General features: G+C 67.5%; 49 protein-coding genes and 2 pseudogenes (2 of these 51 only partly in view). 26 read left to right on the plus strand and 25 right to left on the minus strand.

The features are described 5' to 3' along the window. The 4 genes in view from QXH22_RS17490 to QXH22_RS17505 are tightly spaced (at most 11 nt apart) and all read left to right on the plus strand, a layout consistent with a single transcriptional unit that may run on beyond the window. Positions 1-1,110, plus strand: partial view of a Rieske 2Fe-2S domain-containing protein gene (locus QXH22_RS17490; protein ID WP_306276458.1) — the 3' portion only. Its footprint begins 24 nt before the window's first position; the window shows 1,110 of its 1,134 coding nt (coding positions 25-1,134); its start codon lies beyond the left edge, outside the window; its stop codon occupies positions 1,108-1,110. Then, positions 1,107-1,379: a ferredoxin gene (locus QXH22_RS17495; RefSeq protein ID WP_306239762.1), complete on the plus strand. Its 273-nt coding sequence runs from the start codon at positions 1,107-1,109 to the stop codon at positions 1,377-1,379. Before QXH22_RS17490 ends, QXH22_RS17495 begins: the two co-directional genes overlap by 4 nt. Positions 1,380-1,390: 11 nt before the next feature. Then, positions 1,391-2,374, plus strand: coding sequence for an NAD-dependent epimerase/dehydratase family protein (locus QXH22_RS17500; RefSeq protein WP_306239763.1), 984 nt, complete (start codon positions 1,391-1,393; stop codon positions 2,372-2,374). Positions 2,375-2,378: 4 nt separating this feature from the next. After that, entirely contained in the window at positions 2,379-3,176 is a 798-nt protein-coding gene (locus QXH22_RS17505; protein ID WP_306239764.1) for an SDR family NAD(P)-dependent oxidoreductase, read from the plus strand. Here QXH22_RS17505 and QXH22_RS17510 read toward each other — a convergent pair. The 7 genes and pseudogenes from QXH22_RS17510 to QXH22_RS17540 form a co-directional block, all read right to left on the minus strand. Then, positions 3,166-4,167, minus strand: a complete 1,002-nt coding sequence (locus tag QXH22_RS17510; protein WP_306276459.1) for an acyl-CoA dehydrogenase family protein — start codon at positions 4,165-4,167, stop codon at positions 3,166-3,168. The genes QXH22_RS17505 and QXH22_RS17510 overlap by 11 nt on opposite strands. Next, entirely contained in the window at positions 4,164-5,303 is a 1,140-nt protein-coding gene (locus QXH22_RS17515; protein WP_306276460.1) for an acyl-CoA dehydrogenase family protein, read from the minus strand. The genes QXH22_RS17510 and QXH22_RS17515 overlap by 4 nt, the downstream gene beginning before the upstream one ends. After that, on the minus strand, positions 5,303-6,079 hold the full coding sequence (locus QXH22_RS17520; protein ID WP_306239767.1) for a crotonase/enoyl-CoA hydratase family protein: 777 nt from the start codon (positions 6,077-6,079) through the stop codon (positions 5,303-5,305). Before QXH22_RS17520 ends, QXH22_RS17515 begins: the two co-directional genes overlap by 1 nt. A 157-nt stretch (positions 6,080-6,236) precedes the next feature. Next, positions 6,237-7,157 carry an alpha/beta hydrolase gene (locus QXH22_RS17525; protein WP_306276461.1) on the minus strand — a complete coding sequence of 307 codons (921 nt, stop codon included), beginning with the start codon at positions 7,155-7,157 and terminating at the stop codon, positions 6,237-6,239. Further along, positions 7,154-7,954: an IclR family transcriptional regulator gene (locus tag QXH22_RS17530; RefSeq protein ID WP_306239769.1), complete on the minus strand. Its 801-nt coding sequence runs from the start codon at positions 7,952-7,954 to the stop codon at positions 7,154-7,156. Before QXH22_RS17530 ends, QXH22_RS17525 begins: the two co-directional genes overlap by 4 nt. Positions 7,955-8,121: 167 nt before the next feature. Continuing rightward, positions 8,122-8,298, minus strand: a pseudogene (locus QXH22_RS17535) (2,3-dihydroxybiphenyl 1,2-dioxygenase); the annotation flags it as partial. A 19-nt stretch (positions 8,299-8,317) separates the two neighbouring features. Further along, entirely contained in the window at positions 8,318-9,502 is a 1,185-nt protein-coding gene (locus QXH22_RS17540) for an acyl-CoA dehydrogenase family protein (RefSeq protein ID WP_306239770.1), read from the minus strand. A gap of 74 nt (positions 9,503-9,576) precedes the next feature. On the opposite strand from QXH22_RS17540, the gene QXH22_RS17545 reads away from it, so the two are divergent. From QXH22_RS17545 to QXH22_RS17555, 3 genes are read left to right on the plus strand one after another with little or no spacing between them, the layout of a single operon-like run. Beyond that, positions 9,577-11,247: a flavin-containing monooxygenase gene (locus QXH22_RS17545; RefSeq protein ID WP_371934250.1), complete on the plus strand. Its 1,671-nt coding sequence runs from the start codon at positions 9,577-9,579 to the stop codon at positions 11,245-11,247. Continuing rightward, positions 11,244-12,038: an SDR family oxidoreductase gene (locus tag QXH22_RS17550; protein WP_306276463.1), complete on the plus strand. Its 795-nt coding sequence runs from the start codon at positions 11,244-11,246 to the stop codon at positions 12,036-12,038. Before QXH22_RS17545 ends, QXH22_RS17550 begins: the two co-directional genes overlap by 4 nt. A 2-nt stretch (positions 12,039-12,040) precedes the next feature. Continuing rightward, positions 12,041-12,514, plus strand: coding sequence for a nuclear transport factor 2 family protein (locus QXH22_RS17555; protein ID WP_306276464.1), 474 nt, complete (start codon positions 12,041-12,043; stop codon positions 12,512-12,514). Here the strand turns inward: QXH22_RS17555 and QXH22_RS17560 are convergent. Next, on the minus strand, positions 12,511-13,374 hold the full coding sequence (locus QXH22_RS17560) for an alpha/beta fold hydrolase (RefSeq protein ID WP_306276465.1): 864 nt from the start codon (positions 13,372-13,374) through the stop codon (positions 12,511-12,513). The two genes, QXH22_RS17555 and QXH22_RS17560, sit on opposite strands and share 4 nt — an antisense overlap. 133 nt (positions 13,375-13,507) lie before the next feature. Between QXH22_RS17560 and QXH22_RS17565 the strand changes: the two genes are divergently transcribed. Continuing rightward, on the plus strand, positions 13,508-15,817 hold the full coding sequence (locus QXH22_RS17565; RefSeq protein ID WP_306276907.1) for a heavy metal translocating P-type ATPase: 2,310 nt from the start codon (positions 13,508-13,510) through the stop codon (positions 15,815-15,817). Positions 15,818-15,823: 6 nt separating this feature from the next. Here the strand turns inward: QXH22_RS17565 and QXH22_RS17570 are convergent, their stop codons facing one another. Next, entirely contained in the window at positions 15,824-16,288 is a 465-nt protein-coding gene (locus tag QXH22_RS17570) for a hypothetical protein (protein ID WP_306276466.1), read from the minus strand. Positions 16,289-16,476: 188 nt separating this feature from the next. Between QXH22_RS17570 and QXH22_RS17575 the strand changes: the two genes are divergently transcribed. Beyond that, positions 16,477-17,907, plus strand: a complete 1,431-nt coding sequence (locus tag QXH22_RS17575) for a bifunctional lysylphosphatidylglycerol flippase/synthetase MprF (RefSeq protein ID WP_306276467.1) — start codon at positions 16,477-16,479, stop codon at positions 17,905-17,907. Here the strand turns inward: QXH22_RS17575 and QXH22_RS17580 are convergent. The 5 genes from QXH22_RS17580 to acsA are packed head-to-tail and all read right to left on the minus strand — an operon-like array spanning position 17,883 to position 23,126. Beyond that, positions 17,883-18,143: a phosphopantetheine-binding protein gene (locus tag QXH22_RS17580; protein WP_306239779.1), complete on the minus strand. Its 261-nt coding sequence runs from the start codon at positions 18,141-18,143 to the stop codon at positions 17,883-17,885. The genes QXH22_RS17575 and QXH22_RS17580 overlap by 25 nt on opposite strands. 3 nt (positions 18,144-18,146) lie before the next feature. Further along, the gene (locus QXH22_RS17585) at positions 18,147-19,391 is read right to left on the minus strand and encodes a dihydrolipoamide acetyltransferase family protein (protein ID WP_306276468.1); all 1,245 of its coding nucleotides are present in this window, start codon (positions 19,389-19,391) and stop codon (positions 18,147-18,149) included. Then, positions 19,388-20,365: an alpha-ketoacid dehydrogenase subunit beta gene (locus QXH22_RS17590; protein WP_306276470.1), complete on the minus strand. Its 978-nt coding sequence runs from the start codon at positions 20,363-20,365 to the stop codon at positions 19,388-19,390. Before QXH22_RS17590 ends, QXH22_RS17585 begins: the two co-directional genes overlap by 4 nt. After that, positions 20,362-21,336, minus strand: a complete 975-nt coding sequence (gene pdhA / locus QXH22_RS17595; protein ID WP_371934251.1) for a pyruvate dehydrogenase (acetyl-transferring) E1 component subunit alpha — start codon at positions 21,334-21,336, stop codon at positions 20,362-20,364. The genes QXH22_RS17590 and pdhA overlap by 4 nt, the downstream gene beginning before the upstream one ends. Beyond that, positions 21,333-23,126 (minus strand): acetate--CoA ligase, encoded by a 1,794-nt coding sequence (gene acsA, locus QXH22_RS17600; RefSeq protein WP_306276471.1) that lies wholly within the window; start codon positions 23,124-23,126, stop codon positions 21,333-21,335. Before acsA ends, pdhA begins: the two co-directional genes overlap by 4 nt. A 229-nt stretch (positions 23,127-23,355) precedes the next feature. Here acsA and QXH22_RS17605 point away from each other — a divergent pair, with 229 nt between their 5' ends. From QXH22_RS17605 to QXH22_RS17620, 4 genes are all read left to right on the plus strand, one after another. Further along, on the plus strand, positions 23,356-24,333 hold the full coding sequence (locus QXH22_RS17605; RefSeq protein WP_306276472.1) for an NAD(P)H nitroreductase: 978 nt from the start codon (positions 23,356-23,358) through the stop codon (positions 24,331-24,333). A gap of 137 nt (positions 24,334-24,470) precedes the next feature. Beyond that, on the plus strand, positions 24,471-26,498 hold the full coding sequence (locus QXH22_RS17610; RefSeq protein WP_306276473.1) for an erythromycin esterase family protein: 2,028 nt from the start codon (positions 24,471-24,473) through the stop codon (positions 26,496-26,498). A 36-nt stretch (positions 26,499-26,534) separates the two neighbouring features. After that, positions 26,535-27,569, plus strand: coding sequence for a 1-phosphofructokinase family hexose kinase (locus QXH22_RS17615; protein ID WP_306276474.1), 1,035 nt, complete (start codon positions 26,535-26,537; stop codon positions 27,567-27,569). A 25-nt stretch (positions 27,570-27,594) separates the two neighbouring features. After that, positions 27,595-28,371 (plus strand): universal stress protein, encoded by a 777-nt coding sequence (locus tag QXH22_RS17620; protein WP_306276475.1) that lies wholly within the window; start codon positions 27,595-27,597, stop codon positions 28,369-28,371. 55 nt (positions 28,372-28,426) lie between these two features. On the opposite strand, the gene otsB is transcribed toward QXH22_RS17620, so the two are convergent. Further along, positions 28,427-32,113 carry a trehalose-phosphatase gene (gene otsB, locus QXH22_RS17625; protein ID WP_306276476.1) on the minus strand — a complete coding sequence of 1,229 codons (3,687 nt, stop codon included), beginning with the start codon at positions 32,111-32,113 and terminating at the stop codon, positions 28,427-28,429. 142 nt (positions 32,114-32,255) lie between these two features. Between otsB and QXH22_RS17630 the strand changes: the two genes are divergently transcribed. From QXH22_RS17630 to QXH22_RS17655, 6 genes are all read left to right on the plus strand, one after another. Then, positions 32,256-33,158, plus strand: a complete 903-nt coding sequence (locus tag QXH22_RS17630) for a universal stress protein (RefSeq protein WP_306276477.1) — start codon at positions 32,256-32,258, stop codon at positions 33,156-33,158. Positions 33,159-33,162: 4 nt separating this feature from the next. Next, the gene (locus tag QXH22_RS17635) at positions 33,163-34,692 is read left to right on the plus strand and encodes a bifunctional aminoglycoside phosphotransferase/ATP-binding protein (RefSeq protein WP_306276478.1); all 1,530 of its coding nucleotides are present in this window, start codon (positions 33,163-33,165) and stop codon (positions 34,690-34,692) included. Next, positions 34,689-36,971 carry a phosphoenolpyruvate synthase gene (gene ppsA / locus QXH22_RS17640; protein WP_306276479.1) on the plus strand — a complete coding sequence of 761 codons (2,283 nt, stop codon included), beginning with the start codon at positions 34,689-34,691 and terminating at the stop codon, positions 36,969-36,971. Before QXH22_RS17635 ends, ppsA begins: the two co-directional genes overlap by 4 nt. A 60-nt stretch (positions 36,972-37,031) precedes the next feature. After that, the gene (locus tag QXH22_RS17645; protein WP_306276480.1) at positions 37,032-38,135 is read left to right on the plus strand and encodes a 3-oxoacyl-ACP synthase III family protein; all 1,104 of its coding nucleotides are present in this window, start codon (positions 37,032-37,034) and stop codon (positions 38,133-38,135) included. Continuing rightward, positions 38,119-39,009, plus strand: coding sequence for a 3-oxoacyl-[acyl-carrier-protein] synthase III C-terminal domain-containing protein (locus tag QXH22_RS17650; RefSeq protein ID WP_306276481.1), 891 nt, complete (start codon positions 38,119-38,121; stop codon positions 39,007-39,009). The genes QXH22_RS17645 and QXH22_RS17650 overlap by 17 nt, the downstream gene beginning before the upstream one ends. Before the next feature lie 106 nt (positions 39,010-39,115). Continuing rightward, positions 39,116-39,997 (plus strand): universal stress protein, encoded by an 882-nt coding sequence (locus tag QXH22_RS17655; RefSeq protein WP_306276482.1) that lies wholly within the window; start codon positions 39,116-39,118, stop codon positions 39,995-39,997. On the opposite strand, the gene QXH22_RS17660 is transcribed toward QXH22_RS17655, so the two are convergent. From QXH22_RS17660 to QXH22_RS17670, 3 genes are all read right to left on the minus strand, one after another. Next, complete coding sequence (locus QXH22_RS17660; RefSeq protein ID WP_306239796.1) at positions 39,994-40,788, minus strand: glutamate racemase; 795 nt, start codon at positions 40,786-40,788, stop codon at positions 39,994-39,996. The genes QXH22_RS17655 and QXH22_RS17660 overlap by 4 nt on opposite strands. Then, the gene (locus QXH22_RS17665; protein WP_306276483.1) at positions 40,785-42,722 is read right to left on the minus strand and encodes a methyltransferase domain-containing protein; all 1,938 of its coding nucleotides are present in this window, start codon (positions 42,720-42,722) and stop codon (positions 40,785-40,787) included. The genes QXH22_RS17660 and QXH22_RS17665 overlap by 4 nt, the downstream gene beginning before the upstream one ends. Positions 42,723-42,839: 117 nt before the next feature. Next, positions 42,840-43,895, minus strand: coding sequence for a cupin domain-containing protein (locus tag QXH22_RS17670; protein WP_306239798.1), 1,056 nt, complete (start codon positions 43,893-43,895; stop codon positions 42,840-42,842). 139 nt (positions 43,896-44,034) lie between these two features. On the opposite strand from QXH22_RS17670, the gene QXH22_RS17675 reads away from it, so the two are divergent. Continuing rightward, positions 44,035-44,391 carry a VOC family protein gene (locus QXH22_RS17675; protein ID WP_306244071.1) on the plus strand — a complete coding sequence of 119 codons (357 nt, stop codon included), beginning with the start codon at positions 44,035-44,037 and terminating at the stop codon, positions 44,389-44,391. Here the strand turns inward: QXH22_RS17675 and QXH22_RS17680 are convergent. Then, positions 44,388-44,780, minus strand: a complete 393-nt coding sequence (locus QXH22_RS17680) for a hypothetical protein (protein WP_306239800.1) — start codon at positions 44,778-44,780, stop codon at positions 44,388-44,390. The two genes, QXH22_RS17675 and QXH22_RS17680, sit on opposite strands and share 4 nt — an antisense overlap. 124 nt (positions 44,781-44,904) lie before the next feature. Between QXH22_RS17680 and QXH22_RS17685 the strand changes: the two genes are divergently transcribed. Next, positions 44,905-45,351 (plus strand): SRPBCC family protein, encoded by a 447-nt coding sequence (locus tag QXH22_RS17685; RefSeq protein ID WP_306239801.1) that lies wholly within the window; start codon positions 44,905-44,907, stop codon positions 45,349-45,351. A gap of 127 nt (positions 45,352-45,478) precedes the next feature. Then, positions 45,479-46,265: pseudogene (locus tag QXH22_RS17690) on the plus strand (SDR family NAD(P)-dependent oxidoreductase). A 1-nt stretch (position 46,266) separates the two neighbouring features. Here the strand turns inward: QXH22_RS17690 and QXH22_RS17695 are convergent. Then, entirely contained in the window at positions 46,267-47,451 is a 1,185-nt protein-coding gene (locus QXH22_RS17695) for a serine/threonine-protein kinase (RefSeq protein ID WP_306239802.1), read from the minus strand. Positions 47,452-47,565: 114 nt separating this feature from the next. Between QXH22_RS17695 and QXH22_RS17700 the strand changes: the two genes are divergently transcribed. After that, positions 47,566-48,750: an acyl-CoA dehydrogenase family protein gene (locus QXH22_RS17700; protein ID WP_306239803.1), complete on the plus strand. Its 1,185-nt coding sequence runs from the start codon at positions 47,566-47,568 to the stop codon at positions 48,748-48,750. Between the two features lie 87 nt (positions 48,751-48,837). Here the strand turns inward: QXH22_RS17700 and QXH22_RS17705 are convergent, their stop codons facing one another. Continuing rightward, the gene (locus QXH22_RS17705; RefSeq protein WP_306276484.1) at positions 48,838-49,731 is read right to left on the minus strand and encodes a haloalkane dehalogenase; all 894 of its coding nucleotides are present in this window, start codon (positions 49,729-49,731) and stop codon (positions 48,838-48,840) included. Positions 49,732-49,853: 122 nt separating this feature from the next. Between QXH22_RS17705 and QXH22_RS17710 the strand changes: the two genes are divergently transcribed. Continuing rightward, positions 49,854-50,588: a 3'(2'),5'-bisphosphate nucleotidase CysQ gene (locus QXH22_RS17710; protein ID WP_306239805.1), complete on the plus strand. Its 735-nt coding sequence runs from the start codon at positions 49,854-49,856 to the stop codon at positions 50,586-50,588. 34 nt (positions 50,589-50,622) lie between these two features. Here QXH22_RS17710 and QXH22_RS17715 read toward each other — a convergent pair whose 3' ends face one another. The 3 genes from QXH22_RS17715 to QXH22_RS17725 all read right to left on the minus strand — a co-directional run bounded on the left by QXH22_RS17715 (position 50,623) and on the right by QXH22_RS17725 (position 54,084). Then, the gene (locus tag QXH22_RS17715) at positions 50,623-52,029 is read right to left on the minus strand and encodes an MFS transporter (protein WP_306276485.1); all 1,407 of its coding nucleotides are present in this window, start codon (positions 52,027-52,029) and stop codon (positions 50,623-50,625) included. Next, complete coding sequence (locus tag QXH22_RS17720) at positions 52,026-53,270, minus strand: hypothetical protein (RefSeq protein WP_306276486.1); 1,245 nt, start codon at positions 53,268-53,270, stop codon at positions 52,026-52,028. Before QXH22_RS17720 ends, QXH22_RS17715 begins: the two co-directional genes overlap by 4 nt. A gap of 61 nt (positions 53,271-53,331) precedes the next feature. Beyond that, a complete protein-coding gene (locus QXH22_RS17725; RefSeq protein ID WP_306276909.1) occupies positions 53,332-54,084 on the minus strand; it encodes a hypothetical protein in 753 nt (250 codons plus the stop codon). Between the two features lie 181 nt (positions 54,085-54,265). Here QXH22_RS17725 and QXH22_RS17730 point away from each other — a divergent pair, with 181 nt between their 5' ends. Further along, entirely contained in the window at positions 54,266-54,790 is a 525-nt protein-coding gene (locus QXH22_RS17730) for a PadR family transcriptional regulator (RefSeq protein WP_306239808.1), read from the plus strand. Positions 54,791-54,917: 127 nt separating this feature from the next. Here QXH22_RS17730 and QXH22_RS17735 read toward each other — a convergent pair whose 3' ends face one another. Beyond that, positions 54,918-56,177 carry a MalY/PatB family protein gene (locus QXH22_RS17735; protein WP_306276487.1) on the minus strand — a complete coding sequence of 420 codons (1,260 nt, stop codon included), beginning with the start codon at positions 56,175-56,177 and terminating at the stop codon, positions 54,918-54,920. 103 nt (positions 56,178-56,280) lie between these two features. On the opposite strand from QXH22_RS17735, the gene QXH22_RS17740 reads away from it, so the two are divergent. Next, a protein-coding gene (locus QXH22_RS17740; protein ID WP_371934277.1) for a hypothetical protein crosses the window boundary here: on the plus strand, positions 56,281-56,958 show its 5' portion. Its footprint extends 177 nt past the window's final position; only the first 678 of its 855 coding nucleotides appear in the window; its start codon is at positions 56,281-56,283; the stop codon falls past the right edge of the window.

Genomic DNA, 56,958 nt, shown 5'->3' on the forward strand with positions numbered 1-56,958 from the left:
GAGATTCGGTTCATCGAGGCACAGGCCGCGCCGGCCAGATTCGCCCGCGGCTGGCATTGCCTGGGCCTGATCCGCGATTTCGTCGATGGTAAACCGCACGGCGTCAACGCATTCGGCCAGAAGCTTGTCATATTTCGTACCGGGGACGGAAAGATCAACGTGCTCGACGGCTATTGCCGGCATATGGGTGGAGACCTGTCCAGGGGTGAGGTGAAGGGCGACGCGATCGCCTGCCCTTTCCACGACTGGCGTTGGGGCGGTGACGGCCGATGCAAGCAGGTGCCGTACGCCAAACGCGCGCCGCGGTTGGCCCGCACCGCAACGTGGACCACGCTCGAGCAGGACGGCATGCTGTTCGTCTGGAACGACCCCGAAGGCAACCCGCCACCACCGGAGGCCATGATTCCGCGCATCGAGGGTGCCACCAGCGACGAGTGGACCGACTGGCACTGGTACACCACCCTCGTCGGCAGCAACTGCCGCGAGATCATTGACAACGTCGTGGACATGGCGCACTTCTTCTACATCCACGGGTCGTTGCCCACCTACTTCAAGAACATCTTCGAGGGGCACGTCGCCACGCAGTACATGAACGGTGAGGGCCGGCCCGACATGGCCGGCGAGGGATCGAAGATGCTCGGCACCACATCCGTGGCCTCATACTTCGGCCCCTCCTTCATGGTCGACGACCTCACCTACCACTACACGGCCGGAGACCAGCAGACGATCCTGATCAACTGCCACTACCCGATCGACGCCAATTCCTTTGTGCTGCAATACGGCATCATCGTCAAGAAGTCCGAGAACCTGCCCGCCGAGGAGGCCGTGCGGGCCGCGACCAGGCTCGGCGACTACGTCAAGTTGGGCTTTGAGCAGGACGTCGAAATCTGGCGCCACAAGGCCCGGATCGACAATCCGCTGCTGGTGGAGGAGGACGGACCGGTCTACCAATTGCGGCGCTGGTATGAGCAGTTCTACGTCAACGCCGCCGACGTGCAGCCGGACATGGTGGACCGCTTCGAGTTCGAACTGGACACCAGCAGGCCCTACGAGACGTGGATGAAGCAGATCGAGGCGAACATTGCGGCGAGGGCGGACTCGATGTCATGAACCGCCCGGTGCGGACCGACAACCGGCTCGACGGTATGCCGATGGCACCGGTCGACTGCCTTCGATGCGGAGCGCATGTGTTGGCGCGCAAAGCGAGCTGGAACCAGACCAGCGTGCAATGGAACGCCGACGCTTCTGCCCGGTGTCTTGAGCGGCGGGATGCCGGGACCGCACACCACCAGTCGTTATTCCTGGCGTGTTCGGCGTTGCGTGATTCCATCGAGGCCGCCGTCGCCGCCGGGGACCTGGCCGTCGTTGACACCGATTAGGGTGGCTGGCGATGCGAATCGCGGTGACAGGCGGCACCGGTTATGTCGGTGCCCATATCGTCAATGCGCTGCTGGCCGCCGGCCACGGCGTTCAGCTGCTGGCCGAGCCGGGCTGGTCCAACGATCTGCTGTTGCATCGGCTGCAAACCGTCGGCGAGGTGGCGGTCGTGCGTGGCGATCTGCGTTCCCCGGACCTTCCCGAAGGCTTGCTGGACGGCTGCGACGCGGTGATCCACGGCGCCGGCGTGGTGGGTACCGACGACACCCACGAGCGATTGATGTGGGACATCAACGCGTATGCCAGCGAACGGATCATGCTGCGCGGCGTCGCACTCGGGTTGGACCCGGTGGTACTGGTGTCGAGCTACAGCGCGTTGTTCCCGCCGCCGGGTCCGGTGATCGGTCCGGATTCGCCCACCGCCCACGGCAGATCGGCCTATGCGCGGACCAAGTCCTATGCCGACCGGGTAGCGCGACGACTGCAGCGCGACGGAGCCCCGGTGGTGGTCACCTATCCGTCCAGTGTCGTCGGGCCGGCGATGTACACCGCGCCGGGCATCACCGAACAGGGTTGGCAGACCATCGTGCGGTTCGGGGTGGCGCCCAAGGTCGCGCACGCGGGGATGATGATGATCGATGTCCGCGACGTCGCCGACGTGCACGAACGGTTGATGCGGCCGGGGCGGGGGCCGAAGCGTTATCTGTGCGGCGGGCAGCTGCTGACGTTCGACGACATGATCGCGGCGATCGAGTGCGGCTGCCGACGGCGGATCCGCCGGATGCCGCTGAGCCCGGCCGCGTTTCGGTTGCTCGGCCGCGTGTCCGACCTCGCCGCGTCCGTCCTGCCGCTGGGTAGCGGGTTCAGTTACGAAGCGGCGCAGTTGATTACCGCAGCGATCCCGACCGATGACTCCGCGACACTGCGCGACCTCGGGCTGACCTGGCGATCGGCTCGCGAGGCGATCGTGGCGACGTTCGCGCAACCACTAGTCTGACCAGATGAGCGGTCGGGTTGCGGTGGTGACCGGCGCGAGCCGCGGTGCCGGACACGGCATCGCCGCCGCGTTGGCCGCCCGAGGCTGGCGGGTGTACGCGACCGGTCGCAGCATCTCCGACGCGCCACCGGGCGGTGTCGCAGCTCGGGTCGACCACGCCGACGACGACGCGGTCGGCCGGTTGTTCGAGCGGGTGCGGTCCGAGGAGGGCCGGCTGGATCTGCTGGTCAACAATGCCGCAGTCGTCTCCGATGAACTCGTCAGCCCAAAGCCGTTCTGGGAGAAGCCGCGTGCGCTGGCGGACGTGCTGGACGTCGGATTGCGGTCGTCCTATGTCGCGTCGTGGTACGCGGCGCCACTGCTGGTTGCCGGCGGGCGGGGCCTGGTCGCGTTCACGTCCTCGCCGGGATCGGTGTGCTACATGCACGGCCCGGCGTACGGGGCCCAGAAGGCCGGGGTCGACAAGATGGCCGCCGACATGGCCGTGGACTTCCGCGGCACCGGCGTTGCGACGGTGTCGATCTGGATGGGCATCCTGCTGACCGAGAAACTGCGCGCCGCGTTCGCCGGAAAGCCTGAGGCACTGACCAAGACCGCCGAGCATGCCGAAACACCGGAATTCACCGGCTATCTGCTCGATGCGGTGTTCGACGACCCGGAGTTGGCCGCGCTGAGCGGTCAGACGTTCATCGGCGCCGAGTTGGCCGAACGGTACGGCATTGTGGACGAGGGCGGTCGCCGCCCGCCGTCGCATCGGCACCTAGGTGCCCCGCGGGAGCCGAGCGCCGTCGTCATCCGGTGATCAGACCCCACAGCCCGCCCGCACTGGCATACAAAGCCGAGTCCGTCACCTTCTCGTCCCAGTACCGCAGGGAACCGAACTCCGACCGCCAGGCCAGCGCGGCGCGAGTGTACTCGTGCAGCCGATGCTCCCGGGTGGTGCCGATCGCGCCGTGCACCTGATGGGCATTGCGCACCACCACCGACGTCGCGTGTCCCGTGCATGAACGTGCCACGGCAACAAGGAATTCCACATTGTCGGCCGACCAGTCGCTGGTGACGGCGAGGGCGAGCGCCGCTTCGGTGGCGGCCCGGGCGAGCGCCGCCTCGGCGGCGACATCGGAAACCAGATTCTGGACCGCCTGGAATTTCGCGAGTGGGCGGCCGAACTGGATCCGGGAGCCGACGTGCTCGATGCACAACTGCAGGATCCGGTCCAGCACGGCGCAGACCTGGATGGAGCGCACCAGACCCGATTTCAGCCGGAGCCGATTGACGACGGCCAGGGTGGTCGGTGACCCTCGCAGAGCGGCGAGGTTGGCACTCACCGCGTCGCGGGGTTCGCCGATCAGGTTGGTGCCCGGGGTGATGGTGAGCTCCCCGGCCGCGACGTCGGCGACGCGGAACCCGCCTTCGGCCCGCCAGGCGAGTACCACGCGGTCGGCCGTGGCCGCCCAGGGCACGTCGGTCGCATGACCCCGCTTGTCGAGCATGCACACGGTACGTACCGCATCGTCGACGGGTAGACCACTGGCCTCCAGCAACCAGCACGCCAATAAATCATGCTCTGCCAACGGGATTCGTACTCCGTGGCGGGCAGCCGCGGCCAGCAGTTCGGCGGCTTCGAACCACCCGGCACCGCTGCCGCCGTGTTCTTCGGAGCCCGTCAGCCGCAGCAGGCCGAGCTCACGCAGGTGCGACCAGAGATCGGACGTGGGCGATTGCTTTTCGCGGTGGTCCGCGAAAACGGCGTCCATCATCTGGACGAGCTCAGGGTCGACGGCAGCACTCATCGCATGCCCAATCCGCGCGCCATCACTCCGCGCAGGACTTCGTTGGTGCCGCCGCGCAGGGTGAAACCGGGCCGCTGGTCAAGTGCAGTCCGAACCAGCGTGGTGAAGATGGCATCGGGGGAGTCGAGCGTATCGGCGAATTCGGCGATGTCGCCCTCGGCGGTGGTGCCCAGGACCTTGACCACTGCGGCGGGCACGTCGGCGGCTTCGTGGCGTTCCAGGGCCCCGGCCACCGCGGTGGACATATGGTGCAGGCCGGCGACGCGGGCGACCAGTCGGCCCAGGTTCGGGTCGCGGGGGACGGCGTTGGCTGCCATCCGGTCGGCGCAGGCCGTCAGCAGCACGAAGGTGGACAGAAAACGCTCTGGACCGCTGCGTTCGAAGGCCAGTTCCGACGTCACCTGTCGCCAGCCGTCGCCGACCTTCCCGAAGACCATGTCGTCCGGCACGAACGCTTTGTCGAAGATGACTTCGTTGAAGTGGTGGGCTCCGTTCATCGAGACGATCGGCCGGATCTCGATGCCTGGTCCGTGCAGGTCCACGAGGAACTGACTGAGCCCGTCGTGCCGGTGTTGCGGATCGACCGGTGCCGTGCGGGCCAGCGCGATGAAGGCGTGGGCCAGATGGGCGCCGGAGGTCCAGACCTTCGTGCCGGAAAGTGACCAGCCGCCGTCGACGCGCTCGGCCCGGGTGCGCACGCTGGCCAGGTCGGAGCCGGAATCGGGCTCGCTCATGCCGATCGCGAAGAAGCATTCGCCGCGGACGATCGGCGGGAGGAAGCGTTGCTTCTGGGTCTCGGTGCCGTACTTGAGCAGCGACGGCACGATCTGGCGGTCGGCGATCCAGTGTGCGGCGACCGGTGCTCCGGCGGCCAGCAACTCCTCGGTGACGACGAAGCGTTCCAGAAACGACCGTCCGTGCCCCCCGTACGCAACGGGCACCGTCATGCCGAGCCAACCCTGCGTCGCCAGCGCCGCGGTGAACTTCTCGTCCCACTGCGACAGCCACGCATCGACCGACGGCGTGAAGGCACCGGCGGCCAGTTGCTCGGCGATGAAGGTGCGCACCTCCGCACGCAGGGCGCCGGTCGCCTCATCTTCGATTCCCGCCGGCGGAACCAGCCTGGGCGCGGTCATCAGGTGGTCCGCCACTTGGCGATGCGCCGCTCGTGTTCGGGGTCGCGATGGGCCAGTGGCTGCATGGCCGCCGCCATACCCAGGGTCGACTCGAGCGAACCGGTGCGCGATTCCTGCAGCAGCCGCTTGGCCATCCGCAGTGCGTGTGAGGGATTCTTGGCGATGCGCTCGGCGAGCTCCTGCGCGGCCGGGAGGAGCTCATCGTGCGGTACCACCCGGCTGACCAGACCCCACTCGAGCGCGGTCGCGGCACCGATCCGGTCGCCGGTGAGGGTCATCTCGGCGGCGCGCTGGTAGCCGATGATGCGCTGCAGGAACCAGGTGCCGCCGTCGCCGGGGATAAGCCCGAGTTGTACGAAGCTCTCGGCGAAAGAGGCACGCTCGGAGGCGATTCGGATGTCGCACATCATCGCCAGGTCGCAGCCGGCGCCGATGGCGGCGCCGTTGACGGCCGCGATCAGCGGGACTTCGAGTCGCGCGAGTGCGCGCGGGATCCGCTGGATACCGTCGATGTAGGCGTACCGCTGGTCGAGGGCACTGAGGCCGAACATGCCGGCCTGGTCTGCCATCTCTTTCACGTTCCCGCCGGAGGAGAAGATCTTGCCCTCGCCGGTCAGGATGACGGCGTGGACGGCGGTGTCAGCGTTGGCGCTGTCGACCGCATCTTCGAACGCGGCGATGACGTCCTTGCCGGTGATCGCATTGCCCACGCTCGGCAGGTTGATCGTCCAGGTCTGGATCGGCCCGGTACCGCTGATCTCCAGAGGATTGCTCATGCAGGCCACTGTGTCATGGCGTCAAGCCGGTTCGTCGCCCGGGCGTGGCACGGCCAGAGGCGCTATGCCGAGCGTGCGCATAATGCCGTTGCGCTCGGCGTGCCGCCGGCATTTTATGCACGCTCGCGACCGAAGCTGTTGATATCAGGGGCGCGCGTCATCCGGCCGAGCCCGCCACCGCTGTCACATGTGCGCAAACTTGTTGGCGTGCTTCACGTGCGATATCCAGAACTGGGATGGACAGGAAGCCGTGGATCGCACCCTCGATGTACATCTGCGTCACCGAAACTCCGGCCGATTCTAGCGCCGTAGCGTAGGCGAGTGCCTCGTCGCGCAACGGGTCGTGGCCAGCGACGACCATGACGGCCGGCGGTAACCCGCGCAGATCGCCGTGGACGGGCGCGACATACGGGTGCACCCGATCGGCGACGCGCGGCACGTACTGGTCCCAATACCACTGCATGGCCGGCTTCGGGTTGTAGTAACCACGCCCGAACAGGCGGTAGGACTCGGTGTCGAAGTCGGCCGCGATGACGGGGTAAATCAGCAACTGTGCCGTCAGCTGGGGGCCGCCGCGATCGCGTGACATCAGCGCGGTCACCGCCGCGAGGTTCCCGCCCGCGCTGTCACCTCCGACCACGAGCCGGCCGCGGTCTCCGCCGAAGATCCCGCTTGCCGCCAAACCGGCAACCGCATACACATCCTCGGCCGCCGCCGGCCACGGATGTTCCGGCGCCAGCCGATATCCGATCGAAACCACAACGGCTGGAATCAAATTCGCGATACTGCGGCACAAACCGTCGTGGCTGTCCAGGTCGCAGAACACGAATCCGCCGCCGTGGGCATATACGAGCACGGGCAGGTCATCTCCGGCGGGGCGATAGATCCGCACCGGGATATCGCCACCGGGTCCGGGAACCAGCTCATCCAGGATCTCGGCGACCGGCTCCGGCTCGTCGGGCAGCACCAGCCGGGAACGGATGACCGCCCGCGCCTGCGCACCCGTCATCGTATGCACCGGGGGAAAGCCGGCATCCAGTGTGTCGAGCAGCTCGGCGACCTGTGGGTCGAGCTTCATACGTACTGCAATGCGGGGCGCAGCGGGCGCAGCGGCTGCAGCGTCGGTGCCACCGAGTCGCTCTCGACATTGCGCCAGATGCCCATCGCGGTCATGCGTACCGGTGCAGTCATCCGCTGGTCGAATCTCATGCGATTCATCGGACCGCACACCGACACGGCGGCGACGGCGTCGCCTGAGGCGCCGATCGGTGCTGCGACGCAACCGAATCCGAGCAGCGACTCTTCTCGCTCGAAGGCGACACCGTGCGCTCGAACCTTGGCCAGTTCAACGGCCAGCTGCGAACTGGTGCAGATCGAGTACCTGGTTCGGCGGACGTGCAGGTTGACCTCAGAAGTGTCGTCGCGGTAGGCGAGCATGGCCTTGCCGACTGCTGTGCAATGCGCGGGCTGGCGGCCACCGACGCGGGTGGGAAGTCCGTCGCAGATGCGGTCGCCGACCTTGTCCAGATACACGACGTCGGAGCCGTCGAGCACGGCGAGGTGCACGACAAGCCCAGTGGCGCGGTGCAATTCGCCCAAGAGCGGCTTCGCCGCGCGCACCAGGCGGTCTTGGTGGACGGCCAGCGATCCCAGCTCGACCAGGCGCATGCCGAGTTCGTAGTCGCGTCCGCTGCGGCGCAGCCACCGCAGTTGCACGAGCCGCTCCAGCATTCGGTGTGCGGAGGAACGCGGCAAGCCGGTGCGCCGCACGATCTGGGCGAGGGTAAGGCGTCCAGGTCCGTCGAAGGCATCGAGGACGAGAGAGATGCGGTCGATGACGGCGCTTGGGGTTGCGGTGTCGGCACTGGCTGACATGGGTCCTCCCGGAAGTAGTCATATTCCTATTAGGAATATGACTACTTGTATCATATGGGTGTGGCCCCTGTCACTCACCACTCTCGTCGAGAGGCAGCAAAGCACCCGTTTGGGCACACGAACGGGTGCTTTGCTGCCTGCTCGCGCAAGGAACTCGCGCACGGAGCTCAAGGGCGCATGGCCACCGGAAGATCTGCCGCCCACTGGTGTCCCCAGTAGCTGTCAGCGGTGATTTCCTCTGCGGTGTAACGGTTTTCGTCAATGCGCATGCCATCGGTACCGAACTCGATGTCCCAGTCGCCGGGCGTGCGGATACCGCACCGTGGCATATCTCGAGGGTGGCGCCGCCCGGGTCCAGCCCTCCTAGATCAGCGCGCGCAGCGGCCCCATAGGTGGCTCGACGCCGAACGAACTCAGCGCAGAGGCGTGGTAGGTGGAGCCGGGCACATGGATCGCGTGCAACTGGCCGACATGTACGTCGCGCCAGTACCGCTGCAGGGGCTTGTCCATCCGCGCGGCGTTGCCGCCGGAGCGGGCGAAGATCTCGTCGACGGCGGACACCGCGCGCCACACCGCGCGCACCTGGGTGCGGCGTCCGGCCGCGCGGTCGGCGAACGACACCTCTTTGCCGGCGGCCACCATGTCGTAGATGCGGTCGGCGTTGGCCAGCAGTTCCTGGCGGGCGGCGTTGATGTCGGCGGCGGCCTCGCCGATCGCATACATCACGTAGGGGTCGTCCTTGATCGCGGTTCCGGTGGCGCCGACGCGTTCCCGTTGGTAGTCCAGGTGTGCGGCCAGTGCGCCTTCGGCGATGCCGATGGTCGCCGCGGAGATGCCCAGGGGAAACATCGTCGACCACGGCATCAGGTACAACGGCTCGGTCATGCCGGCCTCGCGTTGCGCGGTGCCATCCATGACCTTCGTCGCGTCCATGGTCCGGTAGCTCGGTACGAATGCGTCCTTGACGATGACGTCCTTGGAGCCGGTGCCGCGCAGCCCCACCACATCCCACGAGTCGTCGACGATCTCGTAGTCCTTGCGCGGCAGGATCATATGCAGCATCCGGGGCGGCATCAGCGGAACGCCTTTGGCGTCGGCGAGCATCGCGCCCAGGATGATCCAGTCGCAATGGTCGGTCCCCGAGCTGAACTGCCAGCGCCCGTTGAAGACATATCCTCCCTCGACGGGCCGGGCCACGCCCTGCGGTGCATAGGGAGAAGCCATCCAGGTGTCGACGTCGTCGGCCCAGATCTCGGCGGACACCTTCGGGTCGGCATAGGCCAACTGGTACGGGTGCACGCCCACCACGCCGACGATCCAGCCGGCCGCCGGGTCGAGTGCCGCAGTGGCCATCGTCGTCTCGGCGAACTCGCGCGGGTGTACCTCGAAACCTTGGTACTGCTTGGTCTGTAGCAACCGGATCAGCCCGGCGGCCTTCATCATCTTGACGGTGTCGTCGGTGAGCCGGCCGATGCGCTCGGCCTCCGGCCCCTGCTCGCGCAGTTGGTCCGCCATCTCCACTACCCGGTCGAGTACCCGCTCGCTCATGCTGTCGTCCTAACGTTCGGTGGGCTACTTTCTGGTTTACCTCAGCCGGTCGCCGAAATCGCCCCCACGGCCCAATGACCGGGAACCTGCTAGGTCTGGGCGAGCACGACGACCTACCGTGGGTTCTTGTGAACGGTGAGCACCCTTTAGACGCATTGGTGGTGGGGGCGGGATTCGCCGGCCTGTACGCCCTGCACACACTGCGCGCCCGGGGCCTGCAGGTGCGGGTGGTCGAGGCCGCCCCGGAACTCGGCGGCACCTGGTACTACAACCGGTATCCCGGCGCCCGCTGCGACGTGGAGAGCGTCGACTACTGCTACTCGTTCTCCGACGAGCTCCAGCAGGAATGGAACTGGACCGAGAAGTACGCGACCCAGGCCGAGATCCTGCGCTACCTGAACTGGGTCGCCGACAAACTCGACCTGCGCCGCGATATCGCGTTCAACATCCGCGTCGCCGCCGCGGTGTTCGACGAGGACGCGCTGCGCTGGACGGTCACCACCGACACCGGGCAACGGATCGAGGCACGCTTCGTGCTGATGGCGACGGGTCCGCTCTCGGATGCCATGACCCCCGAGTTCCCGGGATTGGACACGTTCGCGGGCGAGGTCTACCACACCGCGCGCTGGCCACACGAACCCGTCGACTTCACCGGTAAGCGGGTGGCCGTGATCGGCACCGGATCCTCTGGTATTCAATCGATTCCGATCATCGCCGAGCAGGCCGCGCACCTGACCGTTTTCCAGCGCACCCCCAACTTCAGCGTTCCGGCAGGCAACAAAACGCTGTCCGGCGAAGAACTCGACGAAATCAAACGCGGGTACGCGGAGCGGCGCCGGCTGTCGTGGCGCAGCGGCGGTGGATCGCCGCACCTCACCGCGGCCAAGCCGGCCATGGAGTTCAGTGCCGAAGAGCGCCGCGCGGCATTCGAAAAGCGTTGGCAGCTAGGTGGAGTCTTGTACTCCAAGACCTTCCCCGACCAGACGGTCGACCCGGCCGCCAACGACGCGGCCCGCGAGTTCTACGAAGAGAAGATCCGCGCCGTCATCGACGACCCGACGGTCGCCGACCTGCTGATCCCAACCGACCATCCGATCGGAACCAAGCGAATATGCACCGACAGCAACTACTTTCAGACCTTCAACAAGCCCACTGTGACACTGGTCAGTGTGCGCGACACCCCAATCGATTCGGTGGACAGCACCGGCATCAACACCACCGACCGGCATTACGACCTCGACATGATCGTCCTGGCAACCGGTTTCGACGCGCTCACCGGGGCTCTGGCGAAGATCGACATCGCCGGACGCGGCGGCGCCAGGCTGCGCGATCGGTGGGCCCACGGGCCGTGTAGTTACCTCGGACTGGGTGTCGACGGCTTTCCCAACCTGTTCGTGATCTCCGGGCCGGGGGCGCCAGCCGTGCTGGCGAACATGGTGTTGCACGCCGAGGCGCAGGTGAACTGGATCGCCGACGCCGTCGAATACCTGGACAACCACGGCTACGCCGCAATAGAAGCCGGCGCCGAGGCAGTGGACAGCTGGGGCGCCGAATGTGCGCGACTGGCCGACGCGACGTTGTTCACCAAGGCCAACTCGTGGTACATGGGCGCCAATGTGCCCGGCAAGCCCAGGGGTTTCATGCTGTTCATCGGTGGCTTCGCCACCTACAACCAGATTTGCGCCGAGGTCGCCGATGCCGGCTACAAGGGGTTCGAACTCGTCAAGAAGCCGGGAACGCCATGACGGACGCGGCACGGTACGGGCCTTGGGCGGTGATCGCCGGGGGCTCGGAGGGCGTCGGGGCGGAGTTCGCCGCGCAGCTGGCGCAGGACGGGGTCAACCTGGTGCTGATCGCGCGCAAGCCGTCCCCGCTGGAGGAAACGGCGCGCCGCTGCCGCGACCTCGGCGCGCAGGTGCGCACGATCGCCGTGGATCTGCTTGCGCCCGAATCGATCTCCCGGATCGCCACCGACACCGCCGACCTGGAGGTCGGGCTGTTGATCTACAACGCAGGAGCCAACACCTGCCGCGCTGAGTTTCTCGACGCCGAGCCGACGGACGTCCAGAACGTCATCGACCTCAACGTGACCCGGATGCTGGAGCTGGTCCGGCATTTCGGCCGCCCGATGCGGGAGCGGCGCCGCGGCGGCATCATCCTGGTCGGCTCCCTGGCCGCCACGTACGGGTCGATGCAGCAGTCGGCCTACGCCGGGGTCAAGGCTTTCGGCCGGCTCTTCGCCGAGAGCCTGTGGCTCGAGCTCCGCGAGTACTTTGTCGACGTGCTGGAGCTCCTGCTGGGCGTCACCCGCACCCCGGCGATGGAGCGTGCCGGGTTGAATTTCGATGTACCCGGTCTGATGGTGTCGGAGCCGGCCGACGTGGCCCGCGAGGGATTGGCGAATCTGCCCAACGGCCCGGTGCTCGTCGCCGGTGACAACGCAGCCGCGTTCCGGTGGGGCAGCGGACCTGACCGGGCCGCGATCGTCCTGGGCGCGCACAGCCGCGTTCAGGCCCTACTGGGCGGCGGGAAGTAGGCATGACCGACATCGAAGACCTGCTCGCCCGTGTGCGCCTACTGGAGGACGAACGCGACATCGCCCGGTTGGTCGCCTCCTACGGCCCGGCGGTGGATGCGGGCGACGCCGACGCGGCGGCGCGCCTGTGGGCCCAGGACGGCGTCTACGACATCGACCTGATGCGGATGCAGGGCCGCGACGAGGTGCGCGCCATGGTCGACTCCGGGGCGCACCAGAAGATGGTGGCGCACGGATGCAGCCATTTCCTGGGACCGGTGGTGGTGACGGTCAACGGCGACGACGCGGAGGCGGTCTGCGAGTCGCTGGTGCTCGTCCGCGTCGGCGACGGCTACCGCGTATGGCGGGCTACCGCAAATCATTTCGCGCTGCGCCGGATCGACGGGCAGTGGCGGATCGGCATCCGCACCGGCCGCGTGCTCGACGGGAACCCCGATGCCCACGCCTTGCTGGCCAAAGCGTGGAACGGCGCTTAACCCCGATTCAAGAACGCCAGGACCGTGCTCTCGAACGCGGCCTTGGCCTCGATCATCGCCCAGTGCCCGCAGTTGGGGAACACATGCAGCTCGGCGTTGGGGATGGTGCGCATCGGGATGATCGCCATGTCCAGGGGGCTCACCCGGTCGTCGCGCCCCCACGTCAGCAGCGTGGGGGTGGCCACCTTGTGCATGACCGCCCACGGCATCGGGCGGTCGGTGGCACCCATCGCCGCCATCATTGCCGCGTATGCGGCCTTGCCGTACATGCGACGCGCGGAGGCCAGCGTCTCGGTGCCGGTGGCCAACTGCCAGCGCTCCTCGATCAGTTCCTCGGTGACCAGTGACTGGTCGTAGACCATCGACTTGAGCCAGTCGACCAGCCGTTGCCGGGTGGGGTCCTCGGTGAACTCCTGCAACAGCCGGATGCCCTCGCTCGGCCCGGGGCTGAAGGTGTTGGTCCCGATTCCGCCGATCGTCACCAGCCGGTCGATCCGGTCGGGGTACCGGATGGCGAAATTGATGCCGACGCCGCCGCCCATCGAGTTGCCGACGATATGGACACGTTCCACCCCGAGCGCGTCCAGAAACGGTGCCACCACTCCCTGGGCGGTGATCATCGGGTGACCGCCGAAGTCGGCGGTCACCCCGAATCCGGGAAATTCCAGAATCAGGCACCGGAACTGCTCGGCGAACGCCGGCAACACCCCGCGGAAATTGCGCCAGCCGCTGACGCCGGGGCCCGATCCGTGCAGGAGCAGCACCACCGGGCCGTCGCCGTGGTCGTAGTAGCGCAAAGTGCCTACCGGAGTATCGATTTCACGCAGGTCCGGCCGGGATGTTTCGGGACTGTCAGACACGTGTCTCACTGTGCCATGCCGGCGCGCCGAGCGGCAGTGGGCGTCCCGGCCGCGGCGGACTAAGTTCGAGACCGGCCGGCTAGGAGAAGGGACTGCAGTGCAGACCGCCACAGAATCGTCGCGAGAGCGTCTGATGGCCCGGTTGCGGCTGCTCACCGGGCCCGTGTTGACGGTGTTCGCCGTCGGCGCGTTGGCCCTCGGTGGCGTCGCCTGGTTGGCCGGTTGGCGGGCCGTGGCCGACGGGTGCTGGATCGCGGGCACCGTCAGTGCGATCGGGCCCGCATCGGTGTGGGTGCTGGCCGCGTTGCGCCGGGGCCGCGTCGGTGTGGACGTCATCGCGGTGCTCTCGCTGGTCGGGACGCTGTGGGTGCACGAGTACCTGGCCGGCGCGCTGATCGCGGTGATGTTCGCCGGCGGCAGGGCGCTGGACTCGGCCGCCGAGCGCCGGGCATCGCGGGACCTGCGGGCGCTGCTGGACCGTGCACCGCGATTCGCACGGCGACGGGTCGGGACGCAGATCAGCATGATCGATCTGGCCGAGGTGGCGGTCGGCGATGTGCTGGTGGTCGGACCCGGCGAGGTGGTGCCCGTGGATGGGCGGGTCACCGATCAGGTCGCGGTGCTCGACGAGTCGGCCCTGACCGGCGAGCCGCTGCTGGTCGAACGCCCGGCCGGTGACATGGTCCGCAGCGGTGTGGTGAACGCGGGCAACGCTTTTGAGTTCCAGGCCCGCGCGACCGCCGCCGACAGCACCTATGCCGGCATCGTCCGGTTGGCGCAGCAGGCGGGCGCGCTGAACGCGCCGATCGTCCGGCTGGCCGACCGTTTCGCGGTCTGGTTCCTCCCGTTGACGTTGCTGGTGGCCGGTGCCGCGTGGTTCGTCAGTGGATCGGCGGTACGCGCCGTCGCGGTGCTGGTGGTGGCGACACCGTGTCCGTTGCTGCTGGCCGCGCCGGTGGCCATCGTCTCCGGACTGTCCCGCGCCTCGCGGGCCGGGGTGGTGATCCGCGGCGGGGGAGCGCTGGAGAACCTCGGCCACGCCAAGACGCTGGTGATGGACAAGACCGGCACCCTGACGATGGGACGGCCGACGGTGGTCGACGTGGTGGCGGGACCGGGGCGCGAGGCAGCCGAAATATTGCGGTTGGGCGCCTCGGTGGACCAGTTCTCCCCGCACGTCCTGGCCGAAGCCATCGTCACCGAAGCACTCGGCCGCAAGCTGCGGTTGAGCCTGCCCACCGAGGTGGTCGAACAGCCGGGCAGCGGCGTGACCGCGACGGTGGACGGGCATCGGGTCATGGTCGGGAAGTTGCCCGCCGGCGATCTGGACGGCGCGTGGACCACCGCAGTGGTCAGTCGCGCCCGGCTGGACGGGGCCGGAATCGCCTGGGTCAGTGTGGACGGCGCCGCGGCGGGAGCGGTATTGCTGCGCGATCCGTTGCGCCGGCATGCGCCGCGGACGGTGCGGCGGTTGCGCGAAGCCGGACTCGAACGGTTGCTGATGCTCACCGGCGACCGTGCCGAACCCACCCGTGACGTCGCCAACATCCTGGGACTGGACGAGGTCCGTGCGGACCAGACGCCGGAGGACAAGTTCGCCGCGGTCCGTGAGGAGAGCGAACGTGCCGTGACGGTGATGGTCGGCGACGGCATCAACGATGCTCCCGCACTGGCCGCGGCCACCGTCGGCGTCGCGATGGGCGCGCGCGGTGCCACCGCGTCCTCGGAGGCTGCCGACATCGTGCTGACCACCGACCGCCTGGACCGGCTCGCCGACGCGATGGATATTGCCCGGTGGTCACGGCGCATCGCCGTGCAGAGCGCCGTCGTCGGCATGAGCCTGTCGCTGATTGCGATGGTGATCGCCGCGCTGGGCTGGCTGCCGCCCGCCGCGGGTGCGCTCTTGCAGGAGGGGATCGACGTTGCGGTGATCCTCAACGCGCTGCGGGCGCTGCGCGGCAATCCCACCAACGATATGCAGGTTGACCCAGAAACCGAGCGGATGCTGTTGCGCTTCGCGGCCGAACACGACGCCCTGCGCGACACCCTCGGCCTACTGCGCGAGAGCGCCAACCACCTGGCCACCAGTAGAGATGCCTTGCCGGTGGAGTCCTTGGCCGCCGTGCACTCTCTGTTGGTCGACCGGATACTGCCGCACGAAGAGGCCGAAGAGACACAGCTCTACCCGGCGCTGGCCCGTCCGCTCGGCAGCAGCGAAGCGACCGCCACGATGAGCCGCACCCACGCCGAGATCAGGCGACTCGCCGACCGCATCGGCACCCATCTGACCGAGGCGCAGGCCGCCGGTGCGATACAGCCCGACCAGGTCGACGACCTACTGGCGTGCCTGTACGGGCTGTACACCCTGCTGCGGCTGCACTTCGTCCAGGAAGAGGAGAACTACTTCACCCTCGCCGAGGACGACAACGTGCCGGAGGAGTGAACCCCGTCACGCCGCGCGCGGCAGATCCCGTGGCGCCGCTTCGGTTTTCGGCTCGGGTGCGGCCGGCGTGGGACGCCAGCCGACGTAGGTCAGGTACAACCCGGCCACCGCGAGCAGGATGCTGGCCGTGATCCACATGCCGTCCATACCGATCGTGGCGTTGGCGGCGGCCATGAACGCCTTCGGGAAAGCGAGCAACATCGTTCCGCGAAGCGTGATGGCCCAGCCCATCACCGAAACTATGATCGCCGCCGCGCCCCGCCAGTAGGGGTGCAGCCCCACGATCGTCAGTCCGACAAGGAGTACCAGCGCACCGGTGACCCAGAACCAGACCGGACTGGACTCGAAACCGGTGAGCAGAGCGCGCATTTCGGATCCGCGCGAGACCGTCGTGATGCCGATGATGGCGAAGTAAGGGCCGAGTACGCGGGCGAAGTCACGCGTGCGGGGCTGCAGTGGTGTGGTGCTCATTTCAATACCTCCCGAAAGGGAGACACTCGTCTCCCCATACCACCATCTGAGCACCGGGAGCGGCCGTACGGGAGGGACCGAAGTCCCGAACCGAACGGACATTGGTCGCCGGCAACCGGTTTGGGGACTAAAGCCTCACGACCCGGACCACCTGGGCAGATACCGTTTGCCATGACAAGGAGTCCGGCATGAAAGTCAGTCAGCGCCCGCACCGCGCCACCGCCGCGCTCGCGTCCGAACGCATCATCCTGCGCACCGACCGCCGCTCGGCCCGGCTGGCGAGTTCGCTGCTGCTGGTCTGCGTTGCGGGTTGGTTGATCGTGGTGACCATGCATGAACGCCCGGCCGCGAACTGGTATGCCGAGGGCCGGTTCGGGTGGTCGGTCGCCCTGCTGGCGGCCGTGGTGCTCATCGCGCGCGGGGTGTTCCTGGGGCGACCGGTCACCCCGCGGCACACGGTCGGCTCGGCGGCGCTGCTCTCGGCGGGCCTATTCGCTCACTTCCTGGCCTTCGGCGGGTGGGGCAACGTGCTGGTCGCCGCCAGTGGGCTGGTGCTGATGTGGCCCACTTCGGCCGAGCCGCAACCGGAGTTGCTGCAGCGGGTGTGGGAGCTTGTCGATGCCACCGAAGCAGACCCGCTGGCACCCTTCGCCATGCACTCGCTCAAGAGCTACTACTTCAATGCCACCGGCACCGCCGCGATCGCGTACCGGACGCGGCTGGGATTCGCCGTCGTCAGCGGCGATCCGATCGGCGACAAAACGCAATTCGAGCGGCTGGCAATCGATTTCGCCGTCATGTGCCGATCGCGGGGCTGGCGGGTCGTCGTCCTGGCGGGCGCGCAGCGCTACCTCGGTCTGTGGACCAGGGAGCTGATCGGGCAGGCGATGCTGGCGGTCCCGATCGGGCGCGATGTGGTGGTCGACGTCGAGCACTTCACTCTGACCGGCCGCCGCTACCGCAATCTGCGCCAGGCCGTGCAGCGCACCCGCAATCGTGGTGTCACCACGGAGATCATCGACGAGCGAGATCTGGACGCGCGCCTGGTTTCCGAACTGAGTGAGGTGCTCTATGCATCACACGGCGGGGTGCGCACCGAGCGCGGGTTCTGCATGAACCTCGACGGAGCGCTGCAAGGTCGTTGCCCTGGCGTCGCATTGGCCATCGCCCGCGACAGTGCCGGGCGCGCGGTCGCCTTTCACCGTTACGCCAGCGCCGGAGCGGGGTCCGAAATCACCCTCGATGCGCCGTACCGTCGGCCCGACGCCCCCAACGGCATCGACGAGCGGCTCACCGTCGACATGATCGCCGCCGCGAAAAGCGTTCATGCACGGCGCCTTTCGCTGGCCTTCGCGGCCTTTCCGGAAGTGTTCGACGCCGCCCACCCCGGAATACTGCAGCGCATCGCCTACCGGCTGATCCACCTGCTGGACCCGTTCATCTCCCTGGAATCGCTCTACCGTTATCTGCGAAAGTTCCACGCGCTCAGTGAACGCCGGTACGTGGTGTTGTGCACCCACCATATTCCGAGTGCGCTGGTGGTGCTGTTGTCGCTGGAATTCGCCCCCAGGCGCCGCCGGTTACGGCCGACGCATCACCGTGTTGACGCCGGCGCGTGACTCTCGACGTAGCCGACCACGTCGGACAGGGTGCGCAGCGACGCGTACTCGGACTCGGGGATGTCGACGTTGAATCTTTTGTGGATGCCCAGCAGGAAGTTGAGCCAGTCCATCGAGTCGAGGTCGACCTGGTCGCGTAGCAGGTCGTCGTCGGTGATGTCGTCCGCGTCGACTTCCGGTGCAATCGTCGTCAACACGGACAGGACAATGCCACGAGTGTCTTCTTGTGTTGTCATTCTTCACTTCTCCAATACGTCGGGCTGTTGCAGTAGTTCGTTGACGGCGGCCAGGAACAGGGCACCGCGATGCCCGTCGCTGGCGCGGTGATCGGCGGCCAGGGTGCCCTGCACGGCGTTGACGACCCGGATTCCGCCGTCGATGACGCAGACGCGCTGGGTGGTCTTGCCGAAGCCCACCAGGGCGACCTGCGGCGGGTAAATCACGCCGAACACGGTGTCGACGCCCTGGTCGCCCAGGTTGGTGACGGTGATCGTGGGGTCGGACATCTCCGAGCTGCGCAGTGAGCCGGCGCGCGCCCGCGCCACCAGATCGGTGAGGTCGTTCATCAACTCGTCGAGTTTCTTCTCGGCGACGTCGTGAATGGCGGGTGCGACCAGACCTCCGCCGCGCAACGAGATGGCGACACCGACATGGACGGCGGGGGCCGGTTGGTAGCCGCTATCGCGCCAGAAACCGCTGAACTCCTGGAAACGCTGTGCGGCCAGGGCGACCGCCTTGAGTTGCAGGACGGCCGGCAGTACCCGTTCGGTGATGGGCCGCTGCGCATTTCGTGCCGTGAGCCACGTCAACGCGGTGTCCATCAGGATCTCGTCGGCCAGGTAGTAGTGCGGAATCTCGCGCTTGGACCGGCTCATGGCGGCCGCGATCGACTGGCGCATGGCGGCGCCGCGCTCGGCCATCGACATGCGTTCGCCCGCGGGCTTCGGTGCGGGTTTCTTGACCGGTTGCCGGGTGGCGGCGGCGTGCTCGACGTCGATGATCGTCACCGCACCTCCCGGACCGGTACCGCTAACCGCGTCGAGGTCGACGCTCAGGTTCGCCGCCAGCCGCCGCGCGGCGGGGGAGACCCAGCGGCGGTGTTGCGGGCCGCTGGGCCGTGCCGGAGCCGGGCCGGTGGGCGGCGCCGGCGCTGCGGCGGCCGGCTGGGGGGCTTTGCGCGGCGCTTTCGGGGCGCGTTTGGGAGCCGCCTTCTTCGGTGCCTTCTTGACGGGAGCCGCGGGAGTCTCGCCCGCCTCCACCAGCGTGGCCAACACCGTTCCCACTTCCACGGTGTCGCCGACCGGGACCACCAGCTCGTCGATGGTGCCCTCCTGCCAGCACTCGATCTCCACCGCGGCCTTCGTGGTTTCGATGACGGCGACGACCTGGCCGCGGGTCACCTTGTCACCGGGCTTGACCAGCCACTCGTTGAGCGTGCCTTCGTCCATGTCGGAGCCCAGCGCGGGCATCCTGAACTCGATCATGAGCGATCTCCGAACAGGTCATGCACGGCGGCGACGATCTTGTGTGGCTGCGGAAGTGCTGCTTCCTCAAGGTGTTTCGCGTACGGGATGGGTACCTCTTCGCTGCAGACCCGGCCGACCGGCGCGTCCAGATCGTAGAACGCCCCCTCCATGATCTGTGCGGAGACCTCGGCCGCCAAACTGCCGCTGCGCCAAGCCTCGTCGATCGCGACGGCGCGGTGAGTCTTACGGACCGACTCCAGGATCGTTTCGGTGTCCAGCGGCCGCAGCACCCGCAGATCCACCACCTCGCAGTCGATTCCGGCCAGGGACAGCTCGTTCGCCGCGTCCAGTGCCTTGCCCACGCAGCCGCCGTAGGCGATCAGAGTGACGTCGCTGCCCTCCCGGCGTACTGCCGCCCGGGTGATGTCCGTGGGCTCCAGCGTGTCGATGTCGGTGGAGGTGTTGTAGAGCTGGACGTGCTCGAAGATGACCACCGGATCCGGGTCGGCCAGGGCCGGTCCCAGCATGCCGTAGGCGTCCTCGACGGTCGCCGGTGCCAGCACCTTGATGCCCGGAATGTGGGCATACCACGGTTCCAGGCTGTGCGAATGCTGCGCGGCGAGTTGCCGCCCGGCCCCGGTGGCCATCCGCACCACGATCGGTACCGAGAACTGGCCGCCGGACATATGACGAAGTGCCGCAGCGGTATTGACGATCTGATCGAGCGCCAGCAGGCTGAAGTTCACGGTCATGACTTCGACGATGGGGCGTAATCCGTTGAGGGCGGCGCCGATACCGATGCCGACGAAACCGAGTTCGGAGAGCGGGGTGTCACGCACCCGGTCCTCACCGAATTCCTCCAGCAACCCTTTGGATGCGGCGTAGGTCCCGCCGTAGCGTCCCACGTCCTCACCCATCAGGACCACGCGGGAGTCGTCGCGCAACGCGTCGCGGATCGCGTCGTGAACGGCGGTGCGGTAGGTCGTCTTCATCGCGCCGCCTCCACTGGGGTGAGCACGTCGCGGGCCAGATCGGCCACGTCTTCCCGGGTTCCGGCATCGGCGTAGGCCACCGCGTCGGCGATCTCGGCGGCGGCCGCCGCTTCGATGTCAGCCACGTCGGAATCGGTGATCAGGCCGTCGCGTCGCCGTCGCTTGACGAACATGTCGATGGGGTCCTTGTCGCGCCACTGCTCCACTTCGACCTTGTCCCGGTACAACTCCGGGTCGAACATCGAGTGGGCGCGGAACCGGTAGGTGCGGAACTCGATGAAAAACGGCCCACCGGTGCTGCGCACGTGGTCCACGCCTTTGCGGGTGGCCTCGTAGCATGCCTCGACGTCCATCCCGTCCACCGCCAGCGCATCGACGCGGTAGGCCGCCGCCTTGGCGGTGAGGTCGGTCTGGGACTGCGCGCGATCCAGCGCGGTCCCCATCGCGTAAAGGTTGTTCTCACACAGGAACAGCACCGGCAGGTTCCACAACACGGCCATGTTCAACGACTCGTGGAAGGCGCCCTCGGCCACCGCTCCGTCACCGAAATAGCACGCGGTCACGCGGTTGCGTTTCAGCATGGCGTCGGCCAGCGCGATGCCCACCGCCAGCGGCAGCCCGCCGGCGACGATCGCGTTGCCGCCGTAGAAGTGCCGGGATGCGTCGAACAGGTGCATGGACCCGCCGCGACCGCGGGAGCAGCCTTCCTGCTTGCCGAACATCTCGGCCATGATCCTGGTCATCGGGATGCCGCGCAGCAGTGCATGCGCATGCTCACGATAGGTCGCCACCACCGCGTCGTCGTCGGTCAACGCCCGCAGCGAGCCCGCCGCCACGGCTTCCTCACCGACGTAGAGGTGCAGGAAGCCGCGAATCTTGGCCGCGCTGTAGAGCTCCGCGCATTTCTCTTCCATGCGGCGTACCCGGATCATGTCCGACAGCAGCGAATGCGTCAGGTCCTTCTCTGTCACAACGACGCTCCTTGAGGTTGGTGGTGCTGCGGTTGTTCGATCGTGGAGGTGTCGCCTTCGGGCAGCCCGAGTTCGCGGGCCTTGAGCAAGCGCCGCAGGATCTTGCCGCTGCTGGTGTGCGGCAGCGAGTCGGCGAACTCGATCTCTTTGGGCGCCACGGCAGGTCCGAGACGCTTGCGGGCATGACCGAGCAGCTGCAACCGGAGCTCCTCGCTGGCCTGGTAGCCGTCCTTGAGGGTGACGAAGGCTTTGATGACCGAGCCGACCGTCGGGTCCGGTTTGCCGATGACGGCGGCCTCGGCCACCGCCGGATGGTCGGTCAGTGCGCTTTCCACCTCGAACGGGCCGATCAGGTGCCCGGCCGACTTGATCACGTCGTCTTTGCGGCCGACGAACCAGAAGTAGCCGTCGGCGTCCCGCTTGGCCAGGTCGCCGGTGAGATAAAGCCCGTTGCTGAAGCACTTTCGGTATCTCTCGTCGGCGTGCAGATAGCCGCGGAACATCGACGGCCACCCTGGTGTGAGGGCCAGTTCGCCTTCGACATCCGGTTCAGCAATCACGGTGACGGCGCCTTCGTCGCTAGCGTCGTCGTTGTCGCGCACGATGCAGGCCTCGACCCCGGGCAGCGGCCGGCCCATCGACCCCGGCTTGATGTCGAACGCGGGCGTGTTGGCGATCATGATGCCGCCCGTCTCGGTCTGCCACCAATTGTCGTGAATCGGCAAGCCCAGCACCTGTTTTCCCCACCACACGGCTTCAGGGTTGAGCGGTTCGCCCACACTGGCGATGAACCGCAGGTGCGGAAAACTGAAGCGGGCCGGCAGTTCCGGACCGGCCTTGATCAGCATCCTGATACCGGTCGGCGCGGTGTACCAGACCGAAACCCGTTCGTCCTGCAGGATCCGGTACCAGCGCTCGGCGTCGAATTCGGCCTGGTCGATGATGGACGTCACCCCGTGCAACAGCGGGCTGATGATCCCGTAGGACGTTCCGGTGACCCAGCCGGGATCCGCAGTGCACCAATAGATGTCATCGGGGTGGAGATCGAGCGCGTACAACCCCGTGACGTAGTGCATGGTGACGGCGCCGTGGACGTGGATCGCGCCTTTGGGTGTGCCCGTGGTCCCGCTGGTGAAGTGCAGCAGAGCCGGGTCGTCGGCCGTCGTCGGCTCGACGGGGGCGTTGGCGTCGGCGGCGTTCATGCAGTGCCAGAAGTCCAGCGTTCCCGAGGGCGGCTCCCCGTGCGTGCCGTCGTCCACCACGATGACGTGTCGCACCGAGGTCAGCCGGCTGTGGATCTTGGCGATCTTGCGCTGATAGATCGCCTTGGTGGTCACCAGCACGGTGGCCTGCCCGATGTCCACGCGGGTGGCGATCGGTTCGGGCCCGAAGGCGGAGAACAGCGGTGAGACCACGCTGCCGTTTCGCAGCGCGCCCAGCATCGTGATGTACAGCTCGGGGATGCGGCCCATGATGGCGAAGACCCGGTCGCCCTTGCCGATGCCCAGAGCGCGCAGCACACCGGTGAACCGGGTCACCCGGTCACTCAACTCGGCATAGGTCAGGTCGTGCGCCGCATCCTCGGTGAGGAAGCGAAGTGCGGTGCGGGCGCCGGCGGGTCCGCTCGCGTGCCGGTCGACGGCGGCATAGGCGATGTTGCATTTCCCTTCGCCCATTCCCTCGCACAGTTTCGGCACATCGGTCCAGTGGAAGTTCGCCCGGGCCTGGTCGTAGTCGGCGAGATTGGGCTGGACGCGGTAGTCGCGGGGGGTCTTGTGAATCACATCCATGTGCGGGTCCTCATCCCCAGGGTGTTGGCTCCTCAAGCCTGTTGCGCCAACCCCGGGCGCAATAGGGAACAAGGTCACCGATCACCCCGGCCGGACGTCGCTTACCGGTGTCCTGTGACGCGACGATGGTGACCAAGGACCCTGGCATCGGACTGTCTGGTGGCGCAGGGTCGTACAAGGAGCAGGACGCGGAGCAGGACCTCGTACTCAAAGCAGAAAGGTGGGTGCGATGACCCGAACGCTGGTCGAGACCGCGGTGATCACGAACGCCCTGGAATTGGCATGCCACGCTCCTTCGCTGCACAACACCCAGCCGTGGCGGTGGGTGGTCCAGGGTGCCGGCGTCGACCTGTTCGTCGACCGGGAACGCATCGTGACCTCCACCGACGGGTCGGGCCGGGAGGCCGTCCTGAGCTGTGGCGCCGCCCTCGACCACCTCCGCGTCGCGATGGCCGCCGTCGGATGGGAGACCCACGTCGACGCGTTCCCCAACCCGAACAACCTCGATCACCTGGTTTCGGCCGACTTCACGCCGATGGCATATGTCGGGCGGGCCCGGCGCGACCGCGCGGACGCCATCACGGTTCGCCGCACCGACCGGCGCCCGTTCCGTGCTCCCAATGATTGGCCGTCGCTGCAGCCGCTGTTGCGCAACTGTGTCAACCAGGATCTAGTGGGGCTGGAGGTGTTGGGCGATGACGCGCGCCCGCGGCTGGCGGAGGCCACTCGGCTCAGCGAGGCGCTGCGCCGCTACGACGACAGCTACCACCACGAATTAAGTTGGTGGACAGCGCCTTCCAGAGAAAATGAGGGTATCCCGCAGGCTGCTCTGGTGTCAGGCGCCGAAGCCCGGGGCGTCGGTGTGAACCGGGAGTTCCCCACCGAAGGCGACACCGAGCACGCCGTCAGACACGATCAGGCCAAGATTGTGCTGCTGTGGACGCCTGCGAACACCCGCGCCGATGCGCTCAGCTGCGGGGAGGCGCTCTCCGCCGTCCTCCTGGAATGCACCATGGCCGGACTGGCTACCTGCCCGATCACGCACGCGACGGAGCTGGAGCCCGGTCGTGCCATCCTGCGCGAGCTCACCGGCGGTCGCGCGTCCGTTCCGCAGGTTCTGATTCGAGTCGGCATCGCACCATCGGGTCCGATACCCGCGGCGACCCCGCGGCGCCCCCTGGGTGAGGTGCTCGAGGTCGTCGGCTGAGCCGGACAAATGGCTTCTGTACACCTCAGGCCGGGACTTCGGTCCCTACCGACGGTGCCGGGGGATTGGTCGAATGAAGCATTGCCATCGAGGAATGTGTGCCTCGCAGGGTGATCTGAGTATCAGAGGAGTACGTCATGACCAGTGCAGCCGAGGCCTCGCGGCCCGCACCGCGGCGGGTGTTCCGGGACCGCCGTGAAGCCGGCCAGGTGCTGGCCAACCTGTTGGGCGACTACCGCGACAACCCGAACGTGATCGTGCTGGGCCTGGCACGCGGCGGTCTGCCCGTGGCGTGGGAGGTGGCGGCGGCGCTGCACGCCCCGCTGGACGCGTTCATCGTGCGCAAGCTCGGCGCCCCGGGGCACGAGGAATTCGCCATCGGCGCCCTGGCCAGTGGCGGTCGTGTCGTGGTGAACGACGACGTGCTGCGGGGACTGCGGATCACCTCCGCGCAGCTGCGCGACATCGTCGAGCGGGAGGGCCGCGAACTGGTCCGCCGCGAGGCCGCCTATCGTGGCGGTCGCCCGCCGGTAGAGGTGGCCGGCCGGACGGTGATCCTCGTCGACGACGGGTTGGCCACCGGCGCAAGCATGTTCGCGGCCGTTCAGGCGTTGCGCGACGCCGAGCCGGCCCACATCGTGATTGCGGTGCCCGCCGCCCCGGAATCGACCTGCCGGGAATTCGCCAGTCTGGTCGACGAAGTGGTCTGCGCCTCGATGCCCACGCCTTTCCTCGCTGTCGGAGAGTCATTCTGGGACTTCCGCCAGGTCAGCGACGAAGAGGTGCGCGAACTGCTGGCCAAGCCCACCACGGGGCTGGCCCTGGTCAAACCCGTCGTCCCGACGGCGGCCGAGCTGATCGCTGACGTGGCCATCGATGCGCCGCAGGGCATTCCGCCGCGCGACGTTCTCGACGCGATCGTCGGTGACGCACGGATCGTCCTGATCGGTGAGAGCTCCCACGGCACCCACGAGTTCTACGAGGCGCGCTCGGAGATCACGAAGTGGCTGATCGAGGAGAAGGGCTTCTGTGCCGTTGCGGCCGAGGCGGATTGGCCCGACGCCTACCGGGTGAACCGTTACGTGCGCGGCCTGGGCAAAGACACGACGGCCGAGCAGGCGCTCAGCGGTTTCGAGCGCTTCCCGGGGTGGATGTGGCGCAACACCGTCGTTCGCGACTTCGCCGACTGGCTGCGCGAGCACAACAGGGGCGCGCAGCGGCAGGCCGGGTTCTACGGTCTGGATCTCTACAGCCTGCACCGGTCGATGCACGAGGTGATCACCTACCTCGACACGGTCGATCCCGCGGCGGCGGCCCGCGCACGGGTCCGGTACGCGTGCTTCGACCACCCCGCCGGTGACGACGGGCAGGCATACGGTTACAAGGCGGCATTCGGTGCCGGCCCGAAATGCGAGCACCAGGCGATCGAGCAGTTGGTGGAGCTGCACCGCAACGCGCTGGACTATTTGCGCGCCGATGGCCTGCTCGCCGAAGACGAGCTGTTCTATGCCCAGCAGAACGCGCAGACGGTCCGCGACGCGGAGGTCTACTACCGTTCGATGTTCAGCGGCCGGGTGTCCTCCTGGAATCTGCGCGACAAGCACATGGCGCAGACCCTGGAAGCGCTGCTGCAGCACCTGGACCGCCACGACGGCCCGCCGGCACGAATTGTGGTGTGGGCGCACAACTCCCATGTCGGTGACGCGACCGCCACGGAGGTGTGGGCCGATGGCCAGCTCACCCTCGGGCAGCTGGCCCGGCAGCGCTACCACAGCGAGGCGCGCCTGATCGGCCTGAGCACCTACACGGGCACGGTCACCGCGGCCAGCGAATGGGGCGGCATCGCCGAACGCAAGGTGGTCCGGCCGGCGCTGCCCGGCAGCGTCGAAGAGCTGTTCCACCAGACCGGCAAGGACGCGTTCCTGGTGTCGGCGCGGATCAACGAGAAGGCAGCCGAACCGTTGTCGGCCGTCCGGCTGGGCCGCGCGATCGGTGTCATCTATCAGCCCGCGACCGAACGGCAGAGCCATTACTTCCACGTCCGGCCCGGCGATCAATTCGATGCGATGATTCACATCGACACGACCCATGCGCTGGAGCCGCTCGAGACGACAAGCGTATGGATCGCCGGCGAGACGCCGGAGACCTATCCCAGTGGTCTCTAGCCCCACCACAGTCCACCCTGACGAGCGGAGTTGAGGATGCACGCCGGTTTCACACCGGGGCTACCGCGGATCGTCACCTTGACGATGAATCCCGCGCTCGACATCACCACCAGCGTGGAGGTGGTGCAACCTACCAGTAAATTGCGTTGCAGCGCAACGCGTTACGACCCGGGCGGCGGCGGGGTGAACGTGGCGCGGATAGCCCACGTGCTCGGTGGTTCGGCGTTCGCGGTGTTGCCGTCGGGCGGGTCGCATGGGGGCCTGCTGACCAGGTTGCTCAGCGATGCGGGTGTGCCCTTCGGTGAAATCCCGATCGCCGGTGCCACCCGGGAAAGCTTCACCGTCAACGAGACCAGCACCGGACGGCAGTTCCGGTTCGTCCTGCCCGGGCCGGTGCTGACCCAGGCCGAACAGGACCGATGCCTGCAGGAGCTGCGGATGGCCGCACGCTCCGCGGACTTCGTGGTGGCCAGTGGCAGCCTGCCGCCGGGTGTGCCCGCCGACTTTTATCAGCGGGTGGCCGACGTCGCGCGCGACGTGGGCGCCCGCCTCATCCTCGACACCTCCGGTGGCGGGCTGCGGGGCGTCTCGTCAGGGATCTACCTGCTCAAGGCGAGCGTGCGGGAGTTGCGCGAATGTGTGGGACGCGAGCTGGCCACCGAGGCAGAACAGATCGGCGCCGCACGCGAACTCGTGGACAGCGGACGCGCGGAGGTGGTGGTGGTGTCGCTGGGTTCGGCGGGTGCACTGCTGGCGACCCGGCACAGCTGTCAGCGCTTTGCCGCGGTCCCGATGGAAGGCGGCAGCGGCGTGGGTGCCGGTGATGCGATGGTCGCGGCCATTGCGGTCGGCCTGACCCGCGGGTGGCCACTCGCCAAATCCGTGCGATTGGGGATCGCCGCGGGTGCGGCGATGTTGTTGACGCCCGGCACCGCGGTATGCGAGCGCTCGGACGTGGACCGGCTTTTCGAGTTGACCGCCGAGCCTGACGAGGTGGGCGACGGGACGAAGGGCATTGCAAACTCAGGCCCTACGACCCCTGCAGAAACGGCTGACCGCGCCATAGATTGATGGTGAGCGAAAGTCAGGAGCTGACATGAACCAGCTGGACGCGAAGTCGGTGGTGGTGGGTGTCAACGGCTCCCAAGCCGCGGTCAACGCCGCCAAATGGGCGATCGACGAGGCGCTGAGCCGCCAGATGCCGCTTCGCCTGGCCTACGTGATCACGGGTTCCGGCAAGGACGCGGGTGCGGCGTCCGAATGGGATCTCGAACGCGCCGAAATGGTGCTGTCGCAGGCGGAAAGCGCGGTCCTCAGCGAGGCGCGGGCCCAAGAGAAGCCGGTCGAGATCGAAACCGCCATCCTCTCCGGTGACCCGGCGCAGGCCCTGATCAACACCTCACACGACGCGGCCCTGGTATGCGTGGGTACGTCGCGGCGCGGATGGGCCGCCGACGGCCTGCTGGGCCCCACGGCCGCCGCGCTCGTCACCCATGCGCACTGCCCGGTCGCGGTCATCCGCACCAACCCCGACGGCACGCCCACCCAGGTGGGCGTGATCGCGGTCGTCCTCAACGACGACCCCGACAACGACGAAGTGGTCCGCCTGGCCATGGAGGAAGGCCGACGCCGGCACGCGATCGTGCGCCAGATCGACCGCCGCCTGGACAGCTGGGTTCGCCGCTATCCCGACGTGCCCGTCCAGATCGTGGCCTCCGGCACCGGCGCCAGGTCCGTCGAGAACCACAGTCGCGCAATCGATCTGGCCGTCGTCGGGGAGTCCGAGGCGGCCGGGCTGCCCGGACTGGAGACCCCGAACTGCCATCCGATTCTCGGGTATCCGGATTGCTCGGTGCTGCTGGTCCGGCACTGACACAGCGCGCCTGAATCCTCTTCCGCGACCCGTGGCGGCCGCGGCCCGTGGCGATCTATCCGACTTGGATCGTGCTGCCGGGCAGCAGCCGGTGAATCCGGCCCCGGCACTCGACGTCGATGGGTCCCGCTCCGCCGGATTCCGCGGTCAGGGTCGCGCTGCGCCCGCTGATCTGCAGATGCAGGCGGTGACCGCGGTACCCGAACGGAAACTCGATCGGCCCAAGCCCTTCCGGCCACTGCGGGCTGAGGATCAGCCGGTCGTCGCGCGTTTCCAGCCCGGTGAAGCAGCGCTGCAGCAGATCGATGCTGCCCGCCATCGCCGCCAGGTGGATGCCTTCCGCGGTGGTTCCGCCCTGGATGTCGGTGACATCGGAATCGAGCACCTGCTGGAAGTACTCCAGAGCGTTGGCGCGGTTGGCGCGCGCCAGCACCCAGGAGTGCACGACGGCGCTCAACGTCGAACCGTCGGAGGTACGGGCAAGGTAGTAGTCGACCGTTCGGGGGATCTGCTCGGGCGCGAAGTGGTAGCCGAGCCGGCCGAACAGGCCGAGCAACTCTTCTGACGACAGCAGGTAGAACAACATCAGCGCGTCGGCCTGCTTGGACGCCTTGTAGTTGTTGACGCTGTCGTTCTCGGCTTCCAGGATGCGGTCGAGTCGCTGGATGTTGTCGTACCGCTGCCGATATCCCTCCCAATCCAGTTCGGCCAGTTCGGCATAACCTTCGAACTGGCTGATGACGCCGTCGTGGAACGGCACGAACATGCGCCGGCTCACGTGGTCCCAGCGCTCCCGCTCCTGAGTGGTCAGGCCGAGCTTGGCGACGAGTTCGAGGCGGTCGCGCAGTGGCAGCAGGTCCAGTGCCTCCATCGCCCGCAGGATGACCCAGACCGCCATCACGTTGGTGTATGCGTTGTTGTCGATCCCGTCGTATTCCCGTCCCGGATAACCGGAATGGAACTCGTCCGGCCCGATGATGCCGCGGATCGTGTAGCGGCCGAGGCCGGTGTCGAAGTTGGCCAGGCCCACGAAGAATCGCGCGATCTCGGCCAGCATCTCGGCGCCGTAGTCGACCAGAAACTGGCGGTCACCGCTGACCTGGTAGTTCTGCCAGGTGTTGTAGGCGACCGCGAGCCCGACGTGGTGTGCCCGCGCACTGGCGTCGGGTACCCAGCGCCCCGACTGGGGATTGAGATGCACTTCCTGGCTGACTTCGCGTCCGTCGCTGCCCGACTGCCAGGGGAACATGGCGCCGAGATGGCCGGCGCGGTGCGCCGCCCGGCGGGCTTGCGGCAACCGCCGGTACCGGTACAGCAGCAGCGACCGCGACACGTTGGACATGCGCAGGCTCAGCACCGGAGAGATGAACAACGAGTCCCAGAACACGTGCCCGCGGTAGGCCTCGCCGTGCAGCCCGCGCGCCGGAACCCCGGCGTCGAGTTCGGCGGTGTGCGGTGAGATGGTCTGCAGCACATGCACCTGATGCAGCCGCAAGACCCGCAGCGCGTCGTCGCTGTCGGACAGCCCGACGTTGCACTGCTCCCACAACCGCGCCCACGCGCGCGCGTGCGCCCGGTGCAGTTCGGCGTAGCGTCCGGCGGCGTCGAGGCTTTCCGCCGCGGCCGCGGACGGCTCGGCGATGGCGGCATCCCGGCCGGTGAAGATGGTGGCGATCTTTTCCAGCGTCACCGGCTGACCGGCGGACACCGCGACTTCGATGTGTTGGCCGCCGCGGTTGTGCTCGCGAATCATGGTGTACTGCGCGTCGGCCGGGCTCATCGCATCGCTGCCCTGCCACACCGTGCTGCGGGCGGCGAGTGCGATCGCGATGCGGGACTGCGATGTCTCGGTGCGCAGCACCACGCCGTGCGGCGCGACGTCGTGCATCACTGCCTCGGTCAGGTGCGCGCTGGACAACGGCTTGTAGCGATCGACCATCGTGTTGCGTACGGTGGCGTCCAGCAGAGACTCGAACTCGACTGTGCCGGACCAATTTTCCGGATACACGGTGGCCTTCATCACCAGCACGTGCGGATCGTGCATGGAGGCGAAGCGTTGCTGGTCCAGGGTCGTGATCCGGCCGGCGGCATCCTGGAAGCGGACCTTCCGGGACAAGGTGGCGTGGCGTAGGTCGAACACCTGCCGGTAGGAGAGGATGTCGGCCTGGTCGATGTCGAACCACGGTCCGCCGTCGATCCGCAGGGTCAGGGACAGCCAGTTGGGCAGGTTGACCAGGCTCTCGTTCTCGATGGTCCGGCCCGCGATCTGGTCTTCCAGGATGTTGTAGACCCCGGTCGCGTAGGTGCCGGGGTAGTGGTGCTGTGACGCGGTGGCCTCGGCGGCGCAGCCGCGGGTGGCGACATAGCCGTTGCCCACGGTGCACAACGTTTCGCGCAGCCGCTCGGCGGCCGGGTCGTAGTGGTCGTAGACGAGTTCCCACGCGTCGTTGGGCGCCTCCGACTCCTCGCTGAGGTCGTTGGCCAGCCGGTGCAGGAATTCGGTGACGGCAGCCGGACTTTCGAGGCTGAACGTCGCGGCCGACGGCCGGTCGCCACCCTCGAGGTGGCGCACCGCGATCCCGACCCCGTCGAAGCGAATCGCGTCGAATGCGTCTTCGTCGCTGATGTCGTCCCCGATGAAGATCGGCAATGTCGTGGTCGACGCTGAATCCTGGTGATCCGCAAGGCGTTCCAGAACCCAGTGCAGCGTCTTGCCTTTGTCCCAGGACACGTTCGGCCGCAACTCGACCAACTTGCGTCCGGTCGTGACGTGCAGCCCAACCGAACGCCCGAGCCGGCGTACCGCCGCGATCACCCGGTCGACGTCCTGCGGATCGGCGTTGCGGTAGTGCACCGCCACCGCATAGCGCTTGCGTTCCACGATCGTGCCGGGGATGTCTTTGAGCTCCTCTGCCAGATGCGTTGCGGCACGAACCAATGCGCTGATCGACCCGGCAGCCTCGCCGTTCTGGTGCAGCGTGCCGTCGGGCGCGACGAGTTCGAAGCCGTGGCTGCCGGCGAACCACAACCCCTCGACGTCGACGCGGGCCCGAAGGTCGGCAAGGTCGCGGCCGCTGATCACCGCCACCGGACACTGCCGCGTCAGTGCCCGCAACGCCGCGGCGGCGCCGGGCACCAGCTTCGCCGACTCCGGCTGACCGACGATGTCGGACAATGTGCCGTCGAAGTCGACGAAGATCACCGGTTGGCGAGCGGTGACGAGCTCCTCGAGCTGGCTGTAGACCTGCAGGGCGTCGGTGATGGCCGAAATCACCGCGTCGGCATTGCGCACCGAGATTTCGGCGAGGTCGGCGATAACGGCGTCGGCTCCGCGGGAGGTGAGTTCCTCCCCGCCGTGGTCGAGCCCGATCACCAGACTGAAACCGGCGGCGCAGGCGTCTTCGACGGCCGCCGGATCGTGCTCGATCACCGCGCACCGGTCCGGGCGAACCTTCAGCCGGGCCGCTGTCCGGGTCAGCACCGAGGAGTCGTGTTCATCGGCGAACTCGATCGCGTCGACCTCGCCGAGGTCGTCGATGACACCCTCGGACAGCTGCGCACCGCCCCGGGTGGTGGAGTAGACCGCCGTACCGATGCCCGCGTCGCGCAGCCGGCGCAGCAGCGGCCCCGTGGAATCGGAGGCGCGGAAGCCGCCCGAAACCGCCGCGGACAGCACCCCGTCGAGGTTCAGGATCACCGCATCGTGAAAACGCCGGTCAATGGTGGCGGGCCAGTCGGTCACGTCAGTGACGATGCCACAGCGCGAGCTCCAGTTGGCCGCCGAAAAGGCAATGAAGGTCCCACGTCCCTGCACTTGGTGACTAAAGCCCCACGACCCAGGTCGGTTCGGGCAATAGCGTTTTCGGTAACGGAGGGAGAACGAGATGGACGCGCTGGCTGAGCGCCACGGCATCCTCGTCGGCGTCGACGGATCGGAACCATCGAATGCCGCGGTGGTGTGGGCGGCGCGGGAAGCCGTGCTGCGCCACGTCCCCCTCACGCTGATCCACATGGTGACCGCCGCGGTCCCCATGTACCCGGAAATGCCGTTGTCGATGGGCATGGGGATGTGGAGCGACGAGGACGGCCACCGGGTACTGCAACATGCCGTCAAGGTGGCCGAGGACATTATCGGCACCTCCCGGCCCGTTCCGGTCTCCACCGAGTTGAAATGCTCACCGCCGGTTCCGACACTGGTGCGACTGTCCGAGAACGCGGAGCTGATGGTCGTAGGCAGCCACGGCCGCTCGGCAGTGGGGCGGGGACTGCTGGGCTCGGTCAGCTCAGCGGTGATCCGGCGCGCCAACTGCCCCGTCGCGGTGATCCGTGATGAAGACGTGCGGGCGGGCGCTCCGATCGTCGTGGGAATCGACGGATCGCCCGCTTCCGAGCTGGCGACGGCCATCGCGTTCGAAGAAGCCTCCCGGCGCGGAGTCGAGCTGAAAGCGGTGCACGCGTGGAGCGACATCGAAGCAGTCGAATTGCCCGGGCTGGACTGGACCATCTTCAAAGAGGACGCGGATCGCATTCTGGCCGAACGCCTGGCGGGATGGCAGGAGCAGTTTCCCGACGTGACCGTGCACCGCGTGGTGGTGTGTGACCGGCCCGCTCGACAACTCATCAAGCAGGCGGAATCCGCGCAGCTGGTGGTGGTCGGCAGTCACGGGCGCGGCTCGGTCGGCGCCATGCTGTTGGGGTCGGTCAGCAACGCGGTTGTCCACTCCACCCGCACACCGGTTATCGTCGCGCGACCGGTGCAGACCCCGTCCCGGCGACTGACGGCCTGAAGTCATGGAGCTTGCGATTACCGCCGAATGTTCAACTGATTCGACCACTGCCCCCTTTCTGGATGTCCGGGAAACCCACACCGGTGTTGTCGTGCTGGCCGGCGATCGGGCATACAAGGCCAAGAAGCCGGTGCTGACCGATTTCGTCGACTTCCGCACCACCGAAGAGCGGGAGCGCGCCTGCCGGCGGGAGGTCGAGCTGAATCGCCGCCTGTCGCCCGAGGCGTACCTCGGGGTGGCCCACCTGTCCGATCCGGCCGGAGGCGCCGCCGAACCGATCGTCGTCATGCGCCGCTACCGCGACCAGGACCGGCTGGCATTCTTGCTCGGCCACAAGGCGTCCGGCGAATGCGAGCGGCTGTTGGACGCGATAGCCGCGGTGCTCACGGACTTTCACAGCCGGGCCGAGCGCAGCCCGTTGATCAGCATCCAGGGTGAGGCCGGTGCGGTCGATCAGCGATGGCGGGCCAATCTGAACGAACTGCACCAGTTCACCGCGGTTCCGGGAGTGACGCAGGAGACCGTCACCCGCATCGAGCGCCTTGCCGCGGAATACGTTTCAGGCCGGGGCCGGCTGTTCGCCCGCCGCATCGACGAGGACAGCATCCTCGACGGCCACGGTGACCTGCTCGCCGACGACATCTTCTTCGTCGACGGTCAGCCGGTGCTGCTGGACTGCCTGGAGTTCGACGACCAGCTGCGCTATCTGGACCGCATCGACGACGCCGCCTTCCTGGCCATGGACCTGGAGTTCCTGGGGCGCAGAGACCTTGGCGACCACTTCATGGCGCGCTACGTCGCGCTGACGGGCGATGCGGCGCCGCCGTCGTTGCAGCACTTCTACATCGCCTACCGGGCGGGTGTGCGGGCCAAGGTCGATTGCGTGCGGTTCCTGCAGGGCAGGCAGCAATCCGCCGACGACGCCGCGCGGCACCTCGCGATAGCGGCAGAGCACCTCACCGCCGGAGCCGTCCGGCTGGTACTGATCGGGGGGAATCCCGGCAGCGGTAAGTCCACCGTGGCCCGCGGGCTCGCCGAACAGGTTGGTGCACAGGTGATCTCCACGGACGATGTGCGACGGGAGCTGCGCGAGTCGGGTGCCATCTCCGGTAGCCCCGGGGTGCTGGACTCCGGTCTCTACAGCCCCGATAATGTCGCCGCCGTCTACGAAACGGTGCTGCACCGGGCCCGCGTACTGCTGCACGAGGGGCGGTCGGTGATCCTCGACGGCACCTGGCAGGACCCGGGTCTGCGCGCCCAGGCCCGGCGCATGGCCGGTGAAACCCATGCGCGGATCGCCGAGATCGTGTGCGCCGTGCCGGTGGAGACGAGCGCCGGACGCATCGAGCACCGTGCACCGGGCAACTCCGATGCCACCCCCGACATCGCCGCCGCCCTGGCGGCCCGACGCGACGCCTGGGAGTCGGCGTATCGAATGGACACCTCCCAGCCGCTCGACGCTTCCGTGGCCCAGGCCTATGAGGTCTGGAGCCGCGCGACCGACGACACTCTGCACCGAAAGGAACGGGCATGACCACGAACAACAGCTACGTCGCGGACATATCGGCGTTGCGCTTGACCGACGCCGAGGAGGCCGGCGGCAAGGGCGCCAATATGGGTGAGCTGGTCGCCGCGGGTCTGCCGGTTCCACCGGGTTTCGTCCTGCTCCGTGGTGGCTACCAGGCGGCGATGCGGGCCGGCGGTGTGGACACCGAACTCGCCGCGCTGCACCGGGAGGCGCTGGCGCAGGTCGACAACAGCGCCCGGCTGGGCGAACTGTGCCAGCGCATGCAGAAGCTGGTGGCCAAGGCGGGTGTCAGTGACGACGTGCGCGTGCAGCTGCTCGATTCCTACGCCAGGTTGGGGTCGAACACCGTTGTGGCGGTGCGCTCTTCGGCCACCGGCGAGGACGGCAGCGACGCCTCCTTTGCCGGGATGAACCGGACGCTGACGAACATCACCGGTGGCGAGGACCTGATCGATGCCGTGACGCAGTGCTGGGCCTCGCTGTTCAGCCCACGGGTCATCACCTACCGGGCCAGTCGCGGTTTCACCGCGGACCCCGCGATGGCCGTCGTCGTCCAGCAGATGATCGCCTCGGAGAAGTCCGGTGTCGCGTTCAGTGCCGACCCCAGCACGGGCGAGCGGGATCACCTGGTCATCGAAGCCGCGCTGGGCCTGGGTGAGGTCGTGGTGTCCGGAAAGGTCCAGCCCGACACCTATGTCATCGACAAGAAGACGCTGGGGGTGCGCGATTTCTCGATCGGGTATCAGGCCTTCAAGATCGAACGTGGTGCCGACGGTCACGACGTCATCGTCGAACTGACACCCGAGCAGGCCGAAGCGCGCGTACTCGACGACGATGCGCTACGGCGGGTCGCGGAACTCGTTGTCGCGGTGGAGAATCACCACGGCTGCCCGCAGGACGTCGAATGGGCGATCGCCGACGGCAAGACCTGGCTGGTGCAGGCCCGGCCGATCACCATGCTGTACGACGACGAGGCCGACGAATCGGGGGAGTCCGGGGAATCCGGGGTGTTGGTGCGCGGACTGCCGGCCGCGCCCGGCTCGGCCTCGGGTCGCATCCGGGTGCTGCGCACCCCGCAGGAGGGTAACCGCCTGCAGGACAACGAGATTCTGGTCGCCCCGATGACCAACCCCGACTGGCTGCCGGCGATCCGCCGCGCCGCGGCGCTGGTCACCGAGACCGGCGGGATGACCTGCCACGCGGCCATCGTCGCGCGCGAGCTGCGGGTTCCGTGCGTGGTGGGCGCCCGCGACGCGACGACAATCCTGCACGACGGTCACGTCGTCACCGTCGACGGCGGCCGCGGCACCGTCACCGCCGGCGCCGCCACCGCACCGGCGCAGGTGGTCGCGGCGCCATCGGCCACGGTGGCGACGGTCAGCGAGACCACCGGCACCAAGATCTACGTCAACCTGGCGATTCCGGACACCGCCGAGGCGGTCGCCGCCCAGGACGTGGACGGAGTGGGCCTGCTGAGGGCCGAGTTCCTGCTCACCCAAGCCCTTTCCGGGCGCCACCCGCGCGACCTGATCGCCCGCGGCGAGCAGGCCGGCCTGGTTGACGCCATGGTGGCCTCCATCGGCCGCATCGCCGCCGCCTTCGGGTCCAGGCCGGTCGTCTACCGGGCCACCGACTTCCGCAGCAACGAATTCCGCGGTCTGCAGGGCGGCGAGGCCTACGAGCCGGTCGAACACAACCCGATGATCGGCTACCGCGGCTGCTACCGGTACGTCAAGGAGCCCGACCTGTTCGCGCTCGAACTCGAGGCGCTGGCCCGGGTGCGGGAGCGTAACCCTAACGTGCACTTGATGATTCCTTTTGTCCGGACGCGGTGGGAGCTGGAATCGTGCCTGGCTCAGGTGGATGCCAGCCCGCTGGGCAGGCAGCGTGGTCTGCACCGGTGGGTGATGGCCGAAGTGCCGTCGGTGATGTTCTGGCTGCCCGAGTACATCGCGATGGGCATCGACGGGGTGTCCATCGGCAGCAACGACCTCACCCAGCTGGTCCTGGGCGTCGACCGCGACTCCGACATCTGCGCCGAACTGTTCGACGAATCCGACGGCGCGGTGCTCGATGCGATCGGACGCATCATCGCCACGGCGCGCAAGCACGGCATCACCTCGTCGCTGTGCGGCCAGGCACCGTCGACTAACCCTGCATTCGCCGAGCACCTGGTCCGGATGGGCATCACCTCGGTGTCGGTCAATCCCGACGCGGTGACGGCCACCCGGCGCACGGTCGCAGCCGCCGAACGCCGGTTGTTGCTGGAATCGGCTCGAGGTTGACAGCCTGACGGCACGGAAACTCGCGGTTGACAGCCTGACGGCACGGAAAGAGGTGTCACCATGACGCGGCACTGGCTGGTGATGGAAACCGACGGTCAGGGTGCGCGGGCGCCCTTTGCCGCCCGGTTGGCGGGTGCCGGCCGGCACCTTCCCGAAACCCGTTTGACCACAGACGACCTGATGGCGACCACCCGGCACCGCACCCACATCGATCTGGAGAAGCTGACCGGGATCCGGGAGCGGCGGGTGTCTGCGGGGGAGGAGGATTCGCTGTCGCTGGCCACGTCGGCGGCGCTGAACTGCCTGGCCAAGGCACAGCAGGATCCCGCCGACATCGACGTGGTGATCAGCTGCAGCATCACCAAATTCCGCGGCGGCCTCACCCAGTGGCTGGAGCCCACGATGAGCGGTGCGGTGGCCCGCAACGTCGGGGCCTACCGGGCGATGACCTTCGACGTGTCCAACGCCTGCGCCGGGATGCTCACCGGGGTGACGATCTTGAACAACTGGATTCGTCAGGGCATCGTGCGGCGCGGGCTGGTGGTCAGCGGCGAGTACATTTCGCAGCTCGGCCAGAACGCGGCCAAGCACATCCGCAACATCATGAGCAAGGAGCTGGCGTCTCTGACGCTCGGCGACGCCGGTGCGGCGCTGCTGCTGGAACGGGCCCCGGCCGGCGCGGCGGGTATCGAGCTGGCCGGGTTCACCACGGTCGCCGACTACAGCAGACTCTGCCTGGCCTATCCCCAAGGACACGACCCGGGCGCGCGAATGTTCACCAACTCGCGCGCCATCCAGAAGGCCGCGATCGCCAACACGCCGCTGCTGCTGCACGAAGTGCTTGACACCGTGGGCATTTCGATTCACGACATCGACCATGTGATCACCCACCAGACCTCGGCCCGCGCCATCCGCAAAGGCATGACGCGAATGAAGGAGTCCTTCGGTGACAGCCCGCAGCACGACGCGGTGATCACGGTCGACCGTTACGGCAACACCGCGTCGACGACGCACACGGTGGCCCTGGTCGAGGAACTGGAAGCCGGACGGATCGTGGCCGGCGAGCGGGTGGCACTGCTCGCGTTGGCATCGGGCCTGGAGATCGGTGTGGTCCTGGTGACCCTGGACGAGGATTTGGTGAGCCGTTATGGGCACAGTGATTGACCGCGTCGACGTCGCACACCCGCGGTTACGTGGCCGGCACAGCGCGTTGCACCTGGCTGTCGCCGCGGCGAAAGACTGTCTGCGACAGGCCCGATGCGAGCCGCACGAGCTGGACCTGGTGGTCAACGCCGGGATTTACCGCGACAAGAACCTCGGCGAGCCCGCGCTGGCCGCGCTGATACAGGACGACATCGGGGCCAACCCGGAGGATCCGCATTCCGGCGCACACGGCACCTTCTCCTTCGACATTGCCAACGGTGCCTGCGGCGTGTTGACCGCACTGCAGATCGTCGACGGGTTCTTGCGGACCCGCAGCGTGCGCCGCGCACTGGTGGTGACCAGCGACGCCGATCCCGGTCACGGTATGAGCGAGCACTTCCCGTTCTCGCCGACCGGGGCGGCGCTGTTGTGCGGCTGGACCGACGACGACTACGGGCTCAGCGACGTGGCCTGGGCGAACGCGAGCGACGCCCTCGATGATCTCGACACCTACTCTGCGACAGTGGGATTCGCCGACGGCCGTAATGTCCTGCGGTTCCGGCAGTCGGCCGACGCGGATGACAGGTTCGCGGCGGTGGCTTCCGATGCGGTACGGGCCTGCCTCGAGCAGTACGACGTGTCGCTGGACGACGTCGACCTGATCATCGCCGCTCCGGCCCGGCCGCGGTACCGGGAGGCGCTGAGCTCGCTGCTCGGCGTGCCCGCCGAAAAGGTGTGCGTGGCAGACGATCACCGCATGCATACCGCGGCGCTCGCCGCGGCTCTCGAGCAGCAGAGCGCCGGCCTGCGCGCGGGCGGCCGGGTGCTCTTCGTCGCCGCCGGCGCCGGCGTTGTCGCGGGTGCTGCTCTCTACCGCCAGCCGCCGCGCCGGTAGTTCACCCAACCACGACGCGATGTTCACGCAGTCGAGGACTTTAGGCCCACGACCGAGCGGCGTTCGCGCAATAGCGTTTTCGTGTGCCGAACGCGAGGAGTGAAAAGTGACGACATCGGAGCAGGGTGGAAAGGGCCTGGTCGTCGGAGTCGACGGGTCGGCGGCGTCGAACGCCGCGGTGGTATGGGCCGCTCATGATGCGGCGATGCGCAACGTCCCGCTGACGCTGGTCCACATGCTCAGCACGTATGTGCCCACGTTCCCCCAGATTCCGCTGCCCGGCGGCGTGGCGGTGTGGCAGGAGGACAACGGCCGGCAGGTGCTCGAGGAAGCGGCCAAGCTGGCCCGCGAGACGGCCGGTCAGGCCCTCGAGATAGCGAGCGAGCTGAAGTCGTCACCGCCGATACCGACGCTGGTAAAACTGTCCGAAGCCGCCGAGATGATCGTGGTGGGCACTCACGGACGCGGCGCGGTCGGGCGCGTGCTGCTGGGATCGGTGAGTTCGGGCGTACTGCGCGGGGCCGTCTGCCCGGTCGTCATCGTCCCCGCCGAGCAGACCGACGTCCGCGACGACGCTCCGGTGCTGGTGGGCATCGACGGGTCCCCGGCTTCTGAGCGGGCGACGGCCATCGCGTTCGACGAGGCATCGCGCCGCGGCGTGGATCTGCGAGCGGTGCACGCGTGGAGCGACGCCGAGATACTCGACCTCGGCGGCCTGGACTGGCCCGCGCTGCAGGTTGAGTCGGAACAGGTCCTTGCCGAGCGCCTGGCCGGCTGGCAGGAACGCTATCCCGATGTCGCGGTGCAGCGCCTTGTGGTCTGTGACCGGCCGGCCCACGAGCTGATCAACCAGTCGAAGTCCGCGCAGCTGGTGGTCCTGGGCAGCCGCGGTCGCGGCGGCATCGCCAGAATGCTGCTCGGTTCGGTGAGCAATGCCGTGGTGCACTCGGTACACACGCCGACGATCGTGGCCCGCACCGCAGACTAGGACGCCAGTGCACTGCGATCCCGCCGTCGCACCGCTCGGGTGGTCAGCAGGGTGCCCCAAGCACGAGCGGCGTTGTGGCGCATCGCATCCGGGTCACCGGTAGTGAGAAACACCTTGCGGGCCGGGCGTGCCGGCCACGCCATCTCGGGATAGCGGTAGGCGATCGCCGCGGCCAGGTGTTCGGCCGGATCGATGAGCAGGGTGTCGGGGAGGGCGGCCGCGAACCAGCGACTCGCCGCCGGGTAGTGCGTGCAGGCCAGAACCAGGGCCTGTGCCTGTCGCAGCGGGGCGACGATATCGGCCAGGTCGGTCTGGAACTGCGCGGAGCCGGTGCGGCCGGCCTCGATGTGCGCCGACAGCGGCTGCGCCACCCGGGGCCACACCACCCGTCCGGGCCGGGCCAGCCCGCGCTGATAGTGCCCGGCGTCGATGGTGCGCTGGCCGCCCACCACGCCGACCGAGGTGAGGTCTTCGGGAACCGAGGCCAGACCGTGGGTGATGATGCCCTCGACCACCACCGGCGCCGCCGTCAGCCCGGCTACCACCGTGCTGGCCGCGTTGCAGGCGAGCACCACTTCCGTTGCGCCGCGCTCGGCCAGCGCGGTGACCACCCGCATCAGCCGGTCGGTCAGTTCGTCGGCATGCATCCGGCCGTAGGGGGTGGCCCCGGCGTCGGACCAGTACACCACCGGCAGCCCGGGGACCAGCCGGTCCAGGGCGTTCACCAGGCCCACGCCGCCGATGCCCCAGTCGATGATGCCCAGGCAGGCTTCGGTGTCCACGGCGGTCACGGGTAGGAGAGCGGGGCGGTCTGCCCCTTGGCCAGCGGACCGGAATCGAACGCCACCACTCGGGCCGACCTGGTGGTCGTCAAGGTCTGCAGCCTCCGGTCGGGGAAACGGCTGCCGAAATACCAGCGGTATTCGTGCTCCGCGCGGATCGGATTGTGTTGCAGCATGTTCCGCCATTCTTCGTGGTTGGTCAAGGTGGCCAGGTCATGGGCGAACTGGGGGCGCTGTCGCCGGGTGCGCAGGTGCGCGACGGCAGAGCGGGCCAGTATCGGCAGCTCGCGGATCCGCACCGGTTGCTCCACCATGTCGACGACCCACAACCGGCCGCCCGGGGCCAGCACCCGCCGAATCTCGGCCATCACCGGGTCCCAGTCCAGATAGCGGAACGACAGGAACGAGATCACCACGTCGACATGGTTATCGGGCACGTCGAGGTCCGGGCCGTTCACCTTGCCGAATCGCAGCCGGGACCGGTCGCGACTGCGTTCGCGGGCCCGCGTCAGCATCCCTTCGGAACTGTCGACGCCGACGGCGAAGTCAATGTCGCCGTTGTCGTCCAGGGCTCGCAGCAAAGCCCCGTTGCCGCAACCGATTTCCAGCACGCGCACCCGGCGGCCGAGTTCGGCGTGGGCGGCCGCCAGCCGGCCGGCCACCCACTGCCATTCGGCCTCCCGGACCCGGATGTCGGCGTAGGCCCGGTCGTAGAGTTCGGCCACGCGGTCGTAGGAGCGTTCATGTTGTGCGGCGGCGGGCCGGCTTTCCACCATGGGTTCGGCGGTACAGCCGAGGTACTTGCGCACGCTGCCGGCCCAGCCGTGTGACTTCTTGCCGGGGGCGGCGATCAGGTAAAGACTCGGGCGAGCCGCCGGTTGACGGCCCGCCCACGCAAACCGGTCCGGGCGGGCGGACACGGTGGTGTAGTTGTGGTTGCCGAACGCGGTCACACCGAACACGTCGGCGAAGAACGGCGTGAACCAGCGCGCCGTTCGGCAGGCGTGAAAATATGCCTGGCCGCCGGGGGCAAAGGGGATCGTCATGTCCCGCCACTCGTGCGGTGAGAACTGTTCTGGCCAGTCCGTGGATCCGAACATCGGGCCGTACATGCCCGAGTGGCTGATCAGGTGCAGCTGGCCGATCACCCGGCCCGACGACGCGAACCCGGCAATTTCTGCGGCGAAGTCGGCCTTGCGGCGCAGACCGGAGACCACCACCTCGGCATCGGGGTGTGCGGCGGCCAGTTCACGGCCCATGGTGGCCGCGGCGACCGCGAACTCGGCCGAACCGCCGCGGTAGTGGGTGGTGTGGGCCACCCAGATCACCGGCTTGGGTTGGGCGACTGCGGGTTTCGCAGCGGCGAACGGGATGCGCGGATGCTCACCCGAGGGGATCCAGGCACCGTAGTTGCCGACGAGTTCCAGCATTTCGGCCCGCTCGACGTCGAATACCCGCATGCCGGCCGGCGGTGGACTGTACAGATGCAGAGACAGCCCGCCGGACGGGGCGGCCATGTCGTGGATGACCTCCGGCGAAATCTGAATGGCCGTACCCTGGTGACGCGCAAGCTGTTCGGAGACGTTCAACCCCGTTCCCGCCCAGCAGAACCGGCGTTCGCTGAAGGAACCCTCGATCGCGATCACGACACCGCCCGCGCCGCCGTGGTCATGCGGCGCGCAGCGGTGGCCCGGGCGCCAGCGGGCTAGCATGATCTCCACCTGGTCGTCGACCCGCAGGATGGAGCGCGAATACGGCTCCCCGTCCCCGGCGTCGCCGGCGAGCGCTGACAGGGCCGGCCGGGCCGCGGCTGCGCGGGCCAGCAGCTGCGCGTCCGGGACCGCGCCGCGCACCGCAACGGCGGCCAGTTCGTCGAGCAGGGGTGCCAGCTCGGCGAGCTGGTCGCGCGTGGTGGCCGGCAGGTGGTGCGCCGTATCGGTCATGTTCTTCCCCCTTTGACGAGCCCGGCCGGGGAGCCGCCGTATTGGTTTCGGTTTGGCAACCAAACGGTCTCGCCAGGCTCTTGGAGGATCCTTGGAGGATTCTTGGAACGCGCGACGTCACTCCCCGACCGCGTGGGCGTCGAGCGGGTTGAGCCGGTTGACGATCAGCGGGTCGGCCTTCGTGAACGGGAAATCGGGCAGGTCGTCGATGTGGGTGTTGAACGTGGCCGCGAGTACTTCGCGAGAGTAGGCGCTCACCGACGCCCGGTAGCCGATGTCGCCGGGAGTCGGCTGGTCGAAGAAGATGCAGAAGTGCATCTCGGGGGCGTCGAAGACCTCGATGTGGTGGGGGTAGGCGCGGGGGATGAAGTACACGTCACCCTGCCGCAGGTGCCAGGTGTCCAACTCGCCGCCCGGCCCCATGACGGTCATCCGCGCCGCGCCCCGGTTGACGTATCCCATCTCCGCGGTGATCGGGTGCCAGTGCGGCTCCCGCATTCCGTCCTCACGGATGCGCAGCGAATACATCGACAGGTCCTTGAGCGCCGGCCAGTACTGCAGCCGCGCGGTCCGGGCCGAGCCGACCGCCAGGCTGACCGGGGGAGTCATCGCCTCGACGGCGAACTTGTGGGGGTCATTGAAGAATGCCGTGGCAGGGACGTCAGGTGCTCCGGCACGCGCCGCCAGCGCGCGGTCGGTGGTGCTGCGGCGCAGCGAGGCGAAGTCCGAGGCCGGCAGGTCGTAGGTGTTTCCCAGCACCGCATCGGTCATGGCGCCGAAGGCGGCGCCCAGGCCGAAGTCTTCGGGACGTTCGTTGCGGAAGGTGATGATGAACTCGCACACGTCGGTGCCGATGTTCTCGATGTGGTGCAGTGAACCCGAGTCGATGTGGAACATCTCGCCGGCGCGCACCACGAAAGAGCTGAATTGGCTGCCGGTGTCGAGCACGGAGACCAGAGCGGTGCCCGACACGCAGTAGGTGAGTTCGTTGGCGTTGGCGTGCCAGTGCGGGGTGCGCATCGCGCCGGGGTTGATCAGCAGCCGCTTGATCGACATGCCCTGCAAGATGGGGAAGTTGTCGGCCGTCAGCCGCTGAATGGAACCGAGGTCGGACTCCTCCACGACCTCACCGTTGACCAGTGATGCCACGTGCGTGCTTGTCTGCGTGAGCATTTCATCCTCCTTAATCATCCTGCCTTCAGGATCGGGCCGGGATGAGCGCACCGTCCAACACCCGTTTTCGATGTTTTGATCGGCGGTGGTTATCAAAGGGGTGCGCGGACGCGGGTGACAGACTCGTGGCATGTCTGACATCGAATTCACGTCGTCGGCGGCAATCGTGCCGGTGCGGGACCTCGACGCCGCTCTCGTTCGATACCGTCGGCTGGGATTCGACGCGCGCGGCTACGCGGGTCCGGAACGCTACGGCTTCGTCGATCGTGGCCCGGTCCAGATGCATCTCACCGAATGGGCCGAGCATGACCCGTTGACCACGTCGTCGAGCGTGTACTTCTACGTCAGCGACGCCGACGCGCTCTACGCGGAATGGAAGGCGTTGGCGGATCTCGGCGGGCGGCTGCACCCGCCGCACGACACACCTTACGGCTTAAGGGAATTCGCTTACGTCGACCCGGACGGCACGTTGCACCGCGTCGGGTCGCCGCTCTAACTGTTGCGGTAGACCCTGAGCGCCGCCGTGATCATCGGAAACTGCAGCGGCAGGCGGGCCAGCGCGAGGACACGCATCGGCCACGGTTTGCCCCACCACAGCCGAACCATGTTGAGGTTGCCCGGGTAGACCCCGATGAACAGCGCGACCGCCGCGGCGGCGGCGGGTCGCCGAGTGTTGCGCGGCAGCAGCAGTGCCCCGATGACCAGCTCGGCCACCCCCGACGCGTAGGTGTAAAAACGTGCGCTGAACGGCAACTCGGCCGGGATGATCTCGTCGAACGGCTTCGGCGCCACGAAGTGCAGGGTGCCTATGCCGAGCAGCATCGCCGCGAGGCGGTAGGCCGTGGTCTGGGCGGGGGCGCGTTCGGCGAGCGATTCGGTGGTCATGGCGCTAATCATGCCCGCGGCCGGCGACCGTTGCGTCGGCGGTGCCGGCCGTCGGCGTGGATCGTCGCACCCGCACGGGCGCGTCACCGTCCCCGAATGTCTACTCGGCCTAACATCAGGTTCCATGGTCGAGATTCACGTGCAGCGCACGATCGCCGCACCCGTGGAGCGGGTCTTCGACTGGCTGGCCGATCCGGTGAATCTCGCCACGGCGCCGCTGGTCTTGAAGTCCGCATGGAGCAAAGACACCAAGGGGCCCGGCGTCGGCGCCGTTCGCGAGGTACTCGGGACCGGCATGTGGTTCCGGGAGGACATCACGGCCTACGACCGTCCGCACAGCTACTCCTACCTGATCGTGGGCGCGTTTCCGGCCTTCGATCACGACGGCGGGACCCTGACGTTCACCCCCTCAGGCAGCTCATCCGGCGAGGGCACCCACGTCGACTGGCTGACCAACTACACCCACCCCGTTCATGCCGGCGGCAAGCTGATGCAGCTGGTCAGCCGGCCGCTGTTGCGGGTGAACTTCCTCGCGATCCTGGCAGCTTGCGATAAAGCGCTTGTGAGTTAGCTGTGAACCTGACCATTCGCTCCTCAAAAAACCAAACCTCGTGCCGTTGCGGTGTAGGACTACCCCTACCCGCCACATACGGTTGCCGAGGGGTCAGCCGTAGTGGCGGCACAAAGCAGGAGCGCCGATGAGCGCCGACCGCGCCAAAGGGCGCACCTTGGTGGTGACCGGGCGCCGCATCGGGCATCGGGTTGGCGACAGCCCGGCGACTGTTGGACGAGGGCGGCACCGTCATCGGCGCCGACCTCGTCCCGCCGCCGGACCTCGGCCCGCAATTCCACTTCGTGGCCGCCGATGTCAGCGACGAGACCGCAGTGGCTTCGCTCTTCGCCGCGGTACCCGAGCGGCTGGACGGGGTGGTGCATTCCGCCGGAGTGGCCGGCGGAGGTCCGGTGCATCTGCTGCCGCAGTCCGAGTGGGATCGAGTCATCCGGATCAACCTCACCGCCACCTTCCTGGTGGCCAAGGCGGCACTGGCCAGAATGATCGAGCAGCCCCGGGTGGACGGTGAGCGCGGCTCGATCGTGACGCTGGCCAGCGTCGAGGGCCTGGAAGGCACCGCGGGAGGCAGCTCCTACAACGCCGCCAAGGGTGGCGTCGTGCTGCTGACGAAGAACATCGCACTCGACTACGGGCCGAGTGGGATCCGGGCCAACGCAATCTGCCCCGGTTTCATCGAAACACCGCTTGCTGAAAGCGTTTTCGGAATACCAGGGATGGAGGGCCCGCGGGCCGCGATCACCAGAGAACACGCACTGCAGCGGCTGGGGCGACCCGAGGAGGTGGCGGCCATGGCGGCGTTCCTGCTGTCCACCGATGCCTCATTCGTGTCGGGTCAGGCCATCGCGGTCGACGGCGGCTATCTCGCCGGCCGCGACCACGAGGTGGTCAAGCTGTTCGGACTGCCCGACTGAGTCAGTCGCCTTTTCCGCCCTTGGGTTTCTTGCCGGATCTGCCTGGCGGCCCGCCCGGAGGCGGCGGCGCGGGTTCCGGCGTGCTGGCGACGGTCGCTGTATCCGGTGTCGTGGCCGCCGGTGGTGGCAGCGGTGCTGTGGTGCCGGCCGGCGACGAGGGCGGCGGGTTCGAGGAGGGCGCGCCCAGTGCCATCAGCATGATCGCGAGCAGCAGCACGGCCAGGATTGCCGCGGCCCACAACTTCCGGCTGACACGCGTCGGCTCGGATTGCGCCGGCACGTACGCGGACGTGGCCACGACCGGAGGCGTCGGCATCACCAGGGTGGCCGGGCGAACCGGAGCCGGACGGGGAGCGGGGGCATTCAAAGCTTCGCGCATGGCGTCGGCCTGGTAGAAGCGCTGGGCCGGGTTGCGGGTCATCGCGCGCTCGCAGACGGCGGCCAGTTCCGGTCGCACGTCGGGCCGCAGCGCGGCGACCGGCGGCGGCGATTCATGCAGGATGGCGTTCGCCAGCGCGGCGAACTGCTGCTGCGGGAACGGCCGCCGTCCGGTCAACGCCTCGTAACCGACCACGCCGACGGCATACAGGTCGTCGGCCGTCGTCGCCGGCTTCCCCGCCAGCCGCTCCGGGCTCAGGTACGCCATCGTGCCGACGACCTGCCCGGTCATCGTTTTCGCTCCGCCCGCAGTCTTGGCGATGCCGAAATCCGCGAGCTTGGCTTCGCCGGACGCGGTGAACAGGATGTTGCCGGGCTTGACGTCGCGGTGCAGGATCCCGGCGCCATGGGCCGCGGACAGCGCGGCAAGTACCGGATCGAGAACCGTCTTGACGAAGGGCTGCGGGAGCGGGCCGCGCGCAATGTGGTCGGCCAGCGACACCCCGGGCAGGCGCTCCATCACGATGAACGGCAGTCCCTGGTGTTCGCCGACATCGTGGACGATCACGATGTTCGAACTGCTCAGCGCGGCGGTGGCCCGCGCCTCGGTCTCGAAGCGCAGCCGCGTTTCAGGCCCGTCCTCGTTGCCTGGACCTGACTGCAGCAGCTTGATTGCCACCGGGCGGCCCAGCTTGAGGTCCCATCCTTCGCGGACTTCGGACATGCCACCCCGCCCCAGGACCTTGCCCAGTTCGTAGCGGCCACCAAGCACGCCGAGCGGCTGCGTCAGCGTTTCGCGATACTCCATGGTCATTTCCCCTGTGAAATAACCACACATGTTCGAGCTGAAACTTGTGGCGTACGGTCGACGTGTCGTTTTTCGTGGCCCGGCCAGGGTCAGCAATCACGATTGGAAGCGCCGATGACGTCGACAACCGAGGTGAGTGGCCAGGTCGTTGCACTGGCCCGGGGAATGCGGGATCTGGTCCGGGCCGAGGCGGGTGCGTGCGAGCAGCTGCGGACGCTGACGGACGCCGTGGTCGACGAGATGTGGGACAGCGGGCTGATGACCGCCCTGAGCCCCGCCGAGGCCGGCGGCAATGAGCCCCCGCTCGCCGAGTTAATCGACACCTGGATCGAAATGGCTTGGCAGGACGGCTCTTTCGGATGGATCGGGATCGCCAACCTGCCGTCCAGATTCGCCGCGGCCACCTATCTCGACGACCAGGGTTTCGCGGAAGTGTTCACCGCGCACGACAACCACGTCACGATGGGCGGACAGTTCTTTCCCAACGGGCAAGGTGTCGTCGTCGACGGCGGATACCGGCTCAGCGGTTCGTGGAGCTTCGGCTCGGGCACCGGCCACTCGCAGTACGTGGCCGCCGGGTTCTTCCCGATGGACAACGGCGAGATGCGCTGGATCAGCGAGGGCATCCCGGACATGCAGGTGGCTCTGGTGCCGCGCGAGGAGATCCAGTTCAACGACGGCTGGCACGTGCAAGGCCTCAAAGGCACCGGTTCCTATGACTACAGCGTGCAGGACGTGTTCGTGCCCAGCAGCAGGACCTTCGGGCTTTTCGACCGCCGGCCGCGCCGCGGGTCGTCGCCGGCCGCGCACATGGGATTGATGCCGGTGACGGCCGCCGGCCACGCCTCGTGGGCACTCGGCGTGGCCAAGAGCATGCTCGACGACGTGGCGGAGTTGGCCGCGACGAAGTACCGGATGAGCGACATGGCGTCGCTGGCGACTCGCCCGACCTTCCAGAAAGGTCTGGCGCACCATGTGTCCGCCTGGCGTGCGGCCCGGCTGCTGGTGCTGGACGCGTTCGGCGCCGCCGAAGCCGCCGTCGCCTCCGGGGACGACCTGAGCCCGATGCTGCGGGCGGACATGCGCGCTGCCGCCGTCTTCGCCACCGACGTGTCGCGCGAGTGCGCGGAATGGGCGCATCTGGTGGCGGGAACCAGTTCGATCCGGGAAGGCAGCCGCCTGGAACGGGCCTTCCGCGACATCTACACCGGCACCCAGCACGCCTTCATCAGCGAGAAGGTCGCGATGGACTCGGCGCAGATCTGGCTCGGCCTCATCGAGGACCAGTTCGGGCTCTAGGTGTAGCTGCCTTGCGCCGAACGTGAAGCCACGGCGAAAAAATGCGCTGATTTTCGCCGTGGCTTCACGTTCGGCGCGCAGGGTCCCTCACAGCCAGGCGAGGATTCTCTCGGCGAGTTCCGGTCCGCTGTCCTCCTGAATGAAGTGGCTGGCGTTGATCCGGGCGTGCGGTTGTCCTTTGGCGCCGGGGATGTGCGCGATCAAGGGGCGGTCGGCCCGTCCGAGAATCGGGTCGCGGTCACCGAAGATGGCCAGGCACGGCTTCTGCCATCGCCCCAGCGCCTCCCATGCGGCGCGGTTGGCCGGTATCGCCGGATCGTCGGCCGAGGTCGGCACCAGCTGTGGGAAGGCGCGCGCCCCGGCCTGGTACTTCTTGCCGGGGAAGGGTGCGTCGTAGCCGGCGCGTACCGCCGCCGGAACCTTTCGGACGGTGCCGACCGCGACCAGGCGGCCGGCTGACAGCATCGGGGTGAACCGCGCGAAGGCGCGCCAGACATAGAACGCAGGTGGAGTTCGCCGCGTCGCGGTGGGCAGAAACCCGTTGGCCACCACGATTCGCGCGATACGGTCGCTCTGCTCGGCGGCGATCCGCAGCCCGATCAGCGACCCCCAGTCCTGGACGAACAGCGTCACGTCGCGCAGATCGAGTTCCGCAAACCACGACGTCACCCATTCGACATGCCGTAGATAGGTGTAATCCGTTCTGCGCGTGAGCTTGTCGGACTTGCCGAAGCCGATCAGATCGGGTGCCAGCACGCGGTGACCGGCAGCGGACAACGGGGGGATCATGGTGCGGTACAGGTAGCTCCAGGTGGGTTCGCCGTGCAGCAGGACGATGGGTGAGCCGGCGGCCGGCCCCTCGTCGACGTAGTGCATGCGCAGCGAGGGGGTGTCGCTTGCTGCCACGTCGACGTAGTGCGGCGCGAACGGGTAGCCCGCCAGATTCTCGAAGCGGGAATCCGGGGTTCGCAGGACGTCCATGGGGTTACTCCTTTTGCGTTGACCGCGACTGTGCACCACCGGTGATATCGCACCATGCGTAGCCGGGTAAAGTCGGTTAACATAGCCAACATTTTCCCGGACAGGTGAGGAAGCCGCTTGCCATGAATGACCACGCACTGGCCGCCCAGTTGGCCTCCGAGGCCGGCCGGTTACTGCTCGGGGTTCGCGCGGAGTTCGCCGAAGCTGACGCCAGCGAACGGAAGGCCGCGGGGGACAAGCGGTCTCACGACTTTCTGATGGAGGCGCTGGGCCGGCAACGGCCGGGCGACGCGGTGCTGTCTGAGGAGGGTGCCGACGACCCGGTGCGGCTGCGCAGTGAGCGGGTGTGGATCGTCGACCCGCTGGACGGCACCAGGGAATTCTCCGAACTGGACCGTGAGGACTGGGCGGTGCACGTTGCGCTGTGGGAGTCCGGCGAACTCGTCGCCGGCGCGGTCGCACTGGCGGCACAGGGGATCACCCTGGCGACGCCCGAGGTGCTGCCGCCGCCGGAGTCTTCGGGCAGACCACGCATCGTGGTCTCACGCACCCGCCCGCCGGCGATCGCGCTGTCCGTGCGCGATGCGCTGGACGGGGAGCTGGTCGAAATGGGTTCAGCCGGAGCCAAAGTCGCGTCGATCGTGCAGGGCCTGTCGGATGTCTACGTGCACGCCGGCGGTCAGTACGAGTGGGACTCCGCCGCACCGGTGGCGGTCGCCCGGGCCGCCGGACTCCACACCTCGCGCATCGACGGATCTCCGCTGCGGTACAACCAGCCCGATCCCAAACTGCCCGATCTCGTGGTGTGCCGACCCGAACTCGCCGAATCGGTGCTGGCTGTCACCCGTCAGTCCTGATCGCCGCTGCAGCAGCGGTACTTCTGCGACGGTGTCAGGCGTTGACGACCGTTCGCCGGCCGAGCGCTGCGACAATGATGCGATCTCCTGCCAACTGCGATGACAGGCAACGGGTTCCGGTCAGCGTAAGGGCCGCGGCGGCGATGACGACTCCGATCCAGGGCAGCGCGGCGGGCAGGTGCGCCGAGGCCGCCAGCGCAGAACCGGCTCCGCACACGGCAATCCCCATGGCCTGGCCGACCTGGCGTGCGGTCGAGACGAAGGCGCCGCTGGCACCTGCGTAGGCCACCGGCAGCTCGGACATCGCCAGGGTGTTGGTGGGGGTGTTGGCCATCCCCATGCCTGCGCCCAGAGTGGCGGCGACGGCACTGACCAGCGCGGTGGGGGCGCCCATGCCGACGAGCACTGCGACGGCGACGCTGGACGCCAGCATCAGGAGACCGGCGGCGACGACTGCCTGAAACGGCCCGAACCGGCCCATGACGATCGGTGAGATCCGTGCACCCACGGCGTACCCCGCCGCCAGCGGGACCAGCGCGGCACCCGCGGCGAGCACCGAAAGATGTTGGGTGCCCTGGAAATAACCGGTCGCCAGCAGAAAGATGGAGCCTCCCACGCAGATATAGTTGCCGACCGCCACCGACATCGCGGCCCGGAATTCGCGCGACTGGCAGGCCTGCTCGGGGACCGGGAAGCGACCGCTCCGCCGGCGCCGGAAAAGCAGGCAGGCCAGCACCATCGTGACAGCGACGAACAGACCGCCGGCCGCCATCAGATGGCGCTGCCCGACGGCGATGAACCCGCCGATCACGCCGAACATCACCGCACCGAGCGCGGCGATGCCGGTCCAGTCTTGGCTCGGCGAATCGTGCGCCGGGGTGGAAGGCAGCAGCGCAATCGCGAGCACCGCGAAGACCCCGGCCAGCAGCGCGGTTGCCAACGGCAGCATGCGCCAGCCCATCGCTCCGGAAATGAACCCTCCGGCGAGTGGTCCACACGCCATGCCGAGACCTACCACCGCGCCCCAGGCGCCGGTGAACTGCTGCAGTTCCCGCGAGGAGCGAGCGAACACCCGGACCATGGCCAACCCGACCGGCACCAGGATCGACGCGCCGACTCCCGCCACCACCCGCGCTGCGATCAGCGCAATGGCGTTGGGAGACAGGGCCGTAATTAGCGAGCCGGCGATGTAAACGACGAGCCCGGCCACCAGCAGACTGCGTTTGTTGAACCGATCGCCCAGGGCGCCGGCAATGAAATAGAGGGCGGCCAGGGTCAGGATGAACCCGTTGAGGATCCACTGGCCTTGCGCGAAGGTGGCCGGCAGAGTATCGCGAATCTGCGTCAATGCCACCTGATACGCGGTGGTGTCGATGTTGATGATGAACGTCGACATGGTGCAGACGGCGACCGCAAGGCCGCGATGACGAATGTTGATCATGGTGCGACGGCTCCTACCGGTTCGGCCTCGACGAGGCGGGACAGGGCACAGAATCCCGTGCGTTGCCGCACCGCGCGGGGGTCGCTGAGCAACTCCGATCCGCAACTCTCGACCATCGCTCGCACCTGATGAGCAAGTCCGAGATTGTCGGTCAACGTCACCTCACCAGCGGGTGTGACGATGTACGGGGTGTCTTCCATGCCGGAGCGGATGATGTCGACCTCGCTGTCAGCCTGCGCGGCATAGCACGCCAGCCGCTCCACAGGGCCTGCGAGTTGTCCTTTGCGCGAACCGAATTCGAGTTCCTTGACGTGGTGCTGGGCGTGCTGCGGCAGGACTGCGGCACCCACCGAGATCGTCACATTGCGGACCCGGCGACCGGAGAGGTCGTATTCCAGGGACTTGGCCAGCGACACCGCGCGCCGGAAGTCGGCATAGCTTTCCGGGAACGGGAAGCGCGGTGAGAAGCCGAACAGCAGGGTGATGTTGAGCTGACCTTCGGAGCCCAGCCCGATCAAGGGGTGTTCGGTGGCGAACCGGGTCATGGCGTAGCTGCGTTGCAGCTGAACCCATTCCACTTCGTGCAGCAGGTGCAGCCGACGACGCGCGTCCACGGCCTTCCGGTACACCTCGAACTGGGTGTGCGGCGACGTGCTGCCGTAGCTGCCGCCCCCAGAGGTCGAGTGCACGTCGAGCGCGGTCTCGTTTTCACACTTGGACGGGACGTAATGGCGGACCTGGCGCGCGAACTCGGGCTGCGATGCCGCCTCGATGCTGATGTCGTGACCGCTACGCTCCAGGTCGAGGATGACCTGTAGCTCTACCGCGGCCTGCTTGGTGACGAAGTGCGCGCCGCCGAGGTGCAGCGGCATCGCCGCCTGGCTCATACGCTCCCATTCGCCATAACGCTGGATGGCCTCCTTGACCTCGACGCCGTTACGGCTGGCGCCGAAGCTGATCAGCATGCCCGGCAGCCGGTCCTGCACCTCGAGGCTGACCGCCGAGTAGAGCGAGTTCGCGGTGCTCTGCTCCTGAGTCAATGGGTTGCGCGCATGGTAGTGGTAATAGCGAACGCCGATGTCGAACAGGGCAGAAGCCTCGGCGACGAGCTGGCCGACGTCGGACTTGATGGTCTGGCCCTGGGAAACCAGGTCGATGAACGGGTTGCCGGTCTTGGCGTGGTTGCGCGGAGTGAACTTCGCGCCCGTGACAGCTGAACCGAGGATGAGGTCGCCTCGCATCGGAATCTCCTTCAATCAAATGACATAACTACGAATTGCAGTGTTGGGAGCGCCCGTCGCCTCAGAGCTTGGCGAGAATTCCCGACACGAGGCTGCCGCCCGCGATCATCGCGATGGCCACGGCGACATCGATGGATCCGGTGATCAGCCCCACCACACCGGCGGTGACAACGAAACCCGGTAGCCAGTCGATGATTTGCACTACCGAGGGCACGTCGGCTTCCTCGCCGTTGTCCAGCGCGAACATGGCCGAGGCGTAGTCCGGATAGAACTCGGTGAATGCGACGGCGAAGAAGATGGCCGCCAGCTGCAGGATCCAGCCTGTCCAGAAGTTCTCGGGGTCATGCAGGATCCAATTGCCGGCCAGGCCGACGCCCGCGGCGAAGGTGAACGCGCCCGCCCACACACCGGTGATCACGCTGTTGATTCGCTTGAACAGCGGGCTGTCCCAATGTTCCTCCGGTGTGCTGTCTTTGGCGTAGGCCTGGGTGAATGGACGGCCGAACAGCAGAGTCAGCCAGGCGAAAATCGCCAGCGAGATGTTGGTCAGTTCACCGGACCACATCTCCAGGAATCGGACCACGGTCCCGCCGGCGAACAGGCCGACCACGGCGAGAAGTGCGAAGAACACCGCGCCGAAGACTTCCAGCGCGTGGATCTTGATGCCGCGTGCCAGTCCGACCACCATCACGAGCACCGAGAAGCCGAGCGCGGACACGACCGCGATCTCGAAGTGGCCCGGGGTGGCGAGGATGGACAACAGCGCCCACGGCGCGATGCCGGCGAACGGCGACGTCAGGAACCCATCCAGCATGCGCGTGATGCGGTTGTCCTTCCGCGTGATGCGGTTGGTGTTCGTTGTCTGTGCGCCGTGGTTGACGTTTGCTGGCTGGGTCATGATCGACCTCCTTGAACCTTGACATTCCTAAACTGACATGTCGATACTGACATGAGCGCTCGTGACATGTCAATTATGGAAGGTTAAGATGGGTCTCGTGAGTTTGCGACATGCCGCGTTAGGCTTGCTGTCCCAGGAGCCCGGAAGTGGCTATGACCTGCTGAAACGGTTCAAAGAGTCGATGGACAACATGTGGCCCGCGACACAGAGCCAGCTGTACGGAGAGCTCAACAAACTCGCTGCGGCGGGGTTGATCACCGTGTCCGACCTGGGCCCGCGCGGCCGCAAGGAATACGCGATCACCGATGCGGGGCGTGCCGAGCTACACCGGTGGATGTTGTCGCCAGAAGAGGACCCGCCGATCCGCAACGCCGCGTTGTTGCGGGTTTTCCTGCTCGGTGAGCTGGCGCCGGATGAGGCGCGTCAGTACCTGAAGTCGTTGCTGTCGCTGGCCGAGCGGGAGCACGCACACTACGTCCAGATCCTCGAGTTGCACGACTGGACCGACGACGACGCCTTCTTCGCCCGAGCTGCCCTCGAGCAGGGGCTGCGCTGGACGCAGCATGAAATCGAATGGGCCAATTGGGTGCTCGACGCGATGAACAAGCGCGATCTCAACTGACTATGGCGTGCTGCTGCGTGCGGGTTCGGCCGGCGCGCGAGGCATCGCCTGATGTCCAGACCGCTACGCCCGGGCGCCGCGGCGGCTGAAATGCACGCTGTCGGATAGGGATTGCGGATTACGCAGCTCAACCTCGCGCGGTGGCCCGGTCGGTCAGCGCCTTCTGCATCCGCAGTACGGCCTCGGTCAGAATCGCCTGGGAGGTGGCGAAGTTCAGGCGCACGTGTCCGGCGCCGCCGGTGCCGAACACATGACCCGAGCTGAGGGCGACCCGAGCATGGTCGCGAAACCATCGGGCCGGTCCGGAAAGGTCCGATACCACCTTGATGCCCTCGGTGTGTTCGTCGGCGAATCCGAGTTCGCGGCAGTCCAGCCATGCCAGATAGGTGCCCTGCGGGCGCAGCAGCCGGACACCGGGAAGATGCTCCTGAACGAGATGTTGGAGGAGGGTGCGGTTCTCGTCCAGTCCGTGCAATAGCGCGTCGAGCCAGTCGCCGCCCTTGCTGAAGGCGGCCGTGTGCGCGATGAGGCCCAGATGGCTGGCGCCGTGGCCGACTTCTTCGGGCATGCGCCGCAATTCGGCCGCTGATTCCGGACCGGCCATGGCAAGCGCTGCTTTGAGCCCGGCCAGATTCCACGCCTTGGATGCCGACGTCAACGCCAGCGCATTCTCGGCGCCAGGAACGCTGAGGTAGGGGGTGAACCGGGCGCCGGGCAGAATGAGTGGTGCGTGAATCTCGTCGGACACGACTCTGATGTCATACTGCCTGGCCAATTCGGCTATGGCGTGTAGCTCTTCGGCGGTATGCACCGCGCCCGTCGGGTTGTGCGGATTGCACAGCAGATAACCGACTTTGCCGGTAGGGCCCGCCGACTTGCGGGCGCGGGCGAACGCATTTTCCAACGTGTTCAGGTCGATTCGTCCGTCGCTGCCCAGCGGCGCCTCGGCGACGGTGCGGCCATCATGCGAGACGAACGCGTAAAACGGCGCGTAGACGGGGGAGTTGACGATGACGGTGTCGCCGCGATCGGTGACCAGTCGCAGCATCTCGACGACACCGAGCATCACGTCGGGCACCACCCTGGTGCGGCCGACCGACAGACCGTCCCAATGCCAACGCCGCCTTGCGAATTCGCTGATCGCCTGGGCGTAGCCCTTGCCGTGCGGGTATCCGGTGTCGCCGGCATCGACGGCTCGGTAAATGGCCTGCGCCACTGCGGGTGCGAGGTGGACGTCCATTTCGGCGACCCACAGCGGCAGCACATCGGGCGGGTACGCGCGCCACTTCATGCTGGTGCGGTGGCGCAGTTGTTCGAGCGTCAACTGCTCGAGCGGGTTGCTTTCCTTGCGCGAGCAGTCGCGAACTCGCACAGTTTCGTCGGCCATCATGCGATTTTGCGACTGCTCGGCAGTGGTGTCCACAGGGTGACTGGTCCACCACGCGCGGTGTCAGCATGCTCGGGCTGTGCTGGCCGACGCGATAGCGCTCATGGAACAGGGCGGCGGATTCGCCACGACTGCTCAGTTGCTGACGCTCATGACTCGTCAACAACTTGACGTCCAGGTGAAAGCGGGCCGCATTCGGCGCGTGTGGCACGGGGTCTACGCGGCACGCGAGTCGAACCTGTTGGAGCGCTTGAGCGCACTGGACATCTTCGCTGGTCGGCGTGTGGTCGTGTGTATGGGCACTGCGGCTCGCTTGTACGGGTTCGACACAGAGAACACCACCGCTATTCACGTGTTGGATCCCGGCATTCGAATGCGCCCGACTGTTGGTCTGATGGTTCATCAGCGAGTCGGAGCGAGGCTGCAGCGGGTCTCTGACCGTCTGGCGACCGCGCCGGCGTGGACGGCAGTCGAGGTTGCCCGGCAGCTTCGGCGGCCGCGCGCATTGGCCACGCTGGACGCCGCGCTGCGTTCCAGGCAATGCAGCCGTATCGATCTCGAGTGTGCGGTTGCCGAGCAGAAGGGTCGCCGCGGGATCGTCGCTGTGCGAGGCCTTCTGCCCTTTGCCGATGCGCGTGCCGAGTCATCGATGGAGAGCGAAGCGCGACTGGTCATGATCGATTTCGGGCTACCGCCTCCTGAACTTCAATACGAGATCCGTGGCCTGGACGGCGATTTGTTCAGGGTCGACTTCGCCTGGCCTGAGCTGCGCCTGGCCGCA

The sequence above is a fragment of the Mycobacterium sp. TY814 genome (assembly GCF_030755175.1).
Lineage (GTDB): Bacteria > Actinomycetota > Actinomycetes > Mycobacteriales > Mycobacteriaceae > Mycobacterium.

Excerpts from the sequence above, each read along its gene's own strand:
- QXH22_RS17725 (WP_306276909.1), bottom strand. The coding sequence starts at position 54,084 with ATGCTGGATGGGTTCCTGACGTCGCCGTTCGCCGGCATCGCGCCGTGG.
- QXH22_RS17665 (WP_306276483.1), bottom strand. The coding sequence starts at position 42,722 with ATGACCGATACGGCGCACCACCTGCCGGCCACCACGCGCGACCAGCTC.
- QXH22_RS17610 (WP_306276473.1), top strand. The coding sequence starts at position 24,471 with ATGACCAGTGCAGCCGAGGCCTCGCGGCCCGCACCGCGGCGGGTGTTC.
- QXH22_RS17580 (WP_306239779.1), bottom strand. The coding sequence starts at position 18,143 with ATGACAACACAAGAAGACACTCGTGGCATTGTCCTGTCCGTGTTGACG.
- QXH22_RS17680 (WP_306239800.1), bottom strand. The coding sequence starts at position 44,780 with ATGACCACCGAATCGCTCGCCGAACGCGCCCCCGCCCAGACCACGGCC.
- QXH22_RS17570 (WP_306276466.1), bottom strand. The coding sequence starts at position 16,288 with ATGAGCACCACACCACTGCAGCCCCGCACGCGTGACTTCGCCCGCGTA.
- QXH22_RS17505 (WP_306239764.1), top strand. The coding sequence starts at position 2,379 with ATGAGCGGTCGGGTTGCGGTGGTGACCGGCGCGAGCCGCGGTGCCGGA.
- QXH22_RS17635 (WP_306276478.1), top strand. The coding sequence starts at position 33,163 with ATGGAGCTTGCGATTACCGCCGAATGTTCAACTGATTCGACCACTGCC.
- QXH22_RS17715 (WP_306276485.1), bottom strand. The coding sequence starts at position 52,029 with ATGATCAACATTCGTCATCGCGGCCTTGCGGTCGCCGTCTGCACCATG.
- QXH22_RS17695 (WP_306239802.1), bottom strand. The coding sequence starts at position 47,451 with ATGGAGTATCGCGAAACGCTGACGCAGCCGCTCGGCGTGCTTGGTGGC.
- acsA (WP_306276471.1), bottom strand. The coding sequence starts at position 23,126 with ATGGATGTGATTCACAAGACCCCCCGCGACTACCGCGTCCAGCCCAAT.
- QXH22_RS17590 (WP_306276470.1), bottom strand. The coding sequence starts at position 20,365 with ATGAAGACGACCTACCGCACCGCCGTTCACGACGCGATCCGCGACGCG.
- QXH22_RS17530 (WP_306239769.1), bottom strand. The coding sequence starts at position 7,954 with ATGTCAGCCAGTGCCGACACCGCAACCCCAAGCGCCGTCATCGACCGC.
- QXH22_RS17705 (WP_306276484.1), bottom strand. The coding sequence starts at position 49,731 with ATGGACGTCCTGCGAACCCCGGATTCCCGCTTCGAGAATCTGGCGGGC.
- QXH22_RS17575 (WP_306276467.1), top strand. The coding sequence starts at position 16,477 with ATGAAAGTCAGTCAGCGCCCGCACCGCGCCACCGCCGCGCTCGCGTCC.
- QXH22_RS17540 (WP_306239770.1), bottom strand. The coding sequence starts at position 9,502 with ATGAGCGAGCGGGTACTCGACCGGGTAGTGGAGATGGCGGACCAACTG.
- QXH22_RS17605 (WP_306276472.1), top strand. The coding sequence starts at position 23,356 with ATGACCCGAACGCTGGTCGAGACCGCGGTGATCACGAACGCCCTGGAA.
- QXH22_RS17495 (WP_306239762.1), top strand. The coding sequence starts at position 1,107 with ATGAACCGCCCGGTGCGGACCGACAACCGGCTCGACGGTATGCCGATG.
- QXH22_RS17525 (WP_306276461.1), bottom strand. The coding sequence starts at position 7,157 with ATGAAGCTCGACCCACAGGTCGCCGAGCTGCTCGACACACTGGATGCC.
- QXH22_RS17620 (WP_306276475.1), top strand. The coding sequence starts at position 27,595 with ATGAACCAGCTGGACGCGAAGTCGGTGGTGGTGGGTGTCAACGGCTCC.
- QXH22_RS17670 (WP_306239798.1), bottom strand. The coding sequence starts at position 43,895 with ATGCTCACGCAGACAAGCACGCACGTGGCATCACTGGTCAACGGTGAG.
- QXH22_RS17630 (WP_306276477.1), top strand. The coding sequence starts at position 32,256 with ATGGACGCGCTGGCTGAGCGCCACGGCATCCTCGTCGGCGTCGACGGA.
- QXH22_RS17710 (WP_306239805.1), top strand. The coding sequence starts at position 49,854 with ATGAATGACCACGCACTGGCCGCCCAGTTGGCCTCCGAGGCCGGCCGG.
- QXH22_RS17615 (WP_306276474.1), top strand. The coding sequence starts at position 26,535 with ATGCACGCCGGTTTCACACCGGGGCTACCGCGGATCGTCACCTTGACG.
- QXH22_RS17735 (WP_306276487.1), bottom strand. The coding sequence starts at position 56,177 with ATGGCCGACGAAACTGTGCGAGTTCGCGACTGCTCGCGCAAGGAAAGC.
- QXH22_RS17700 (WP_306239803.1), top strand. The coding sequence starts at position 47,566 with ATGACGTCGACAACCGAGGTGAGTGGCCAGGTCGTTGCACTGGCCCGG.
- QXH22_RS17685 (WP_306239801.1), top strand. The coding sequence starts at position 44,905 with ATGGTCGAGATTCACGTGCAGCGCACGATCGCCGCACCCGTGGAGCGG.
- QXH22_RS17550 (WP_306276463.1), top strand. The coding sequence starts at position 11,244 with ATGACGGACGCGGCACGGTACGGGCCTTGGGCGGTGATCGCCGGGGGC.
- QXH22_RS17515 (WP_306276460.1), bottom strand. The coding sequence starts at position 5,303 with ATGACCGCGCCCAGGCTGGTTCCGCCGGCGGGAATCGAAGATGAGGCG.
- ppsA (WP_306276479.1), top strand. The coding sequence starts at position 34,689 with ATGACCACGAACAACAGCTACGTCGCGGACATATCGGCGTTGCGCTTG.
- QXH22_RS17555 (WP_306276464.1), top strand. The coding sequence starts at position 12,041 with ATGACCGACATCGAAGACCTGCTCGCCCGTGTGCGCCTACTGGAGGAC.
- QXH22_RS17510 (WP_306276459.1), bottom strand. The coding sequence starts at position 4,167 with ATGAGTGCTGCCGTCGACCCTGAGCTCGTCCAGATGATGGACGCCGTT.
- QXH22_RS17650 (WP_306276481.1), top strand. The coding sequence starts at position 38,119 with ATGGGCACAGTGATTGACCGCGTCGACGTCGCACACCCGCGGTTACGT.
- QXH22_RS17545 (WP_371934250.1), top strand. The coding sequence starts at position 9,577 with ATGACCGGGAACCTGCTAGGTCTGGGCGAGCACGACGACCTACCGTGG.
- QXH22_RS17565 (WP_306276907.1), top strand. The coding sequence starts at position 13,508 with ATGGCCCGGTTGCGGCTGCTCACCGGGCCCGTGTTGACGGTGTTCGCC.
- QXH22_RS17645 (WP_306276480.1), top strand. The coding sequence starts at position 37,032 with ATGACGCGGCACTGGCTGGTGATGGAAACCGACGGTCAGGGTGCGCGG.
- QXH22_RS17520 (WP_306239767.1), bottom strand. The coding sequence starts at position 6,079 with ATGAGCAATCCTCTGGAGATCAGCGGTACCGGGCCGATCCAGACCTGG.
- QXH22_RS17720 (WP_306276486.1), bottom strand. The coding sequence starts at position 53,270 with ATGCGAGGCGACCTCATCCTCGGTTCAGCTGTCACGGGCGCGAAGTTC.
- QXH22_RS17500 (WP_306239763.1), top strand. The coding sequence starts at position 1,391 with ATGCGAATCGCGGTGACAGGCGGCACCGGTTATGTCGGTGCCCATATC.
- QXH22_RS17585 (WP_306276468.1), bottom strand. The coding sequence starts at position 19,391 with ATGATCGAGTTCAGGATGCCCGCGCTGGGCTCCGACATGGACGAAGGC.